Origin of the sequence: Methanohalophilus sp. RSK (genome assembly GCF_003722075.1) — an archaeon.
Taxonomy (GTDB): Archaea; Halobacteriota; Methanosarcinia; order Methanosarcinales; family Methanosarcinaceae; genus Methanohalophilus.
Genome location: NZ_RDSK01000017.1, coordinates 1 through 57,671 on the forward strand (window position 1 = coordinate 1; position 57,671 = coordinate 57,671).

General features: G+C 41.3%; 46 protein-coding genes and 3 tRNA genes (1 of these 49 running past the window's edge). 35 read left to right on the plus strand and 14 right to left on the minus strand.

Annotated elements, in window-relative coordinates; genetic code table 11:
- The 8 genes from EFE42_RS09515 to EFE42_RS10570 form a co-directional block, all read right to left on the minus strand.
- A partial coding sequence (locus EFE42_RS09515) for a hypothetical protein (RefSeq protein WP_158599226.1) occupies positions 1–2,869 on the minus strand: 2,869 nt, incomplete at its 3' end.
- Positions 2,870–3,054: 185 nt separating this feature from the next.
- On the minus strand, positions 3,055–3,780 hold the full coding sequence (locus EFE42_RS09520) for a hypothetical protein (RefSeq protein WP_233564806.1): 726 nt from the start codon (positions 3,778–3,780) through the stop codon (positions 3,055–3,057).
- A gap of 194 nt (positions 3,781–3,974) precedes the next feature.
- Positions 3,975–4,208 carry a winged helix-turn-helix domain-containing protein gene (locus tag EFE42_RS09525; protein ID WP_233564807.1) on the minus strand — a complete coding sequence of 78 codons (234 nt, stop codon included), beginning with the start codon at positions 4,206–4,208 and terminating at the stop codon, positions 3,975–3,977.
- Positions 4,209–4,298: 90 nt separating this feature from the next.
- A complete protein-coding gene (locus tag EFE42_RS09530) occupies positions 4,299–4,802 on the minus strand; it encodes a hypothetical protein (RefSeq protein ID WP_148039277.1) in 504 nt (167 codons plus the stop codon).
- Positions 4,803–4,897: 95 nt separating this feature from the next.
- Complete coding sequence (locus tag EFE42_RS09535; RefSeq protein WP_123137019.1) at positions 4,898–5,596, minus strand: hypothetical protein; 699 nt, start codon at positions 5,594–5,596, stop codon at positions 4,898–4,900.
- Positions 5,597–5,693: 97 nt separating this feature from the next.
- Complete coding sequence (locus EFE42_RS09540; RefSeq protein ID WP_123137020.1) at positions 5,694–7,523, minus strand: cohesin domain-containing protein; 1,830 nt, start codon at positions 7,521–7,523, stop codon at positions 5,694–5,696.
- 34 nt (positions 7,524–7,557) lie between these two features.
- Positions 7,558–9,759 carry a hypothetical protein gene (locus tag EFE42_RS09545; protein WP_123137021.1) on the minus strand — a complete coding sequence of 734 codons (2,202 nt, stop codon included), beginning with the start codon at positions 9,757–9,759 and terminating at the stop codon, positions 7,558–7,560.
- Positions 9,744–9,914 (minus strand): hypothetical protein, encoded by a 171-nt coding sequence (locus EFE42_RS10570; protein ID WP_158599227.1) that lies wholly within the window; start codon positions 9,912–9,914, stop codon positions 9,744–9,746. The genes EFE42_RS09545 and EFE42_RS10570 overlap by 16 nt, the downstream gene beginning before the upstream one ends.
- A 511-nt stretch (positions 9,915–10,425) precedes the next feature.
- Here EFE42_RS10570 and EFE42_RS09550 point away from each other — a divergent pair.
- From EFE42_RS09550 to EFE42_RS09690, 28 genes are all read left to right on the plus strand, one after another.
- Entirely contained in the window at positions 10,426–10,926 is a 501-nt protein-coding gene (locus EFE42_RS09550) for a nitroreductase family protein (RefSeq protein ID WP_123137022.1), read from the plus strand.
- 50 nt (positions 10,927–10,976) lie between these two features.
- The gene (locus EFE42_RS09555) at positions 10,977–11,465 is read left to right on the plus strand and encodes a ferritin family protein (protein WP_123137023.1); all 489 of its coding nucleotides are present in this window, start codon (positions 10,977–10,979) and stop codon (positions 11,463–11,465) included.
- A gap of 18 nt (positions 11,466–11,483) precedes the next feature.
- Positions 11,484–12,686, plus strand: a complete 1,203-nt coding sequence (locus EFE42_RS09560; protein ID WP_123137024.1) for an FprA family A-type flavoprotein — start codon at positions 11,484–11,486, stop codon at positions 12,684–12,686.
- Positions 12,687–12,739: 53 nt separating this feature from the next.
- Positions 12,740–13,015: a ferredoxin-thioredoxin reductase catalytic domain-containing protein gene (locus EFE42_RS09565; protein WP_123137025.1), complete on the plus strand. Its 276-nt coding sequence runs from the start codon at positions 12,740–12,742 to the stop codon at positions 13,013–13,015.
- A 398-nt stretch (positions 13,016–13,413) separates the two neighbouring features.
- Positions 13,414–14,985 carry a phosphoglycerate dehydrogenase gene (gene serA, locus EFE42_RS09575; RefSeq protein WP_123137026.1) on the plus strand — a complete coding sequence of 524 codons (1,572 nt, stop codon included), beginning with the start codon at positions 13,414–13,416 and terminating at the stop codon, positions 14,983–14,985.
- Complete coding sequence (locus EFE42_RS09580; protein WP_233564809.1) at positions 14,963–15,490, plus strand: hypothetical protein; 528 nt, start codon at positions 14,963–14,965, stop codon at positions 15,488–15,490. The genes serA and EFE42_RS09580 overlap by 23 nt, the downstream gene beginning before the upstream one ends.
- On the plus strand, positions 15,490–15,954 hold the full coding sequence (locus tag EFE42_RS09585; protein ID WP_123137028.1) for a DUF2240 family protein: 465 nt from the start codon (positions 15,490–15,492) through the stop codon (positions 15,952–15,954). The genes EFE42_RS09580 and EFE42_RS09585 overlap by 1 nt, the downstream gene beginning before the upstream one ends.
- 115 nt (positions 15,955–16,069) lie before the next feature.
- Positions 16,070–16,450, plus strand: a complete 381-nt coding sequence (locus EFE42_RS09590; RefSeq protein ID WP_123137029.1) for a 50S ribosomal protein L18e — start codon at positions 16,070–16,072, stop codon at positions 16,448–16,450.
- 16 nt (positions 16,451–16,466) lie between these two features.
- Positions 16,467–16,886, plus strand: a complete 420-nt coding sequence (locus EFE42_RS09595) for a 50S ribosomal protein L13 (protein WP_072360923.1) — start codon at positions 16,467–16,469, stop codon at positions 16,884–16,886.
- Positions 16,887–16,898: 12 nt separating this feature from the next.
- Positions 16,899–17,303 (plus strand): 30S ribosomal protein S9, encoded by a 405-nt coding sequence (locus EFE42_RS09600; protein ID WP_123137030.1) that lies wholly within the window; start codon positions 16,899–16,901, stop codon positions 17,301–17,303.
- A gap of 8 nt (positions 17,304–17,311) precedes the next feature.
- Positions 17,312–17,500: a DNA-directed RNA polymerase subunit N gene (locus EFE42_RS09605; protein WP_072360919.1), complete on the plus strand. Its 189-nt coding sequence runs from the start codon at positions 17,312–17,314 to the stop codon at positions 17,498–17,500.
- Positions 17,501–17,575 (plus strand) — tRNA-Pro (locus EFE42_RS09610).
- 168 nt (positions 17,576–17,743) lie between these two features.
- A complete protein-coding gene (locus EFE42_RS09615; RefSeq protein ID WP_123137031.1) occupies positions 17,744–17,926 on the plus strand; it encodes a DNA-directed RNA polymerase subunit K in 183 nt (60 codons plus the stop codon).
- A 10-nt stretch (positions 17,927–17,936) separates the two neighbouring features.
- Complete coding sequence (gene rpsB / locus EFE42_RS09620; RefSeq protein ID WP_123137032.1) at positions 17,937–18,665, plus strand: 30S ribosomal protein S2; 729 nt, start codon at positions 17,937–17,939, stop codon at positions 18,663–18,665.
- Positions 18,666–18,744: 79 nt separating this feature from the next.
- The gene (locus EFE42_RS09625) at positions 18,745–19,548 is read left to right on the plus strand and encodes an MEMO1 family protein (protein ID WP_123137033.1); all 804 of its coding nucleotides are present in this window, start codon (positions 18,745–18,747) and stop codon (positions 19,546–19,548) included.
- A gap of 25 nt (positions 19,549–19,573) precedes the next feature.
- Positions 19,574–20,491: a mevalonate kinase gene (locus tag EFE42_RS09630; RefSeq protein ID WP_123137034.1), complete on the plus strand. Its 918-nt coding sequence runs from the start codon at positions 19,574–19,576 to the stop codon at positions 20,489–20,491.
- A complete protein-coding gene (locus EFE42_RS09635; RefSeq protein WP_123137035.1) occupies positions 20,484–21,263 on the plus strand; it encodes an isopentenyl phosphate kinase in 780 nt (259 codons plus the stop codon). Before EFE42_RS09630 ends, EFE42_RS09635 begins: the two co-directional genes overlap by 8 nt.
- Before the next feature lie 15 nt (positions 21,264–21,278).
- Positions 21,279–22,370: a type 2 isopentenyl-diphosphate Delta-isomerase gene (gene fni, locus EFE42_RS09640; protein WP_123137036.1), complete on the plus strand. Its 1,092-nt coding sequence runs from the start codon at positions 21,279–21,281 to the stop codon at positions 22,368–22,370.
- A 62-nt stretch (positions 22,371–22,432) separates the two neighbouring features.
- Entirely contained in the window at positions 22,433–23,776 is a 1,344-nt protein-coding gene (locus tag EFE42_RS09645; protein WP_123137037.1) for an RNase J family beta-CASP ribonuclease, read from the plus strand.
- A gap of 28 nt (positions 23,777–23,804) precedes the next feature.
- Positions 23,805–24,770: a polyprenyl synthetase family protein gene (locus tag EFE42_RS09650; protein WP_123137088.1), complete on the plus strand. Its 966-nt coding sequence runs from the start codon at positions 23,805–23,807 to the stop codon at positions 24,768–24,770.
- 83 nt (positions 24,771–24,853) lie between these two features.
- Positions 24,854–26,500 (plus strand): type II/IV secretion system ATPase subunit, encoded by a 1,647-nt coding sequence (locus EFE42_RS09655; RefSeq protein WP_123137038.1) that lies wholly within the window; start codon positions 24,854–24,856, stop codon positions 26,498–26,500.
- 6 nt (positions 26,501–26,506) lie between these two features.
- Positions 26,507–28,432, plus strand: coding sequence for a type II secretion system F family protein (locus tag EFE42_RS09660; RefSeq protein WP_123137039.1), 1,926 nt, complete (start codon positions 26,507–26,509; stop codon positions 28,430–28,432).
- A 37-nt stretch (positions 28,433–28,469) separates the two neighbouring features.
- Positions 28,470–29,360 carry a hypothetical protein gene (locus tag EFE42_RS09665; protein ID WP_123137040.1) on the plus strand — a complete coding sequence of 297 codons (891 nt, stop codon included), beginning with the start codon at positions 28,470–28,472 and terminating at the stop codon, positions 29,358–29,360.
- A 57-nt stretch (positions 29,361–29,417) separates the two neighbouring features.
- Positions 29,418–30,446 carry an AmmeMemoRadiSam system radical SAM enzyme gene (gene amrS / locus EFE42_RS09670; protein ID WP_123137041.1) on the plus strand — a complete coding sequence of 343 codons (1,029 nt, stop codon included), beginning with the start codon at positions 29,418–29,420 and terminating at the stop codon, positions 30,444–30,446.
- 95 nt (positions 30,447–30,541) lie between these two features.
- Positions 30,542–30,614 (plus strand) — tRNA-Asn (locus tag EFE42_RS09675).
- 20 nt (positions 30,615–30,634) lie between these two features.
- A tRNA-Ile gene (locus EFE42_RS09680) sits at positions 30,635–30,709 on the plus strand.
- A gap of 821 nt (positions 30,710–31,530) precedes the next feature.
- Positions 31,531–32,877, plus strand: a complete 1,347-nt coding sequence (locus EFE42_RS09685) for a lipopolysaccharide assembly protein LapB (protein WP_123137042.1) — start codon at positions 31,531–31,533, stop codon at positions 32,875–32,877.
- Positions 32,878–33,896: 1,019 nt separating this feature from the next.
- On the plus strand, positions 33,897–34,241 hold the full coding sequence (locus tag EFE42_RS09690) for a hypothetical protein (RefSeq protein ID WP_123137043.1): 345 nt from the start codon (positions 33,897–33,899) through the stop codon (positions 34,239–34,241).
- 92 nt (positions 34,242–34,333) lie between these two features.
- Here the strand turns inward: EFE42_RS09690 and EFE42_RS09695 are convergent, their stop codons facing one another.
- Positions 34,334–36,550, minus strand: a complete 2,217-nt coding sequence (locus tag EFE42_RS09695; RefSeq protein ID WP_123137044.1) for a DEAD/DEAH box helicase — start codon at positions 36,548–36,550, stop codon at positions 34,334–34,336.
- 393 nt (positions 36,551–36,943) lie between these two features.
- On the opposite strand from EFE42_RS09695, the gene EFE42_RS09700 reads away from it, so the two are divergent.
- Genes EFE42_RS09700 through brxL form a run of 7 tightly spaced genes read left to right on the plus strand, consistent with a single transcriptional unit; the run spans position 36,944 to position 51,811 of the window.
- Positions 36,944–37,528 carry a DUF1788 domain-containing protein gene (locus EFE42_RS09700; RefSeq protein ID WP_123137045.1) on the plus strand — a complete coding sequence of 195 codons (585 nt, stop codon included), beginning with the start codon at positions 36,944–36,946 and terminating at the stop codon, positions 37,526–37,528.
- A 10-nt stretch (positions 37,529–37,538) separates the two neighbouring features.
- Positions 37,539–41,102, plus strand: a complete 3,564-nt coding sequence (brxC, locus tag EFE42_RS09705) for a BREX system P-loop protein BrxC (protein WP_123137046.1) — start codon at positions 37,539–37,541, stop codon at positions 41,100–41,102.
- Positions 41,103–41,144: 42 nt separating this feature from the next.
- Positions 41,145–42,614, plus strand: a complete 1,470-nt coding sequence (locus EFE42_RS09710; protein WP_123137089.1) for a helix-turn-helix domain-containing protein — start codon at positions 41,145–41,147, stop codon at positions 42,612–42,614.
- A gap of 16 nt (positions 42,615–42,630) precedes the next feature.
- Entirely contained in the window at positions 42,631–46,098 is a 3,468-nt protein-coding gene (gene pglX / locus EFE42_RS09715) for a BREX-1 system adenine-specific DNA-methyltransferase PglX (protein ID WP_123137047.1), read from the plus strand.
- Positions 46,095–47,120, plus strand: a complete 1,026-nt coding sequence (locus EFE42_RS09720) for a hypothetical protein (protein WP_123137048.1) — start codon at positions 46,095–46,097, stop codon at positions 47,118–47,120. Before pglX ends, EFE42_RS09720 begins: the two co-directional genes overlap by 4 nt.
- On the plus strand, positions 47,117–49,762 hold the full coding sequence (gene pglZ, locus EFE42_RS09725; RefSeq protein WP_233564810.1) for a BREX-1 system phosphatase PglZ type A: 2,646 nt from the start codon (positions 47,117–47,119) through the stop codon (positions 49,760–49,762). The genes EFE42_RS09720 and pglZ overlap by 4 nt, the downstream gene beginning before the upstream one ends.
- Before the next feature lie 9 nt (positions 49,763–49,771).
- Positions 49,772–51,811, plus strand: coding sequence for a protease Lon-related BREX system protein BrxL (gene brxL, locus EFE42_RS09730; RefSeq protein ID WP_199724126.1), 2,040 nt, complete (start codon positions 49,772–49,774; stop codon positions 51,809–51,811).
- Positions 51,812–51,829: 18 nt separating this feature from the next.
- Here the strand turns inward: brxL and EFE42_RS09735 are convergent, their stop codons facing one another.
- The 5 genes from EFE42_RS09735 to cas1 form a co-directional block, all read right to left on the minus strand.
- Positions 51,830–52,492, minus strand: a complete 663-nt coding sequence (locus EFE42_RS09735) for a hypothetical protein (protein ID WP_123137049.1) — start codon at positions 52,490–52,492, stop codon at positions 51,830–51,832.
- Between the two features lie 39 nt (positions 52,493–52,531).
- Entirely contained in the window at positions 52,532–53,332 is an 801-nt protein-coding gene (locus EFE42_RS09740; RefSeq protein ID WP_123137050.1) for a hypothetical protein, read from the minus strand.
- 21 nt (positions 53,333–53,353) lie between these two features.
- A complete protein-coding gene (locus EFE42_RS09745; RefSeq protein WP_123137051.1) occupies positions 53,354–56,413 on the minus strand; it encodes an ATP-dependent DNA helicase in 3,060 nt (1,019 codons plus the stop codon).
- Positions 56,414–56,609: 196 nt separating this feature from the next.
- Positions 56,610–57,143 carry a ribonuclease III family protein gene (locus EFE42_RS09750; RefSeq protein ID WP_233564811.1) on the minus strand — a complete coding sequence of 178 codons (534 nt, stop codon included), beginning with the start codon at positions 57,141–57,143 and terminating at the stop codon, positions 56,610–56,612.
- Positions 57,144–57,222: 79 nt separating this feature from the next.
- Positions 57,223–57,671: the 3' portion of a CRISPR-associated endonuclease Cas1 gene (cas1, locus tag EFE42_RS09755; RefSeq protein WP_233564812.1), read on the minus strand. It continues 10 nt past the right edge of the window; the window shows 449 of its 459 coding nt (coding positions 11–459); its start codon lies off the right edge, out of view; it ends in the stop codon at positions 57,223–57,225.

A 57,671-nucleotide genomic window follows, 5' to 3' on the forward strand; every position in this document is an offset into this window, starting at 1 on the left:
CATTGGTTGATTTCTCGATATCAATAAGGGGTGTGGAACCGAAGTAGTGGCTTGGATCCTCATCGGTTACATCTGCTTCAGTTGGATCAGTACCTGTGACGTTACCCAGGTTGGCGTACTGGCCTTCCTCAGCGATACCTGTGGCATTGTACATCCAGACTTCACCGGGTTCCAGGATACCGTCATCGTTTGTATCACCGCTGAGATATGCTGGAGTGACTCCAGTGATGTTATCCTGCACATCGATGGAACTGAGGTTGACGTTACCTGTGTTTGTAACGTTGTAGACCCATTCGACGTCAGCTCCGACAGGTACAAGCGGACCTGTAGGAGTATCGGCGTCATCTCCATTGGTTGATTTCTCGATATCAATAAGGGGTGTGGAACCGAAGTAGTGGCTTGGATCCTCATCGGTTACATCTGCTTCAGTTGGATCAGTACCTGTGACGTTACCCAGGTTGGCGTACTGGCCTTCTTCAGCAATACCTGTGGCATTGTACATCCAGACTTCACCGGGTTCCAGGATACCGTCATCGTTTGTATCACCGCTGAGATATGCTGGAGTGACTCCGGTTATGTTATCCTGCACATCAATGGAACTGAGGTTGACGTTACCTGTGTTTGTAACGTTGTAGACCCATTCGACGTCATCACCGACAGGTACAAGCGGACCTGTAGGAGTATCGGCATCGTCTCCATTGGTTGATTTCTCGATATCAATCAGGGGTGTGGAACCGAAGTAGTGGCTTGGATCCTCATCAGTCACATTCTCTCCGACTTCAGGAGTACCTGTGACGTTACCCAGGTTGGCGTACTGGCCTTCTTCAGCAATACCTGTGGCATTGTACATCCAGACTTCACCGGGTTCCATGATACCGTCATCGTTTGTATCACCGCTGAGATATGCTGGAGTGACTCCGGTTATGTTATCCTGCACATCAATGGAACTGAGGTTGACGTTACCTGTGTTTGTAACGTTGTAGACCCATTCGACGTCATCACCGACAGGTACAAGCGGACCTGTAGGAGTATCGGCATCGTCTCCATTGGTTGATTTCTCGATATCAATCAGGGGTGTGGAACCGAAGTAGTGGCTTGGATCCTCATCAGTCACATTCTCTCCGACTTCAGGAGTACCTGTGACGTTACCCAGGTTGGCGTACTGGCCTTCTTCAGCAATACCTGTGGCATTGTACATCCAGACTTCACCGGGTTCCATGATACCGTCATCGTTTGTATCACCGCTGAGATATGCTGGAGTGACTCCGGTTATGTTATCCTGCACATCAATGGAACTGAGGTTGACGTTACCTGTGTTTGTAACGTTGTAGACCCATTCGACGTCATCACCGACAGGAATGAAGGGACCTGTAGGAGTATCGGCGTCATCTCCATTGGTTGATTTCTCGATATCAATCAGAGGTGTGGAACCGAAGTAGTGGCTTGGATCCTCATCGGTTACATCTGCTTCAGTTGGATCAGTACCTGTAACATTACCCAGGTTGGCGTACTGGCCTTCTTCTGCAGTACCTGTGGCATTGTACATCCAGACTTCACCGGGTTCCATGACCAAGTCATCGTTTGTATCTCCACTTACGTATGATGGAGTTACACCCATGTTGTCCTGGACCATGATGTCAGTCAGGTTCGAATTACCGGTGTTTGTGACATTGTAAGTCCAGACAACATCTCCACCAACTGTAACGTAAGGTCCTGTTGGAGTATCGGCATCCTCACCATTGGTTGCTTTCTCAATATCGATTGAGGAATTTACACCAAAGTAGTGACTTGGGTCTTCATCAGTAACCGTTATCAGTCCATATTCACCAGTTACTGTGGCATTGTTCTTATACTGGCCTGCTACCGATATACCAGTTGCGTTATAAATCCATACTTCATCCGTCTGGAGTATATTATCTCCGTCATCACCACTTTGATATACAGCAGTTACACCTTTATCGTCCGTTACCGTGATGTTTGCCAATGGTATGTTACCTGTGTTTGTAACGTTGTAGACCCATTCGACGTCATCTCCAACTGGAATGAACGGTCCTGTAGGAGTATCGGCATCGTCTCCATTAGTTGATTTCTCGATGTCGATTCCTGGTTCAGGTATTTGGAATACAATGCTTCCGAAATCCTCTCCCACTTGATCAGGTGTGGCACCTGCAGCAATTTGTACTTCAAATGTAGCACCTGGAACGAGTGTAAAATAGTTACTGAAATTACTGATACTTATCTCGTATACCGAATTCACTGCATCGTTTGACAGGCGTGCATCAACATCAGAATAGGTCATACCGGTGTTAGTATCTACAGACCAATCATTGTTACTCACTGTAATAATTGAATAATTGGAATCCTGATATAAGTTGATAGTCCATGATTCACCTACACCAAGTCCAGAGCCTGCCGGGCCTGCAGCCCCTATGGTGTCCGGACTGGTATTAGATACGTCACCATCGCCATCATAATCACCGGGGATTCCATAGACTTCCGACATTCCATAAAGTGTATCGTTTACCATATCATAGTGGGCATATATTTTTGAAATATCAGAACCACTGGATTCACCTGCTGATGCCATTGAATCATCAAAATCCTTACCAGAATCATTCTTTGGATCAATCATGTTCCATTCAGAAGTTACCAAGATATTTACTCCACCTTGCCTTACTTCCATACGATCTCCAAAGGGCCCTTCAGGGTCATAAGTGTGTGAAAGATTATTGTTTTGCCCAAATGCCCAATTCACATCCCACTCCCCGGTATCATTGTATCCATCCACTGTTATAGCCGAGGCTGCGGGAATTGTAATAATTAACATTAGTGCTGCGCATAGAGCCAGCGCTATCTTCATTTGATTCATCGTATCCACTCCATTCATACCACCGTTATTATAGGATGATTAAATCTATGAAGTGGATGATTTATACTTATGTAGTAAACTAAGTTTCTAACTATACGTATACTTTGTTTCTAAACAAAAAATTGCACGCAAAAGTAGGAGATTGGAAGACAAGTCAGGTTCAGAAATGTCAATGAACAATTAGTTTATACTTTGGTGAAAACCGAACCATCGAAAATTTGGCTCATTAATTTAGTAGCATTATCCGGTATTTTTGTCTTTTTCCCTTTATCTCCGTATTCCATATTCAAATAATCGGAAGGAGTCTTGCAGACACCGTTTTTATTATCAGAGGGGTCATAGTCCTCTATGAAGATAACACATCCTGTAAACCCCAGATCTTTTTCCACATGATCCAGTGCATAGTTTACTCCATAAGGGCAGCCCACACCCGGCATGAAATATTTGTATCCTTCTTCTTTCTTCTGTTTAAGCCAGGGAAAAAGGTTCGAATCGCTATCAATAATGAATATCCTGTCACTTGTAAATTCATGCTCCTTAAGGACATCAATCATTTTTCCCAGAGAACATGGTATATTACATTTTTTGTCATTTAATTTAAGGCAATCCTGACTTTTCCTGCCATCAGAAGGAGTATTTAAGGGGCAGGAATTTTCACCCAGGGGTTTTGCACAATAAGGAAGGAATGACACACATTTATCCAACTCTTCTTCAACAACCCTGCTTATGTCCATTGAAGGAGGATAAACAGCAACGTTCGGGTTTTTGGGTATTGTTTTTTGCCTGTTCAATCCGCATTTCCTTGCCACCATAAATTTGCTGATTGAATATGGAGTCAAAGCATACACTAACTCTTTAAAAGTAAGGGAACTTTGTTGTTTCGTGCAGTTTGGGGGGGTGTGTTGTGTCATGCTCATAATTATAATTAGTGTTATTATATATCTATTTCTATCTAAAATATTATATATTTACTGAATGTATTATACTTATGTAACTGGGTTTTTTAACTAACACAAGGCTGGCTAATAAAATCCATCGTAATTAAGATTCGAAACATAGTTTCTAAACATTGTTTTTGGCTTTATATTTATGGTTTTAATACAATTCAAAGTTTCAGTATCATTGCGAGATCGTGGAAGGTTTTTCCTTTTTCGGTAGTAACATAACGGCCTCCTTCCTTACGTATCAATTCTTTTTTTTCCAGCATTTCCAGATATTTTTTTGCAATACTGAAGTTTAAATTTGCATTATATACGATCTGGGTTTTGTTTGCCCCACTCATTGCTGCGTCTAATATCTCAGCCGAAATATCGATTCTGCTTCTTCGTTTAATGGCCACCACCTCCACCATTTACTCTTTCAAAGGGGACAAATAAACCTCAATAAACCCCACAAAGTAAAGGCTGAGCATTTCAGACTCCCCATATATTCATTTTGACCGGTACCTGACCGCTACAAATACGGCTATTATAATTATTAATCCCAGTAAGACAAATTGAAACACAGAATTATCCTGAAATGTTTCCATTTTGTCTTTATTTACAGTAAGATCCAGTTCGATAGTATCTCCGGGGTTTGCATTTACAAGTTTTTCCCCATCATATTCCGCTTCATTTCCATTTACATAAATTGCTATATTTTTGAAATCATCAGGCTCAGCTGTCACAATCAGGCTGTTTCCCGACAGATCACCATAAACCCCTGCATTACCGGTTTGGATGCTTCCTATTATCTGGTCGTTTATTTTTGCTGTAATGTTCGTACCAGGATCTGCCTGTGAACCATCAATTGTTACATTTCCTTTGATAACTAATGGTAAAGATGGCATTTGCGGGCTTTCCTCATCTGCTGCTACTGACATTGTTGATACTGAAAGCAACATGAATACTTGTAGTAGTATTATCAGCACACGCCAGGTTCCGGTACATTGCATGGGATCACATCACTTGATTGGGATTAGGCCGATCATTGAGGATCGGCCTTTTTCACTAATAAGAGGAGCTCTTACTCTGGATATCCCTCTTTATTTCACTTCTCTGATTTGTATTTCAGGAAGGCAATTACTCCCAGAAGTGCTACCAGTACAATCGCCATCACACCGATTCCTGTCATGGAAGTGGGCTGTGATTCAGGTGCTGGCACATCATCTCCTGTATCTTCCCCAGAAGAACTGACTCCTGCAGATGCGGTACCATCTGACTCGCTTTCCTCACCTGTGCTTTCACCTGTTGTTGCCTGATCCACACCATCGGTTGAAGTTGATGAACTTGCCATTCCACCACTGGATCCTGCCATTGAGCCACTGGATTCATCCGAGGATCCTGTGTCTTCACTGCTGCCTGTAGATGCTGCTGTAAGACTGAGTTCAACGACGTCACCTGGTTGGGATTCAGCCAGTTGAGCTGTAGCATATTGATCTGTTTCCATACCGTCTACATAGAACTTCAGGTTCTCGTAGTCATCGGGTTCACAGGTTATTGCAAGCTGATTTTCTTTGCTAATAATTCCATCTGATTGCAGAGTGGTTGAACCAACCTCTTTGCCATCAAATTCTACTGTAACTTCCGTTCCGGCAGGTGCTGCATTATCTCCCTGCATTACTTCGCCCTCTACTATAAGGGGCAATGAAGGTGAAGCACTGCATGCCGGTATCGTTGCTATTGCGAATAATAATACGAATACCTGTAAGATTATTGTGTATCTGGTAAAGCTCCCCTTTTTGATCATTTAATCACCTTGAGTTATTATATGCAAGATTATTTAAATAAAAAAAGGTGAGTTCGCAAACCCACCTCAAATTTTTACTTTTGTCTTGTCCCTCACATCAGAACCCGCTAAGGGTGTCTTCCCCGGTCACGTAGACCCAGTGTCCCTCGTATGGTCCCATGTCGTAGACGTCTGTTCCTACGTGGATTCCAGAGATCACTCCGGTTTCCCCGTTGTGGCCAATCTGCTCATAAGACATTGTGGCAGGGTTGTATGGTCCCTTCACGGTTGTGTAGGAGTCATCGATCGAGACGAGTACCAGTTCAGCAGACAGTGTGTCCGTTGAATCAGTGTAGCCAATCGCATTCCAGCCTTCGTAGACTGTCATTGTGGCAGGCACTGCTGGAACTTCAGGTTCGAGCATGTCCTCTGCAATGACCTGAGTGCATTCCTCGGAACTCTTGATCCAGTATCCCTTGAGTGGTTCGAAGTCAGTGACAGTGTCCCAGGTGCCTGCGGATGCATTGTAGTATACAAGTGCATCATAGTTGACATCTGCAAGGACATAGCCAACACTGCTGTTGTTCAGTTCAGATGGTACTGATATGAAGTTCCAGCCGGACTGGATTGCAATTCCTTCTGGAAGGACCACATCGATTGTGGTGTCCCCACCAACTGGATATTCATTCATCTCGGTATCTTCTACTACACCATCAAAGGCGTATGTACCTTCCTCGTTAGAGGCACTGACAGTGTATTCGAAGCTTGTGTCACCGTTGAGGATGAATGTTACCTCATTGCCAGCTACTATCACATTGGTTACATTCAGTGTGGAACTGACATATTCGAATCCTTCAGGGATCGTCTCAACAACCTGAGAACCTACGCCGTCATTCATCACTTCGATGCTGACGTTGAACTCATCGCATGGTCCGACTTCTGCCGGATCAGGCATGATGTCCCTGGTTGCGTTGACTGTAACTTGATCTTCTACAGTAGCAGTACCACCATTAACTGATACACCTGCAATAGCTGTATTAGTTTCGTCCTTGAGAACCACATTGTTCAGGCTAAGGTTGTATGTGTCCGCTGCTGCTCCACTCTTGACTTCAAACTCTACTGTTATGAAGTCTCCAGCTACCGGTGCATATGTACCTGTTGTGCTTGCCAGTCCATAGGAGATTGTGCCTGCACCGTCATCTCCACTTCCAGGCTCCACAAGTGCACTGCTTCCAAGCAAATCATGGTCAGTTATACTGTTCACCATGAGGACACTTGAATCATAGTTCAGATCCATTGTAAGTGCTCTCAGGTCGTCCGCACCAGAATCAACTTCCACAGTCACACTGAATGTGTCACCGGGTGCGAGACCGGTTGTACTTGCTGGCATTACAGAAACTGCAGCTCCATCGGGTGTTGTTCCACCATTTGCAATGGTAGCAGTACCACCATTAACTGATACACCTGCAATAGCTGTATTAGTTTCGTCCTTGAGAACCACATTGTTCAGGTCAAGGTTGTATGTGTCCGCTGCTGCTCCACTCTTGACTTCAAACTCTACTGTTATGAAGTCTCCAGCTACCGGTGCATATGTACCTGTTGTGCTTGCCAGTCCATAGGAGATTGTGCCTGCACCGTCATCTCCACTTCCAGGCTCCACAAGTGCACTGCTTCCAAGCAAATCATGGTCAGTTATACTGTTCACCATGAGGACACTTGAATCATAGTTCAGATCCATTGTAAGTGCTCTCAGGTCGTCTGCACCAGAATCAACTTCCACAGTCACACTGAATGTATCGCCGGGTGCGAGACCGGTAGTATCCGACGGATTGATAGACACCGACGGCTGTGCTGCTGCAGAACCTATACCCATGCATAAGACGCATGCAGCTAATATCAAAAGGGTGGTGACAGATGTCACCCATCCCCCGAATTTTATTTCATTCATTAATTCTACACCTCCCAACGAAGTTGGTAGTTATTTATCCCTGGTATACTCCAGAGAATTCAACAAAGTCGCCGAAGTCTACATCTCCATCGTCATCGAAGTCTGCAATTGGATTGTAGTTTGCATCCCCGGTGGACGTATCATATGCTCCAGAGAATTCAACAAAGTCGCCGAAGTTGATTACTCCGTCGTCATTGAAGTCTCCCTTTGTTACATCTCCACCATTCTGATCACTGATCATGTCTGGTGGGATGAACAGCCTGAAGTCACCGTGGGTGACAGCCATGTTGTCAGTGCAGAACTCATCATCGATCTGCAAATACAGTGCATCCACACAGGTCCAGTCCCCACTGCAGTCAGTGTCGAAGAGACCGACTGTAAAGGTTGGCCAATCTGCGGGATCTTCTTCAGGATCAAAGTTTGGAACTACACCCAGCAGGTCCACATCAGAATTCATTAGATTTTCATCCGCGTCATCCAGGGTCTGTCCAAGATCCAGAGCATGCTGGTCCATTACCTTAGTGTTGTTTGGATAGAATGCTTCCTTAATGGAGACATCAGTCAGTCTGACATCATAGAGTGTTACAACGCCTGTTTCATTAGCAACTCCATCCATGTCGATGTATGCGTGGTCTACACCTTCAGTGAACTCATCATCGTTGTTTCTGTCAACGTATTTTATGAGGTCATAGTTTGAGAACACCTCTGTAAGTGCATATTCTACATCGATATCACACAGGGTTACCTTGGTACCACATTCTGGCCACTCTTCCATTTCAAAGAATGGACTGTTCGGGTCGTTTACAGGTACGTACAGTCTGTGATCTCCGACTGTAACAGCCTTGTCATACTGGAATTTGTCTGTCATCTGCTGGAAGTAGAGTTTGTCCGGGCAGGTCCAGTCTCCGGTACAGTCAGAATCGATGTATCCGATCATATCGTTGAATTCAGCGTCCTGTTCCCAGCTAAATGACTCAAGGAGTCCATCCCAGAAGAAGCCAAGATCAAGGGTATCTACATCCCCATCTTCAACAACAGACCATGCATCATACACGTAAGTGTCGCCAGTAAGGCTCACTTCAACTTCAACTAGCCTGACATCACCGGCATCTACTTGGTAATTGCCATTGACATCAAGATAGAGTGCATCTCCCAGTGTGTATCCTGGCAGCTCATCGTTGTCCATATACCGGATTAAAGTCTGGTCTGCGGTTGTGAGGTCGTGTCCGAGATCGAATTCATCACTGACCTTTACCTTGGTGTTTGGACCATATTGGGTTGAAACGTTCGTAAGCCTGACATCGCCGAAGGATACTTTTGAATCGTTATCCATGTCAACATACCATTCAGTGCCGCCACCATAGGTGTAGGATGCAAGTTGTGCATCAAGGTTTGTCATTAACATGTAGGTTGCATCGTGGTCACCCTGTATGACCTTTGTACCACATTCAGGTACACATTCATCCCCTGGGGGGATGTAGAGTCTGGTGTCACCGATTGTGACGGTTTCATCCATCCAGTATGAGGATTCATTATGTGGCTGGATAAGGTAGAATTTGTCAGCAAAGCTCTTGTCATCGCTGTTGTCGGCATCAACCCATTTTATAAGGTCACCGACACATCCTTCTCCGATTGGTGCAACTTCCATTCCGTATGCAGGATGTCCCTGGTCAATCTTGTCCCAGGACTGTCCATCTACACCCTGTGACTCTACGAAATCACCGGCATTAGATTCAGCAAGGGAATAAACATCCACTGCAGGCAGATCTGTTAACAGTATGTCACCTGTTGAAATTTCCGTATTTTCGTCAAGGTCAAAAGCTACACCATCATAGAGGTCATACATACCGTTGTCGTTGACATCTACATAGACGATCGGACAGTCAATTACTTCCTGAACAACATTCTGATTGTCCATATCGTTTGATGCAACCTTTGTGTTTGGCTCATAATTTGTGTGCCAGTTAGAAATACGAATATCACCGGCAGTAATAATTCGTTCATCCTGACCATTGAAATCGGGCTCCAAGTCAACATAGTAATAACCATGTAGCGACTTTACTACAGTCGCATTTAGAGCATCATACAGGACAAATGTAGTCTCATTATCACATTGTTCTACTTCTGTGCCACAGGGTTTATCCCAGGTGCACTTTACGTCCTCTGCCGCAGCTGCGCCTGTGAAGGCCAGGCATAACATTGCTGCAAGCAAGAACACACTTATTTTCCATTGCATTCCTTTTTACCTCCGTTGAGATCTGATCTTAGTTTCATTTCATAGCGGTCAAAAGGGATGCAGTTAACCGGAACAGCCCACATGCCATAAGGGAAGGAATTAACAGTCCCGATAAACATCGGGAGGTCAACACCTTCAACAACAAACGCTCTCACTTCCTTCCCCTTGGCAAGTGAAGCTGTTCGGGTACCACCACCATACCCCTTACCACTTCACATTAATCTACATCACGAATGGTTATATACTCCTACGAACCGCAGATTAGTACCATAAGTACGAATCTATAATAGGTAAGTCAAAAAAAGTAGATATATCAAAAAACACTCATCATATTTGCAGCATTGCGTTTTTGGATCATCTATGCCTGTCTATATAATATCTATATGATTATGATTATATTGTTCAGGCAAATCTTCAGGTCTTACTACTAAATATTCAGTAATTACCGGATATTATATTTCATATGTTACAACAACTTCGCAGCAATGTGTTTTTTTAATAAGCATGCAATACATCCTCTTTTACTCAAAAAAACAATGTTTCTAAACTCATATCTTCATTTTGTCTTAGTAAAATCAATAAAAAGAGTACAAACGGACCTTTCGGGAAAAGTTATTTACATTTCAAAACAGAAGTTGTTTGCAGTCATTATTATGGGGGTATTTAATGGAAGTTTTTGAAGCAATAGAGAAACGCACCAGCATCCGGCAGTTCCTTTCCCGCGAGGTCGCTGCCGATACTCTGGATAAAATACTCTATGCAGGCACCCAGGCACCGAACGCCTTTAACAGCGAACCCTGGGAATTCATCCTTGTCAAAGAGGAGAAACTAAGGGCACAGCTTGCCAGTATGAGAAAAAAGGCATCAGAACAGCAGAAGGCCATCGAGACCGCACCCGTTATTGTCGTGGTTTGTTATAACAAGAAGTTCGGGGACGAAGCTGTAGGTTCAGCTTTTGCCTGCATAGAGAACATGCTGCTTGCTGCAACTGCTGAAGGACTGGGAAGTGTAATCCTTACATTCCATGGCAAAAAAATAATGGACATGTTCGCCATTCCGGATGGTTTTGAAGTGGCAGCCGTAATTGCTATGGGGTACCCTGCAGAATCTCCTGAAAAACCTTCTCGTGTGGCAGTCAGGGATAAAATGCACATAGATAAGTTTTAATTACTCATGTTGTCAAATATGATAGCTACTGATTGTGGGAGTTGAATAAATTGCAAGACATACTCAAAGATGTAGATATAGAGCTCGAGAACATTCGTACGGTTGAAGAGGCAGTGGAAATGGCAATTGCCCTGGAGGATCAGGGGCATGATTTCTATCTTGAAAGAGCAAAACTTTCCGGCAATCCCGGGGCAAAGAAAACCTATGAGTTCCTGGCCGAGGAAGAAAAACACCATGCTCAGTACCTCCACAAATTTCTTGAGGGAAAAGAAGTCGAAATACCTGAATCCAGTATCCCGGATTTCCGTGGATCGTTGAACGTGGAATTCACAGAAAACAATCTGGAAGAGATTGGTATTATGCTTGGTGCACTGCGTTTTGAAAGAAAGAGTGAATATTTCTATCTTGAACTCGAAAAGAAAGCCACCGAAAGGGCAGAACAGGAATTTTTCAGCAAGATAGCCAAAGTTGAGCGGGGCCACTATGAACTCATTGATGGTTTGCTGGATGAGGCCACCGGTTTCAGGATGCAGACATAAATTTGGCAGGTGAATTTTATGGATACTCCAGAAGAGCCACTGGAAATTGCAGAAGGGGTTTACTGGGTTGGTGTAATCGACTGGAACCTGCGTGATTTCCACGGCTATGAAACTCCCCGCGGGGGCACATATAATGCTTACCTTATAGTAGATGAAAAGATCACTCTCATAGACACTGTAAAAGCATCCTTTGCAGACGAGATGATCGAAAGGATCAGCAGGATAGTGGACCCCGCAAAGATCGATTATATAGTAGCCAATCATGTGGAGATGGACCACTCCAGTGCCCTGCCAAGGATCCTGGAAGTTGCTCCGAATGCCAGGATATTTGCCACCGAAAGGGGCAAAACCGGACTAAATGAATATTATGCCGAATCCGGGTGTAGTGGCTGGAACCTTGAGACCGTGAAAACCGGGGACGAATTAAATACCGGCAAAAGGACCCTTATGTTTATTGAAGCGGTCATGCTCCACTGGCCTGACAGTATGCAGACTTACCTCAAAGAGGATCACATTCTCTTTTCCAATGATGCATTTGGACAGCACATTGCCACCTCCAAGAGGTTCGATGATCAGGTAGAAGACGTGATGGAAGATGCCGCCATATATTTTGCCAATATACTGACTCCCTTTGCATCCCGAATACTCAAACATCTTGAAACTGTCGGGAAACTAGGATTACAGATCGACATGATCGCTCCTTCCCATGGTGTTATCTGGCGCAATGATCCGCAACGGATAATCGATGCCTATGCAAAATGGGCTTCCGGGGCAAGTGAGCAAAAAGTGCTTGTGATCTATGATTCAATGTGGGGCAGCACAGAGATGATGGCAAAAGCAATTGCCGACGGAGTGCGGGCCTCAGGCACTGAGGTTGTCTTGTTCCACCTGCGCAAAAATGACTGGAGCATGCTCATCAAGGAATTAATGGAATGCCGGGTCTTTGCCCTTGGATGCCCCACAATGCACAATGGGATGTTCTTTACAATGGGTGGTTTCCTGACGTACCTGAAAGGTTTGCGCCCCAAAGACAAAAAGGTATCATTCTTCGGGTCCTATGGCTGGGGTGGCGGTGCAATCAGGCAGATGGAAGAAGCTCTCAAGAATACCAAAATGGAGTTTGTGGAAGACCCTTTGAAGGTGAAATTCAGACCTGAAAAGGAAGATTTAGAGGGTTGCAGGCAACTGGGAATAAAACTGGGTGAAATTGCCCGGTCCTGATTATTCCCAAATCTTTTTATCCATATTGAACAAAGAAAACAAGGAGTGATATAATGAAATTCGAAGATGAACTTGAAATGAAATTCTATGAACGTTCCAAGAAAAATGCTGAAACTACCGGGTACAAACTTAATTCAGACTATGATGTTGTCACCACTGCGGTAAAAAATATCGCTAACAATAAGCGCAAGTATGGTGAATGGTACTGCTTCTGCCAGAAACGAACAGGTGATAAAGAAAAAGATAAGAAGATTATCTGCCCGTGTGCACGCCGTGCCCGGGACGTTGAGACCCGTGGTGCATGTAAGTGTGGATTGTACATTAAGTAATAATGTTAGAAGATTGCAATGTATGAAAGGTCAAATTTGAACTATTTTGTTGACCTTTTCATCCTCCTTCTTTTTTGATCGCTGCTTTTACAGGCTTTTATATCTATCTTTTTATTCCTTCAGGTGCACCACAGGGCCGTTATCAGGTATATCTGGTAAAAGCAACCTGGATTATGATACATAATAGGATTTCTATTCTATTGACAATTACTGTTGTGGTACAATGGCTGTCATGCATGACACGCAATCTACTGGGAAACTCTAAAGAGTGTGAAAGATAATCCGCCGCGATGGTTAGATATATTTATATGGGTGGTTCAATCTAAAGTCTGTGTTCACCGGAGGCTATCCGTTATATCGGTGTATTATATCATTGTTATCACATGGAGAATATTAAAATGAAGGTACTAGTCAGTGATTCGTTATCAGAGGAAGGAGTGGCAAAACTTGAAGAACATTTCGATGTGGAGGTTTCAACAGGCCTTTCCGAGGATGAACTTGTTGAGAAGATCGGAGAGTTTGACGCCCTGGTCATACGCAGTGGAACACAGGTTACTGCCAGAGTGATCGAAGCCGCGGATAAACTCAAGATTGTGGGGCGTGCAGGAGTTGGAGTGGATAATATAGACATTCCTGCAGCTACAGAGAAAGGAATTATTGTGGTGAACGCACCGGAAGGCAACATGCTTTCAGCTGCGGAACATACAATTGCAATGATGCTTTCAATGGCACGCAACATTCCGCAGGCAACTGCATCACTTAAAGCAGGCAAATGGGAACGTAAGAAATTTTTAGGCGTTGAGGTAAATGGAAAGACCCTTGGAGTGATAGGCCTGGGCAGGATAGGTGCCGAAGTCGCCAAAAGAGCACAGGGACTTGAAATGAACATTCTTGCCTATGACCCGTTTGTAAATGAGGACCGAGCAAAAGAACTGGGTGTGGAACTGGCATCTGTAAAAGACATTGCAAAACGTGCCGATTTCATCACCGTACATACACCACTGACCAAAGAAACCCGCAATATTCTCGATACTGAAGAATTTGACCTGATGAAACCTAATGCAAGGGTCATTAATTGTGCCCGTGGCGGAATTATCAATGAAGATGCCCTGGGGCAGGCTCTTAAAAATGATCAGATAGCGGGTGCTGCCATAGATGTATTTACAAATGAACCACCTGAGAACTGTTCTTTTGTTGGATTGGACAATGCTGTTGTCACCCCTCATCTTGGTGCATCGACCGAAGAAGCACAGGTCAATGTGGCTGTATCCGTAGCAGAAGAAGTGATCTCTGTATTAAATGGCGGACCTGCACGCAGTACTATCAATATCCCCTCCATAAAACCGGAAATAATGTCCACAATTGCGCCTTATCTTGAACTTGCGGAGACCCTGGGAAGTGCCGTATCCCAGCTGATGGATGGCAACTATGAAAAAGTGGAAATTGCCTATAAGGGAGATGTTGCCGGCAAGGACACCCGGCATCTCACACTTGCGGCCCTCAAAGGTGTACTGAAGACCATAATGGGTGCTGCTGTAAATTATGTAAATGCTCCTTCAATTGCTAAATCCCGGGATATTGAAGTCGTGGAAAGTAAATCCGAAAGGGTAGAAGAATATTCATCCAGTGTAACGATCAAACTCAGCAAGGATTCCATTTCCAAAAGTATTACCGGTACAGTGGTAGAGGATGACTTGAGAATAATCATGATCGACGGGCAGCGGGTAGATCTTGCACCATCCGGTTACATGATCGTTTCCAACCATATTAACAGGCCCAATGTTATAGGCCCATGCTGCATGATACTGGGGGATAATGAGATCAATATTTCCGGTATGCAGGTAGGTCGTGTCCAAATATGTGGGAAGACCATAATGGCATTGAATGTGGATTCCGAAGTATCAGAGGGTATCCTGGAACAAATTCGCCATGTTGATGGTATCATAGATGCCAAACTGGTGTCCCTCTAATAGGAAAGAATTGACCAAACCCATGATGAAGAAAAGGATTTACCACCGATTCCCACATAGGGAGGTCCAGTTTGAACAAAAGAACCGGTATTATGCGGATTTGCCCTATCTTGTGAAAGTGATGGCTAATACGGATGGCAGGTTCGGTATGTTCGTCACCGAATCTGTTACAAGAAGAGGTTACCGAATACAGGCAAAACGTGAACTCAAAGTTGAAATTGTCATGAATGGTATTGATTTTTCACCATTGAATTATCGTAATGCTGATTCGGTTGTTGGCACAATTGAACCTGAAGGGATGGTGGATTTCCGTATCTCACTGAAATACAGTTATCTGGATGGTGAATATAGCAGGGTCCCTTTCAAAGGTGATGTCTTCCTGGTAAGGGCAATTCTTGAAGGGGATGTCCTTACCCTTCGTATCAATCATATTGATGGACCCGGCAGAACCGAATGTGGAAGAATTGCTGATACAATTGTTGAAGAATTAAGACGTGGCTCCTGATGGATGAATTGAAGTATGTGGTAGCGGCTCCCTTCAAAAGGAATGAAGGTAGTTCGATGCTTCCACAGGATTTTGAATTTTCTCTCTCCTTTGACCTTAAATGGATGACACCCGAACAGGCATCCAGAATACTGGATATTGCTTTAAATTCTCATTTGCTTTATATGGAAGATGAGCATTTACACCCTGCATTTGACCCATCGACAGTTGATATCCCGAGAGGATTCATCCCTTCAAAAGACATCCTGCAACAGGTAACCCTTGTTGATCAGATTCTGGAATACATCGCATCCTGCAGTAATATGGACCTAAAACAGGTAGTATCACTTGTGAATAATCGGCATGAGAATCTTTCAGGTATGGTGGATGTTGAAGTTGCCGCCCTTATTATCGGGAGAGAACTTGGTTGTGATGTGGACAGATTCTATGAAAAGGTCCTGCAAAACGTTTCAATTAACGGTTGACTAATACACAATCTTTATCTATTAGTAATTTAATTACACCCCACACTCCCTATCTATTCACCATGTTCGAACGCAAATTGTGCGTGAGTGAGAGATATTCTTGCAGAGGGACATTATGAGTAAAAAAACACAAAACAAGATTAAAAGGAAATCAGATCCAAGGGTTCCTTCCCTGATTGTCAGCCTTAAGGAACAGGCACGTCAGGAAGATGCTCCTATCTGGAGAGATATAGCCAGAAGATTGGAGAAACCAAGGAAGAACTATGCCGAAGTAAACCTGAGTAAACTCAACAGGAACGCAACAGAGGGCGAAATCGTTCTTGTTCCGGGAAAGGTACTTGGTGCCGGCACTTTGAAACGCTCCGTGGCTGTTGCAGCACTTGGTTTCAGTGCATCTGCAAAGGAAAAAATCGCAGAAAATGGCGGCAGATGTGTCACTATTGAAGAGATTATGAACGAAAAACCGGCAGGCTCCGGTATCAGGATCTTGATCTAAAGGCAGGTGTTCTATAATGACAGTTATCAATGCAGATGGACTTATTATGGGAAGGCTTGCAAGCAAGGTTGCACATAGACTTCTTGCTGGTGAAACCATATCCATAGTCAACGCCGAGAAAGCTATAATCTCTGGAGCAAAAATAGCTACCTACGAAGATTACGAGCACAAAAGGTCACTTGGAAGCCATGAATTTGGCCCATTTTTCCCAAAAAGGGCAGACAGGATACTTAAAAGATCTGTCAGGGGAATGCTCCCATACAAAAGAGCACGTGGTAAAGACGCTTTTGCACGCCTCAGGGTTTATATTGGCATACCTGAAGAATTTGGAAATGCTGAATTAGAGGCTGTAGAAGGAACAAATATCGACCGCCTGAGTACTGCAAAATATATTACCATCGGGGAATTGAGCAGAAAAATGGGTTCAAAATTCTAAGGAGAATCATAAATGACCAACAAAGTTTGTAATACTTCAGGGAAGAAGAAAACAGCCATTGCCCGCGCAACTGTTAGTAAGGGCGTTGGCAAAACCCGTGTTAACAAGAAACCTCTGGAAGTTTTAGAACCAGAGTTTGTAAAACTTAAAATCATGGAGCCCCTCATGCTTGCTGAAGATGCCGCATCCGGCATTGATATCGATGTAACAGTAAGCGGTGGCGGAATTATTGGCCAGGCAAATGCAGTGCGTACTGCTATTGCAAGGGGTATTGTAGAGTGGACAAATGACACTGCTCTTCGTGATGCATACATGGCATATGACCGCAGTCTTCTGGTAAACGACTTCCGACAGAAAGAATCCAAGAAATTTGGTGGACCTGGCGCTCGTGCCAAATACCAGAAATCTTACAGGTGAAAGCATAAATGTTACCAGTTCGCTGTTTCACATGTGGCAAGGTAATTGCAAATAGCTGGGAAGATTACAAAAGGCGAGTTGAACAAGGAGAAGCACCTGCTGCAGTACTTGATGATCTTGGTGTCACCCGTTACTGTTGCAGACGCATGATCCTTGCACACGTTGAACTTGTCGATGTAGTTGCACCATACCAATAAGGGACCGTAGGGTAGGCTGGACCATCCTTCGGCGTTCGGGACGCCGGTACCTGAGTTCGAATCTCAGCGGTCCCATCCCTTTATACTAAAGGAATTGGTAAGTGTATGAATAGTTAGCAAACCACATTCGGAGGGACTCCGGATATTCCTATATATTTCCGATTAATATTGATAAATGGACTTTTCTAGATCCAGTAAATTCCACGTCATCCATCCTATTGTAACTTCTGCCAGGGTGATTAATTGAGCAATGAGAAATTTACAAAGTATGAACGTGCGAGGATCATTGGAGCCAGGTCCCTACAGATATCAATGGAAGCTCCTGTGCTGACTGATATTGACAGCAATGATTCCTTACAAATCGCTAAGATTGAATTTGAAAAGGGTGTCATCCCTATTACAGTAAAAAGAGATATTTCATCATGAGGTGAACTTTATGGAAGAAGATCAGGTTATTGAAGAAACATTAGATGAACAGGTTGAACAAAAGGTGGAGGAGGCTCCTGTAGAAGCAGAGACTCCAAATGTCGAAACTACAAAAGAGGATACAACAGAAACAGCTGGTCCGGAAGGTCCTGCACCGGATTCAACTTCCCTTGTTCCGATAGACGAGTATCTTGCATCCGGAATACACATCGGTACCCAGCAGAAGACACAGGATATGATGAAATTTGTATATCGTGTGCGTACAGATGGACTTTATGTTCTGGACATACAGGCTACAGATAGCAGAATAAGACAGGTATCTCACTTCCTTTCAAAATACGACCCTGCAAAAATACTGGTCGTATCCGCAAGGCAGTACGGCCAGTTCCCTGCCAAAATGTTCTCCAAAGCAATTGGGGCAAAATCAATGGTAGGACGTTTTATCCCGGGTACCTTAACCAACCCTTCAAATGAAGGATTCTTCGAGCCCGATGCAATAATGGTTACCGATCCTGCAGGTGATGCCCAGGTAATCAAAGAAGCTGTCAACATCGGAATTCCCGTTATAGGACTTTGTGATACCAATAACATGATATCAAATGTTGATCTGGTAATTCCAACAAACAATAAGGGACGTAAAGCACTTTCCCTCATATACTGGCTTCTTGCAAGGGAAATCTCAAAAGAAAAGGACATTCCATTCAATTATACCATGGATGATTTCGAAGCAGGTCTGTAAGGCTCCCGGTTAATTCCGGGAGTAACTTGCTCCCATCCATATCACTTATATAATTATTCCCTCCTAACCATAAGAGGGTATTATTATGAGACAGCCAACAGTAGCAGGCCAGTTCTATCCTCTGGGTATCAAACCCCTCAAGAAAGAGCTGAGCCATTGTTTCAAGGATTTGGAATTGGTCAGCGAAGATGCATATGGAATAGTTGTTCCTCATGCAGGATACATGTTTTCAGGCCCGGTGGCGGCTTATGCCTATTCCAAGTTGCCAGAGGCAGACACCTATGTAATATTCGGTCCCAATCATACGGGCTATGGATCTGCAGTGGCACTATCAACTCAAACCTGGTCCACTCCTCTGGGAGATGTTGAAGCCGATGAGAAAATGGGAGAAATGCTTGCAGGATCAATAATCGATGTGGATGAAGTTGCCCATATGTACGAACATTCAATCGAGGTCCAGTTGCCTTTCCTGCAATATCGTTTCGGCGATTTATTCAAAATTCTTCCAATATGCATGGGTTTGCAGGACATAGATACTGCCCGGGAAGTCGGTTTGGAAGTTGCAAAAGCTGCGGAGAAAACCGGGAAGAGAGTGGTGTTTATAGCGTCAAGTGACTTCACCCATTACCAGCCACATGAAACCGCAAAAGAGACAGATATGTATCTGATAGATGCACTGGTAAATATGGATGTTGAGGAATTTAACCGCAGACGAGAAGAACTTTCCGCAACTGCATGTGGATATGGACCCATTGTAGCAATGTATACTGCAGCAGAATATATGGGAGCAAATACTGCAGAACTGCTGAAATATGCTACAAGCGGAGATATGACCGGGGATTATTCAGCAGTTGTTGGATATGCAGCCATACTTGTGAAATGATCCAGTAAAGGGAAAAAGAGTTCATATGATAACCTGTTCAGCACCGGCAAAAGTGTACCTTTTTGGGGAACACGCCGTCGTTTATAATGAGTCGGCTATTTGCTGTGCTGTAAATATTCGTACCAGGGTAAATATTGAATATTCAGAAAATATTGTGATCAATTCATCCCTTGGAACTACAGGTATTGATTATGAAATTCATCCCTATGTATCTGCCGTTGTGGAAAAAATAAGAAAAAAATCGCCATACAGAGGAGTGTCAATATCCATTGAATCGGATATCCCTGTGGGTTCGGGGCTTGGCTCCTCTGCGGCGGTGGTTGTGGCAACGATTTGTGCTTTTAACAACCTTTTAAAACTTGGAATGGACAAGGAATCCATAGCATCCTTTGGGCATTCAATCGAAAAAGAAATACAGGGAGCTGCAAGTGCTACGGACACCTATGTATCCACAATGGGTGGGACCGTTGCAATACCTGCACGACAGCATCTGAAAAATCCCCTATGTAACCTGGTAATAGGTAACACCAATGTGTTTTCCTCCACAGGACAACTTGTAGCGAAAGTCGCATCTCTTAAAAATATATATCCGGAAGTTATCACCCCCATTCTTTCTACTATAGGAAAAGCGTCTTTGAGAGGAGAAAGCCTTCTGGAAAATGAGGATTACAGGGCACTTGGGGAACTTATGAATGTAAATCAGGGGTTACTTGAAGCAATCGGCGTGGGTTGTGATGAACTTTCCAGACTTATCCACTCAAGCAGAACTGCCGGTGCACTTGGTGCCAAGATTACCGGAGCAGGAGGCGGTGGATGTATGGTTGCCCTTGCAGAAAATGAGAATATTGATGCCATTTCCAGAGAGATCAAAAATGCCGGCGGAATCCCCATCGTAACAGGAGTTACTGATTCAGGTGTAAGGGTGGATTTTGATAATGAATGAGAAAACTAGCGATATTACCGTATTGAAAATCGGCGGTAGTGTCATCACGGACAAGAGCAGTGATGAAGGAGTAGCCAAAGAAAAAACTATAATACGAATAGCCCGTGAAATTTCGTTCTTTGAAGGTCGTCTTATTATCGTACATGGTGCCGGTTCATTCGGCCATCCCCAGGCACAACGGTACGCCCTTGCTGACAAATTTTCCGCTGAAGGCTCCGCAGTCACCCACCGATCGGTTGCTTCATTAAATGAATCGTTTGTAAATGCCCTTGCACAAAGGAATGTTAATGCAGTAGGAGTACATCCTATGGGATGTTTTGTAGCAAAAGACGGACGCATATCCGAATCATTCCTCCCTGCACTGCAAATAATGCTTGAAAAAGGAATCACACCTGTACTTCATGGAGATGTTGTGATGGACACAATAAAAGGTTCTTCAGTAATCTCCGGGGATCAGATCGTTCCCTATCTTGCTTCAAAGCTCAATGCATACAGGATAGGTGTGGGAAGTGCAGAAGATGGTGTACTTGATGAACATGGCCATCCTATCCCACTAATTACTCCGGATAATTTTGAAGTTGCCAGTATGCATATTGGAGGATCGGAAAATACCGATGTAACCGGCGGGATGCTGGGCAAGGTAAAAGAAATGCTTGAGATGTCCCGGCAAACAAAAGTGCCTTCTTATATCTTCAATGCCAATGCAGGCGGTAATGTAATGAGTTTTCTGAGAGGGGAAATGATAGGTACTGCAATTAAAGACAGGACTTGAATAATTGGGGTTTTTATGAGTACTTCCAGCAGAAAACTAGAACATATGCAACTTTGTGCCCAGCAACAGGTTGAATCCAGAAAAGCCGGGCCAGGATTTAAGGACGTGAAACTTGTCCACCGTGCACTTCCGGAGATGGACATGGATTCAGTGGACATTTCCACGAGTTTTCTGGGAAAAAAACTGGATGCACCTTTCATGATAGCCTCTATTACAGGCGGCCATCCCGATACGACACCGGTAAATGCGGCACTTGCAGAAGCCGCCGAAGAAACCGGTATTGGAATAGGTGTAGGAAGCCAGAGAGCTGCCATAGAAGATCCGGTTCAGGAAGAATCTTTCAGTGTAGTAAGGGACAGGGCTCCTAATGCTTTTGTTTATGGTAACATCGGAGCGGCCCAGGTAAAGGAATACGGTATAGAAGGTGCGGAAAAACTGGTTGAAATGCTTGACGCCAATGCCCTCGCCGTACACCTGAATTTCCTTCAGGAAGCAATACAACCCGAAGGTGACAGGGATGCCACCGGCTGTATTGAAGCAATCGAAGAAATATGTTCAATCGATGTACCAATTATAGTAAAAGAAACCGGGGCAGGCATTTCCCGGGAAGATGCCCTGCTTTTGAAAGAAGCCGGAGTAGCGGCAATCGATGTGGGCGGCGCCGGCGGGACCAGCTGGGCTGGAGTGGAAGTTTATCGCGCCAAACAGAGAGGAGACCGTATTTCCGGCCATCTGGGGGAACTTTTCTGGGATTTCGGAATTCCAACTATCCCCTCCCTGATTGAATGTCGTGTCTCCCTCCCCCTCATAGCTACGGGTGGTGTACGTACCGGACTTGACATTGCCAGATCCCTTGCACTTGGGGCAAACCTGGCCAGTGCAGCCCTGCCTTTCGTAGCCCCGGCCCTTAAAGAAGGAAATTCTGTAAAACAACGTCTTGAAATAATGTTTGAGGAACTGAAAGTTGCAATGTTCCTCTGCGGCTGCCCTGATATTGAAAGTTTGCGGACCTCATCGTCCATGGTACTTCAGGGCGAGACCCTCGAATACCTGAACCAGCGCGGCTTTGACATCCGCGATATTGAATTACGTTCTAAATTACTTTGATATTATTCTACAAATCAAGATCATTAAATTAAGAAATTGAAAATCATTAAAGAGGACTATATATGACAGAACTAGGGATTGTTGCAGTAGGCGGCTACAATGAGATGGGCCGTAACATGACTGCCATAAGAGTTGATGACAAGATCATCATAATTGACATGGGACTACGTCTGGATAGGGTGCAAATCCATGAGGATGTAGAAATTGATAAAATGCATTCTCTTGAGTTAATTGAGATGGGTGCTATCCCTGACGACACAATAATGAAAGAGATTGACGGGAATGTATGTGCAATTGTTTGCACACACGGCCACCTTGATCACATAGGTGCTATTTCAAAACTGGCACACAGATATGCAGCTCCGATAATCGGAACGCCGTACACCTCTGCCCTGATACAACACCAGATCGATTCTGAACGCAAATTTGGCGTGAAGAACAGGATAATAACCGTAAAGGCCGGCGGCACATACCAGGTTAGCGATGATGTCTCTATCGAAATGATAAGAACCCAGCACAGTATCATAGATGCAGTATTTGTTGCAGTCCATACTCCCAGGGGTGCCATTTTGTATGCATGCGATTTCAAACTTGACCGTACACCTACCCTCGGAGAACCACCAGCATTTGACAGGCTAAGGGAACTTGGTAAGGAAGGTGTTGTGGCCATGATTGCCGAAAGTACAAATACACCACGTGCAGGTAAAACCCCTTCCGAAAGAATAGCCCATGATATGGTGCGTGATGTATTGCTTGGAACTGAAGAATCCGATGTGGGCATGATAATAACCACTTTCGCATCCCATATTGCCCGTCTGAATTCCATAATACAGTTTGCGACAGAAATGAAGAGAACCCCGATCCTGCTTGGGCGCTCTATGGACAGATATGTGAACACCGCCCGTGAGCTGGGATACATCGAACTTCCGAAGAAAACAGAAATATACGGTAACCGCAAAGATATTGACAAAGCATTCAAGAAGATAATGGATAAAGGTAAGGACAAATACCTCCCAATCGTTACAGGCCACCAGGGTGAACCGGGTGCAATTCTTTCCAGGGTTGCCAATGGTGATACTGCCTATAAGATTGAATCGGGAGATAAGGTCATTTTCTCAGCAAACACAATCCCTACCCCGATGACACAGGCAAACAGGTATGCTCTTGAGACAAAACTCAAAATGAAAGGAGCACGTCTCTATGACAACGTCCATGTTTCCGGACATGCATACCGGGAAGACCACTGGGAATTAATAAGACTCGTCAATCCTGAAAATGTAATTCCTGCACACGGCAACATCGATATGCACAGCGCTTATATTGAAATGGCTGAAGATGCAGGCTATGAACTAGGCCACACACTTCATCTATTGAGAAACGGAGAAGAATTATATATTGAAGATTAAACCTTCAATCATAATTGGTTGGGATAATATGGATTTAATTGATGAATTAAAAAAACGCAGTACTCAGGTCGATGAATCTATACAGGAATTTTTGCCCATCGACCACCCGGAGGAATTATACCGTGCAACACGGTACCTTCCGGATGCCGGAGGGAAAAGACTTCGCCCGGCAGTCCTCATGCTTTCCGCTGAAGCAGTGGGCGGGGATTCAGATTCCGTGCTTCCTGCTGCCGTTGCCCTTGAACTTATCCATAATTTCACACTTATACACGATGATATTATGGACAGGGATGACATTCGCCGCGGAATGCCGGCACTTCATGTGAAATGGGGTACTGCAGGAGCAATTCTGGCAGGGGATACCCTTTATTCCCGTGCCTTTGAGATCATTTCAAAAATGGATGCTGATCCACAAAAATTACTCAAATGTGTGGCCTTATTGTCCCGTACCTGTACTGAAATCTGTGAGGGACAGTGGCTGGATGTTGATTTTGAAAAAAGGGATATTGTGGACGTGGATGAATATCTGGAAATGATAGAAAACAAGACATCTGTGCTTTACGGTGCTGCTGCCAAGGTGGGTGCCATCCTTGGAGGAACATCCGATGAAGTTGCTGAGGCAATGTATGAATTCGGTCGCCTTACAGGTATCAGTTTCCAGATACATGATGATGTGATCGACCTGGTTACTCCGGAGGAAATTCTGGGCAAATCCAGAGGTAGTGACCTGAAAGAAGGCAAAAAGACCCTAATTGCCCTTCATGCCCTGAATAATGGCGTTGAACTGGAATGCTTTGGCAAAGCAGATGCGACTCAGGAAGAAATCGACAGCGCAGTCGCAAAACTGGAAGAATCAGGAACCCTTGCATATGTCAGGGAAATGGCTGATAACTATCTTCAGGATGGTAAAAACAAACTTGACCTGCTGGAAGATTCCCCGGCAAAAGAGACGTTGGTTGAAATTGCCGATTATATGGTCAGTAGAGAATACTGACCACTATTTTTGTGAAAATTTATATATATATTATTCTCCCTATAGTAACCAAAGTTATACTTTATTCTTTGAAGGAGAATGGTATGAAAGATTTGGCGCATAGGATAGAAGATTATAATCAAGCATGCCTATATAACAGGTCTTTTCTTAATAAATTACAGTTTTGGAAAGGAGACCCTGAAACACTACCTGCTTATGAGCCTGATATCCATGGTGATCTGGTAGATTTTGAGATTCCAGAAGGATATGAAGAAATTGAACGCTATTGGGTTGATGAACCCTATGTATTCGTAAGCATTCTCAAAAGACTGGGTATATACCATTATGTGGTTGTGGAACCTTCCCTTTCTGTGTATGAGAAAGATATTCTGGAGCGCACCTATAGCGATCTGAAAGACGTTCTCACAATCGATGAAACACCGTGTGTCGATGCAGATAGAGATATTATCCTTGTTACAAAGGCCCTTTCTCTTTTCAAACGTTACCATATTCCACTGGATGTTTCTTCTGAATACAGGATCCTTTACTACCTGAGGCGAAATTTTCTGGGATTTGGAAAAATCAATCCTCTTATGATGGATTCTGGTATTGAAGATATTTCATGTGATGGGGTAGATATTCCAATATATCTTTATCATCGAAAATATCTGAATATTGAAACAAATATTGCATATACTGAAGACAAACTTAACTCTTTTGTGATCACTCTCTGCCAGAGGTCGGGAAAACACATCTCAGTGAGTGAACCACTTGTTGATGCTACTCTTAATGATGGATCGAGACTGCAGGCTACCCTGGGCAAAGAAATTACTACCAGGGGCAGTTCTTTTAATGTACGTAAATTCAGGGGAGACCCGATTACTCCTGTAGATCTTATCAATTTCGGAACCTCTAATCTGGAAATGATGGTATACTTCTGGCTGGCAATCGAAAACGGTTTCAGTGCCATTTTTGCAGGAGGAACGGCTTCGGGTAAAACCACAATGCTTAACGCGATCTCATTATTCATACCACCGCTTTCCAAAATAGTGTCCATCGAGGATACCAGGGAAATCATGATGCACCATGACAACTGGATAGCAGGTGTCACCAGGGATTCCATAAGCAGAAGTGGAGCTGGAGAAGTTTCAATGTATGACCTTCTCAAATCAGCTCTGCGCCAGAGACCAGAAACCCTGATTGTAGGAGAAGTCAGAGGCAAAGAAGCCCTTACACTATTCCAGGCTCTTTCAACCGGGCATACGACCTATTCCACGATGCATGCAGGTGACGTGCAGACGGTGGTAAACAGACTTGAAAATGAACCTATCAATGTACCGCATGTAATGCTCCAGTCCCTTGATATCCTCTGTATACAAAGACAGGTATATCTGGATGATAAAAGAGTACGCAGACTGGACAGTCTTGTCGAATTTACAGGAATTGATCCCAAAAGCGGAGATATAAGAATCAATGAATTATACCAGTGGGATTCTACCAAGGATGAGTTTTACCACAATGGCCAATCCAATGTATTGAAACTCATTGTACAGAAAAAAGGTTGGTCCCCTCAAAAATTGCGGGAAGAAACGCAGAATCGCCATATGATCCTGGAATATCTTCTGGAGCATGACATCAGAGATTACATAAGTATTTCACTACTGGTGAAAACCTATGCAACATCTCCTGAAATCGTGCTGGATGCAATTGAAAATGATGCTCTTGTAGAACTGCTGCAGCAGGAAAGGTGATTTTTGATGATGCCTTTTCAGGATATTGCATACAGGTTATTCGGCAAACATGCATTCCAAAAAAAAGATAAGTATCCGAAATTATATCATTCCCTGAAAAGTGCACGTTTTGCTATTCCTGCAGATCAGTATATCTCAACAGGATATTTCTATTCACTACTTGCTTTTTTCGTCACAGGTATTATTTTTTATTTTATTGCATCGCGTCTTTTCAGGATTCTTGATATATCCATCATCGATGATATGCGCATAATTGCTCTTCTAGCTTCCTTTATTGTGGCCCTGTTATCTTCCACGACTCTTTTTAAGATCCAGATGAAACTCCCACTCCTCTGGGCAAGCACTCGAAAGGCCTACCTCGACCAATCGTTAACCCACGCTGTAGCATACCTGTACGCATTGAGCAAAGGTGGGGGGATGAGCCTTTTTGATATATTTAAATCTTTAAGCCAGCAGAGGCATATTTATGGAGTTGCTGCAGATGAATTCGGCTACATAGTCAGGGACATGGAATACTTTGGCTATGACATGCTCACAGCACTGAAAAATGCAAATGAAAATTCTCCCTCTGAAAAATATAAGAATTTCCTGGATGGCATGCTCTCAATTATTTCCAGTGGTGGAGATGTTACTTTATATCTCAAAAATAAAAGTGAACAATATCGTTTTCTTGCAAGCAGGGAACAAAAGACCTTTCTTGAAACACTCGCAATCCTTGCAGAAGTTTATATTACAGTATTCGTAGTGGGCCCTGTTTTTCTCATAACAATCCTTATCGTATTGGGCTTTATGGGATCGAATTCATTAGACATACTCTACACTTTAGTGTATGTCCTCATACCGATTGGCACAGTTTTATTCATAGTGTTCTTATCCACAATATCGGATAACCTGGAAGGAAGAAGTATTCAAACTTCACAGCAAATTCTCAATGAATTTGATGATATAAGAGTTAATGAATATTCAACTATCGATGAAAAGATGCTGAAGAAAATTTCCTGGAACTACAGGATCAATAATATTATTGATAAGGTTACCAACCCTTTTAGGTGGTTGACCAGTAAACCTCATTATTCTCTTATATTAAGTATTCCTGCAGGCCTGATTTGCATTTTATATGGTATCCGGGAGAACCTGACCATATTATCATCGCTCGATTTTTCAAGCATCACTTTAAGTTACATCAATGTAGAGGCAGCTGCTGCAATCGATGATTACATTGTGTTTGCATTTTTTATCATAAGTATTCCTTTTATTGTATTTTATGAAGCAAAGAGAAGATGGGTTTCAAAAGTTGAAAGTGAAATGCCCGAATTCTTGAAAAAACTTGCAAGTATCAATGAAGCAGGAATTCGCCTCTCCAGCGCAATATCCCTGGTTTCACGTTCAAAAATCGGGGTATTGAATACAGAAATCAAGAGAATGGCTTCCCATCTTTCCTGGGGGGGCAATCTTGAGGAAGTGCTCAAAAAGTTTGAATACAGGGTCAGGACTGAATTTAACAGCCGAATTATTACTTTTATCATAAGGGCCAGCGAATCGACAAGCGATGTGATCAGTGTACTCAACATAGCTGCATCAGAAGCCGAGATGCAAAATCAGCTTAAAAAGGAACGCTCAGCTGAAATGACAGTATATGTATTCATAGTTTATGTAGCATTTCTGGTGTTTCTTTTCATTGTTTATGTGCTTGCTGCCTACTTCCTTCCGGCAGTACCCTCTTCTGCAGGAGATGCAGCAGCAGGCATGCCCCTGAATATTCAATTTGACATGGAAGCCTATATATTGCTTTTCTTCCATGCATCCCTTATACAGGGCGTATGTTCGGGGCTGGTTGCCGGGAAGATGGGATCAGGCAGTGTTTTAGCGGGCGTGAAACATTCACTGTTCCTTGTATTGATAGCTTATATCACATTTACACAATTCATCTAAAACAGGATAAACATGTAAGCAGGAGTAATGGAACTATATGAATTCAGGGAAACAGTTTTTCAAATCCGAATCTGCAGTATCAACAGTCGTTTCATTTGTCCTTTTGCTGGGTCTTTTTGTGACAGTGCTGGCTGTCTTTAATGCTCATTACATACCTGAATGGAAAGCAGATGCTGGAAAAGCCCATATGGATGATGTCTATGATGACATGTCCCAGTTAAAGGCAAAGGCTGATATGCTTTCCCTTGCCAGTTCTATTGATGCAGATAGCACTATTTCTTTGAGCATACCCATTAAGATGGGAGGAGGAGATATTCCCATAGTGGGTCCCACCAAGTCAAGTGGCACACTGTCAGTGAATGATAGTAATTACAAGGTGGACATTACGGGAATGAATTCTACAGACTCTTTTATATCAATTGGCTCATATGATCTTGGTACTATCAGTTATGCTTCAAATAATGGTTATTATGTTGACCAAACCTTTGCCTATGAAAACGGTGCTGTGATCGTATCACAAAGGGAAAGATCCCTTATGAAACTGAGCCCGTCCATATCAATTAAAAACCGATCTGGGTCCCTATTGGAAGTTGATTTAACTTTAATGAAAATTGCCGGCGATAGGGTAGTTATTACCAGCAACGGTATCGAAGAAATAAAACTTACAAGTAATGATTGGGTTGAGGAGTTTAATTCAACTAAAAATGAGTCTCTTACCAACCTTACAATTTCTATGAATACCAGTTATCCTTCAGCATGGGCAAAATATCTCAATGACTCTGCTAAAAGTGAAGATCTTGTTTATTCCGTTGATTACAATATTGATGAAGGAGATGATTATGTTACCTTCGATTTGAATCCACCAGGTGGCAATATCGATTTTTATCTAAACAAAGCAACAGTGGATGCAAAGGTTGGAACTTTCTAATCTACTGGCAGATAGTTTTTTATCATTCAAAGTACCCAGTTAAAGGGGGGTATAAGTTTGTTAAAAGAAGCTATGTTCTATGAACAACTTGAGGATAAAAAGGTACGTTGTAATTTATGTAATCACAGGTGTCATATAGCAGAAGGTAAAACCGGTATTTGCAGGGTGCGACAGAATAAGGAAGGAAAACTGTATAGCCTGATCTATAATACGGTTTCAAGTGAAGCCGTTGATCCGATCGAAAAGAAGCCTTTATTCCATTTCTATCCGGGCACTTACGCCTATTCACTTGGAACCATTGGCTGTAATTTCCGCTGTAAATATTGCCAGAACTGGACCATCTCGCAGGTTAACCTGGATGAAGCACAATCGGTGGAGATCACTCCTGAGCAGGCAATCGAGCGGGCAGTTGCAGCAGGTTGCAAGAGTATTGCCTGGACCTATAATGAGCCGACTATATGGTATGAATATACCTATGACAGTGCAAAGCTTGCTAAAGAGGCAGGCCTGGCTACGGTTTATGTGACAAACGGCTATATCACACCGGAAGCATTGAAGCATATATCTCCTTATCTGGATGCTTTCCGGGTGGATATCAAGGCGTTTACAGAAAGGTTCTATCACGAACTCACTTCTGCCCATTTGCAACCCGTACTTGATTCAGCCAAACTGGCCCGTGAACTGGGAATGCATGTAGAAGTGGTGTATCTGGTGATTCCCACATTCAATGATTCAAGGGATGAATTGAGGGATGTTTGTCGATGGGTAGTGGAAAACCTGGGTAAAGAAACACCGGTTCATTTCACACGCTTTCATCCGGACTATAAACTCCAGAATGTCCCTCCAACACCTATTGAGACTCTCGACCTGGCCCATGAAATAGCAACTGAAGAAGGACTGGAATATGTATACCTGGGCAATGTTATGTCCTCTAAATATGAGCATACGTTCTGCCCTTCCTGCGGCAATATGATTATAGGCAGGGGAGTTTTTGATGTGGAAGAAAATCATCTGACAGAGGATAACAAATGTGAATACTGTGGTGCAGCCATTCCGATCTCTGGTAAATATGGGGGTTACCTGTAAAATCCTCTGATGTAACCCCTTTTTCCCGGCGCCAAACAAAAAGTTTAAATCAGATTAATGCATTAGAAGCGCTCGCGACAAGTCGCATACAAGGTGCCGCCATAACTCAGTTGGTAGAGTGTCTGGCTGTTAACCAGAATGTCACAGGTTCGAGCCCTGTTGGCGGCGCTCCTTTCATCATTTTCTATGGGCCTATAGCTTAGTCTGGTTAGAGCGCTCGGCTCATAACCGAGCGATCACCGGTTCGAATCCGGTTAGGCCCACTATAATATTTTACTAATTCCCAAACTTCCAATGTTTTCATCAGAACATCCTTTTTTTTACCACAGCAGGCACAGCCTTGTTTCAGGAAAATGAAACCCTTTTTGGTGAAATGGAACAGGAAAACCGGGATTGAATAGACATTCAGCAACTTTCGATGGGTATTCCAGTGGTTGCGGGATTGTTGTCGAGGAAGGAGCCACGATTGTAAGTGTGGGTTCTGCCATCTTCGAAAAAGGGGATTATTGAAATTCCCTGTCAGGAAACATGCAATCACTGTAGACATACTCCATACCAGTATTTGACCCACACAACCCGGATCCCAATCCGATAAGTCTCATCCCTGCCCCAGGCGAACAAGTAACAAGTAACCGAACAAGTAACCGAACAAGTACACTAGTTAGCGAACTTTGCTACCTTCTAATTGACCCATCTCAAACGCTGTTCCAACACCTGAATCCTGAGTTTTCTTCAAGCAGTGTTTAATATAATGAATCCTGCAAACCTGAAACTATCTCCATCAATTGTTGGTGGCCCTCTCCTAAAGGCAATTTTGAGGTTTTGCGTTTAAAAGAAGCCATATACTTTTTGCCTTTTTACGGACAACTTAAAGATTTATATTAAAACCTGTTTTCATTAATTTTAATTAATATTGTATTACGATTTGTATGAATTTATATTTGAAACTAATCAATCAAGGAATAGATCTCCTATATGTACAGTGAGAAAGTAAACGTTCAATCATAAAAGTTTGCAGGTATTTTTATAGGATATCAGATAAACCATAATGTGCCTGCTTTTATGTTTTTGGAGGACATAATAAGTGAACTACGAACATGATATTCAAAAAATGACGGAGTCTCTGAATAATAAACAACGATGTGACCTGATCGAGTATCTCATATCAAATAACCCGGAGGTTCCTTATTTAATTCTGGAGTGGTACAAAGAAATGTTGGAACTGCCAGAAAATTCACTCCAAAAGGAAACTTCTGAACAGCTGGATGATGCCCTGTTAATGGAATACTGGGAATATGCAGGATACATCATTTCTGAATTCAATGAATATGGCGGTGGGCCGGAGGAGAAAGAGGAAACAGCATATTATTGGCTTGATAAACTTTCCGAACTTATAGAAGAAGGAAACATATCCCATGAGGCAAAGATAACTTTTATAGATAGTGCATTTATTGAATATGACAAGTATAACTCCGGTTTTGAAGATAGTCTGGCAGAGATATTTTTTGAGTTGTGCCAAACAGAAGAGGAATGGAGATACCTGATCGCAAAACTTGAAAATCACCCATCGGATTGGAAAAACAATCTTATCATGGAAATACTTCGGTACCATCTTAACGATAATGATGCTTACCTGGAACTACGTTCAAAGAACCTTGAATACGGAATTGATTACTGCCAGCTGGCATATTTTTATTTTGAACATGACAACACTAAAAGGGCTGTGGAAACTGCCGAAGAGGGTCTGTTGAAAGGAAAAGGACGCCTTACAGTACTGTTTGAGTTCCTGTTCGATTATTTTGCCAGAATCGGGGATATTGCAAATGTGGAACGTATTGTCCATACTGCAATGGAACGTAGAGAAGATGAAAAGGAAATGCTGAATAAACTATTCGAATATTACAGGTCGCAAGGTAACTATGGAAAAGCCAAAAATGCTCTTTTGAGATCTTTTGTATATGATGCTGGCAATGAATACAAAGAATACAGGAAGATTAAGAGTTATCTCAAAAGTGAAGACTGGAGTAAGATCGAACCTAGTATTTTCGAATCTCTCAGGGACAGGAATATAATTGCTTATCTGCATGTCTGTATGGACAGAGGCATGAAAACCCAAGTAATGGATATGCTTATCAGTACGCTGGAAAATCCCCGCTTGAGGTTACGGTCCGATGAACTCGATGAGTTTGCAGACCAATTGAAAGACGATTTTCCCAAAAGGGCTATAGAATACTACTGGCAGAAAGCCTACTGCAATATCCCCGGAGGCAACAGAAAAACGTACAGGGTTGCAAATACCTATCTGGATAAAGCCAGGGAGATATACATTGACATTTTAGAGGAAAAGCCTGCATGGAATGAGAGGTTAAATGCCCTGAAACTTGAATTTAAGAACAGGCCCGCCTTCCTTGAAGAAATAAGCAAATTGTAATTTTTAAAAGGTTTTTATTGATTTTTCTTATAGGTGGAATTTGTTCAAATCTTAAGATAGTTATCCTTCATTTATCCATGAAGTGGTTCACTGTAGTATTCTTCTTATTTGTTCCCAAATGGAAGTTCTGGAACTCTCATTAAATCTATGGAGCTTATTCCAAAACTCCGGATAACCTATCCCAGCATAGCACAAGTCCAATATCTAGATTCCTCTGAAAGGCCACAGCCATCAGACCTACATACTATTATTCAGATCCATCTTAAATCATGCGAAGAAGCGGTCTATTCCATGTGCTTCTTTTCAGATATGATCCATAATCAATTTTTGTCCTGCAATTATTTCCTAGTCTTTTTACAGTTGCTTGTTGCATACGTACATACGATGCTACGCATCGTAGATGATAGTAGAATATGGAAGGCATGGATATGCATGTAAAGAGACTGTCGGAAAAGTGGTAAAATCGAAACATTTCAAGCAATGACTGAAAGTAAAACGCTATGCTGTGTTGCACTGTATTTAATGGATATGTTATAATTTTCTTGAATATGGGCTTTTCCGACAATCTCTATAAATTAAAAAGATGGTATACTACTTGATGGGAAGTATAATAGTTAGCCATAGAACATATATTAAAAGTTTACAATGCACTCAGAAGGTAACGTTATCCTGCAATTCAGCTGAGAACAAAATGTGCAAAAATATCTATTTTCTTTCTCACTCAAAACGCTATAAAGCCACTCAATCTTCAAAAACTATTCTTTTAAATATTTTTAACATACAGTTGATTGATAGCGTTTTTCATTACTATTAATTATATAGAGACAAGTTTCTGATTGGATGTTGAAAATGTAAATCAAACCGACATTTAATGTATAATTTTTATTCTCTAAAAACTCCATTTTTTGCTATTAAGTCAATATTAATAAGGGAAGAATGCCTTGATTTATATGTAGCAAAAAGAGAAAATTGCGTTCTCTTGATGCTGATATAAGTATAAAATTAGTGGAGAAATAAAAATGAGTTCTGAAGATGAAAGCTACATTAAGGGCACTGAAACTGTCTACCTAAGTGAAGGTGAGAAAGCCATTTCAAAAATATATTATAAAGATGGACATGTCCTATATCTGAATTCCATTGGGATGTTCTTCGAAGAAATAGGCAATGAATTCCACGAAGATGAATATGGCAATATCCTTAATGACAGAGATGAAATTGTGGATTTGGATGATGACCTTCTTTTCACATATTATGGAAAATGGGCTTTAGAAGACAAAGTGAAAGATGTTATTGAAGATGACATGGCCTACACCCTTCCCTGCATTTTTGAAGCAGAGAATGAAGAAGCAAAAGAAGATTCTTGAACAGTGAGTAGCTTTTTTGCTCCCAATATTTCTAAATTAATCACTTGGTAGTAAATTTTGTGTCAAAAAGTAGGATGATATAATCAAGAACTTTATTCATAAGATTCCAGAAATTCTTTCAACTTACGTGGATTCCTACCAGAAATAATTAACAACCATCTATGGTTGGGCAAATCCACCATTTTTATATTTTCATGAATGTTTTGTTTTTCATGAGCCTCTCTTAACAATTTCAACCACATACTATCAGATATAAATCCATGGATGCCATCCAGCAAATCAATTAATTTTTGTTTTGGTTCTTCAGAGATAGATTGTACAATATATCTCATATTAATGGTACCAAAATCATTGGAAATGATTTTCTTATTTTTAAAATAGTAATCATAAGCAAATTTTTCTGATTGTTTCTCAAGTTTCAGAATTTCAGGATTATTGGGATCATACATTTGGGCATCGATTCCCATTTTGGTCGTAATGTCATATATCCAGGCCAAATCATTTAGATAACTAAATGAGTCTTCAGAATCAATGAATGTATGGGGCAAAGCAACAAAATGGTGGAATATTGGTTTTTTACCTGGGCTCTTTCTTAAGATTCTGCCCATTCTTTGCACAAGCTGAAGTTCAGTTTTTGCTGAAGAGACATTTATTCCTACATCTGCATCAGGAATATCAATTCCCTCGTCCAGTATTTTTGGAGCTATTAATACACCTTCTGAACAATTCCTAAATTCACGCATTGAGTTTTCTTTTTGTCGTTCATTTAAATCCGAATGCACAATATATGCATTAATATCACCGTTTAGTGCTTTGTATATATTTTCACATGTATCAATATTCATAGCAAAAAGAACACACTTCTTTTTTGATCCTACATTTTTAGCAAGCTTTATCGCGTTTTCAATTTTAGGAGAAGATTTGTGAATAATTGGTCGTCTTTTGAATATAAGGCCTTGTAGTTTAAGCCACTCTTCAGGAATTCTTTTTCCATTGTAGTTACATTTCTTAACTAATGAAATGAAATCAGATATACTATCAAAACGAGAAAATTTGCCTTCTGACAATTCACGAATTCTTTTAGAAGAAGTTGAATTAATGTAATCAAACATATTAATTATCTTTTTAGAAATGTCCTTGAACTCTCTGTCTTCAATAGGAGCTAGATATGTCTTATGAATAAATAATTTGAATTCTGGAATCACTCCTTTTTTGCAAGCATCGGATAAACCAAATTTAAAACACGTTTTACCGATATGAGAATACAGTACATTTTTACCTTCGCCTTTTCCTGTAATCGTTGCTGATAATCCCATTTTCCATTTACATGGTACATTTAAAGCTTCACGGTATTCCTTACCAGCGCCATGGTGTACTTCATCAACAATCAATAAATCGGTTTCATAAAGATGAGGATATTTATATACTGTTTGAAGTGTATTAAATTCAATTCTGAAATTACCTTCACGGAATAATGAAGAATTGTAGTCTAGATCAGGATCTGCAACTATACCTAATTTATCGATTGCTTCTCTCCTCCATTGATTCAATATTGCTCTTGAATGAGTAAGCACAAGTACCCTCAGATTATCATTAAATTGTGCAAGATGGCTGATTGCTGCCAGTCCAATTACTGTTTTTCCAGTAGCAGTCGCCATTTCCAATATTCCTTTTTTATCTGCTTTCAACCATTCTTCAAGAGCCATTATCTGATGAGGCCACATATTCAAATGCATGAATGGTTTGTTAGCAAGATATTTGAGTTGGGATTCAGGCAATAACAACTTATCAAAAAAATCATATAATTTTTTATTTGCATTTAATACAGCAAATAAATCAATTGAAAAGAATAAACTATTGAGTGGAAAACGACCCAATACATCTCTTATAACAGAATAATCCAATGATATTATGTTTGAAATTTTTTTAAATAAATATGTTGTTTCTGTATTCGAAAATGATTGATTTAAAAAAATTAACGCATAATTAAATTGTGAAATGTCATCCAGTATTTTATCACTAATAGTGTCATCGATTCTCTCTTTAATTACATTTTGCAAATTTGTGAATGTGAAATATTCCAATTCCTGGTAATTTCTTTTATTGTATGGATCAAGGCGAAAAAAGAATCTATTGTTATCAGGATCCAATTTTAAATTATAATAAGTCAAAAGTTCTTCATCTGCAATACCCAAGGCTTCAGCTACAGTATTTTTATTAGTGTTTAATACGTTGTTATAAAAATACTCGTAGGTGTAAGTTTCAGGATTTCTAAAGTAATCTCTTTCATAGGGTTTTACAGCAGGCATGTCTACATTCACTCAAAATTTCGATGGTAATGCATAAAGATTAACTTCAATATAATATTTGTCATTTATTTTAGGATTATTATTGTTATTTTAAGCGTGAATTTAGAAATAGGAACTACGTAAAATTACGTACGTTTGTTTATTGTATGCATGTCTTATCTTATTTTTAGTCTTACGATGTAATTATGGAGATATATTATTATATTGTTATATTGTGAGATTGGTGTACATATCCGAAAGAGATTTCCTGATATTTTGACACTGCAATAAAATATAACTATTACCATTATATACTATCATAAGTAAATAAAATATCCAAGGTCTGTTAATACAAAATAGACAATCTTAACAATTAGAAAAACACCTATACACCATAAAAAATATTCAATAACCATGACCATCGAAGAACGCCTAGATGCACTTGAAGAAACCATCCAGAGTGAGGAGTTTCTACAAGGTAGAGGATTGGGGAATGAAGTCCCTTTTTGGATATTTGATTATCCACCAGAGAAAGAACTGCTTATACGTTCCAGGATTCCTAAATTAAAAGAGAATTTAAAACTTAAATCAGTAAATATCCTGGAAATTGATCTGTATGAACTGTGTCTTGAAATTGTCACAGTTATAGTTCCTATGCAAAGAATTCTTCAATTTGAATCTGACAATGGATCTGACAAGTTGTTTGAAAAATTAAGATTGATGCTTGATCCTGAGGACATCCAGAGAACCATCAAGAAAAAAATCGATGATTTTGGTGATGTGAATATAATTATCGTCACAGGGGTGGGCAAAGCCTGGCCTCTTGTAAGGTCGCATTCAATTCTGAACAATTTACAACCAGTTGTGGATGTTATGCCTCTGATATTGTTTTATCCCGGAAAATACAGCGGACTGGATTTAAGCTTATTCGGTAAGTTCAAAGATGGGAACTACTACAGGGCTTTCAGGCTTGTGGATGACAGTGCTATAGACAGTTGAGGGTGGGAATATGACTAATGATATTATGATACAGGATCTTTTTGAAAAGGACATAAAAAGGGATATAAAGGGAGTTATCAAGGTCGATCAGTATGACGAAGATGTTGTCTATACCGAACTTGATGAATATGTAATCACAAGAGAGACATCAAAACACCTGGATGTCTTTTTCCAGCGCTATTATGATGCAATGCTTACCCCTACAGATAAAATAGGTGTGTGGGTTTCCGGCTTCTTTGGATCCGGTAAATCCCATTTTATCAAAATGCTGTCTTACCTTCTGGAAAACCGTAATGTGAAAGGTAAAAATGCTCTTAACTTTTTCCAGGAGAAAGTTGAGGACCCGTCAATCTACAGCAATATTGAAAATTCCGTTAATTTTGGCACCAAAGATGTAATACTTTTCAATATTGATTCTAAAGCCAGTACAATCCATGCAGATTCGGAACCGATAGTCAATATATTAATGCGAGCTTTTAATGAAAAACGCGGTTTCTATGGGAAGGTATTCTGGATAGCAGAGCTTGAAGAGGATCTGACTGAAAAAGGATTGTATGAGCAGTTCAAACTTGAATTCCAGAAGATTGCAGGGAGTCCCTGGGAAGAGAGACGGAAGTCATATAGTTTTGAGCAGGATCTTATTGTCGATGCCCTGGTTGCTTGTAATTATCAAAGCAGGGAATCATTGAAGATTCTCTTTAAAAATGATGGGGCGAACTATCATCTGGATGTAGAGACGTTTGCCCAAAAGATTAAGAAATACTGTGAATCCCGGGGGAAGGACCACCAGGTTATTTTCCTGATCGATGAGATCGGGCAATATATTGGTGAAAATAGTAAAATGATGCTGAATCTGCAGACGATTGCGGAGGAGTTGGGCACAAAACTGGCAGGAAAGGCGTGGCTGATGGTTACTGCCCAGGCGGATATTGATGCTATTACAGAAGACCGCGTTAAAGGTTATGATTTCTCAAAGATCCAGGGGCGATTCGATACCAGGTTGAGTCTTTCCAGTGCCAACGTGGATGAGGTTATCAAGAAGAGAATACTTGCCAAAAAGCAAGAACATAATGCAACTCTTGCCGCCTTTTTTGCTGAGAAGAGATATGAACTTAAGAACCTGCTGGCTTTTTCCAAAGATTGTGCTGAAATGAAATTCTATAATGGAGAAGAGGATTTCATTGATGTGTACCCTTACGTACCTTACCAGTTCTTTGTCCTGCAGAAGGTGTTTGAGAGAATCAGAAGAAGTGGTTTTACAGGTAAACACCTGGCCAAAGGCGAACGTTCAATGCTTAATGCTTTCAAAGAGGCGACTGAAAAGTATGCTGAAGAGAATCTGGGCAGGCTTATTCCGTTCTATTCTTTCTATGATACTGTGGAGGGTTTCCTGGACCCCATTATCAAGTCTACGATCACCCAGGCTCAGGACAATTCAGAGTTAGAGGAGTTTGACAATCAGATTCTAAAGTTGCTGTTTTTGATAAGAAATGTACAGGAAGTGGTTCCAAATCTGGACAATCTGGTCGTACTTTCAGTAAGTTCTGTCGATGAGGACAAGTTGGAATTAAAGAAAAAGGTGGATGACTCCCTTAAAAGGTTGGAAAAACAGACCCTTATCAGTAAGTCTGGAGATAGGTATCATTTCCTGACCAATGAAGAACAGGAGATAAACAGGGAAATCAAGAATACTGAAGTTGAGAATTACCGTATTCTGGATACCATTTATACGTATGTTTTCGGCGATTCCAGCGAGGTATGTCCTGCCAGGTATAAGGATTACAAGTTCAACAGAGCAGTTGATGAAAAGTACAAATCTGCTGGCGCTGACCTGTCTGTCAAGTTCCTGACACCTCTTTCAGATGAATTATATGATAAAAGTGATCAACAATCCCTGTCCGGAGATGTGTTGAGCAATGTGGATTCCAAGGATACTTTATTATTTGTTTTCCCGCAGGATAGTAAAGTAGTTGATTTGGTTCGCAACCATCTGAAGATAGAGAAATATCTGCGTCAAAACACTTCAAATTCTGGCATAAAAGAGATCAATGAAATACTGAGTTCCAAGGATAAGGATAAGGATAAATTGATTGATGAGGCTAAAAGGGAAGTATTTGAAAGTGCGAAGAATGCACGCGTTTTTGTTGATGGGAAAGAAGTCAGCAGTATTGAAAAGAAGAACCCTAAGGAGAGGGTTAAGGATGGGCTCGATATCCTTTCCCAGAATGTTTACAGCAAGGCTTCCTATGTGACCTATGACTATGAGTCGGACAGAGATGTTTTGCGAGTATTGAAATCAGATGACCTGGAAAAATTCGGAGCCGGGACTTCTGATACAAACAAGAATGCTCTGGCGGAATTGCGTGATTATATAAATATCAGGCATCAGAAGAATGATAAACTGGTTTTGAAGGACATCAAAGAGAGGTTTTCGAGCAAACCATATGGCTGGAAGGATATGACCATTGCCGGGCTTGTTGCCACTCTTTTTGCCAATGAGGAAATCAAACTCTCCTACCAGAAAACTGCTTTGATCCTTAAATCCGAGAATGCCGATGAGATTGCCCGCTATCTGACCAAGAGGGAAGATGCTGACAGGATAGTTGTAAAGATCCGGGAAAAGTCCAATAAGGAGACAATAAAGGCTGTCAGGGATGTATTGAATGATGTGTTTGACAGGACGGCAATCCCTGAAAAAGAGAATGATCTTTTTGAATATACAAAGCAGGTTTTCAGCGAGAAAAGGGATGCTGCAGAAAAATATGCTGGACGTTATCAAGAAGTAGAAGTTTATCCGGGCAGAGAAGAGATCAGGGCTTACAGTGATTTCCTGAAGGAGATAAATCAGATAAATGATCCTTCTGATTTCTTGCAGGAGGTTGCCGATAAGAAGGATGAATTGGTGAGACTGAGCGAAGAAGCCAGACCTGCAATCAGTTTCTTTGAAAGCCAGATGGTTGATATTTTCAGTAAGATGTACAAGAGAGCAGATAATTATGAGCGAAATCTGCAGTTTCTCGATGCAGATATGCAGGATAATGTGCGGACTGTAAAAGAAATCCTGAAAATGGACAAACCCTATGGACGTATCAAGGAACTACCCCAGCTGGGAAGCAAAATTGATGAGGCTCTGCAGCAGAGTCTTGATACTCTAAAGGAAGAGGCATACGAGAAGCTGGATAGCCGCAGGACAGAAGTTGCCCGGGACATCGATTCTTATGGAATCCTGGAAGAGGATTTCAAAGACCGCATTTTGCAGCGCTTTGACAATCTAAGGGACAGGATTGCAACATGTGAGGAATGTGTCTATGCAAAGAGCCTGAATGATTCTATTGATGATTTGTACGAGGATGTTAGTGGTGAGATTATCAGACAAGTACAGATAATCCGGGAAAAAAATGTTGATGATGGTGGAGAAGAACAACCTCGTGTGAAGCCTACAAAGGTTGTTAAAGCATCGGAATTTACAAGCCAAAAGAAAATCGAGACCGAAGAAGACCTTGAAGAATATCTGGATTATATTCGCCAGCAACTGAAGAAATTGCTTGAAGAAAATAAAATCACAGTTATTTGATAAAGAGACGAATATAGGAATGTGATTTACAGGATGGAATTTATGCGGTTGGCGATATCTGAAATTGTTAAATTGCCTGAGGGCAAGACACTGGAATTTAAGCGTGATGTGTCTTCTCCAAAAAATATACTGAAGTCGCTAGTAGCATTTGCCAATACTGCAGGAGGGAGCCTGTTCATTGGTGTTGAGGATGGGACAAAGGAGATAATAGGAGTCTCGAACCCGCTTGACGAGGAAGAGCGGCTTTGCAGTCTCATTGCTGACAGTATTTCGCCCAGGCTTGTTCCAAATGTCGAGTTAATGACAGTTGAAGGTAAAACCGTGCTGGGTGTTGAGGTATATCCCAGTGGTTCACGTCCTCACTGGATCAGTAGAGAGGGTCATATCGACGGGGTTTATGTAAGGCTTGGTTCCACTAACAGAAAAGCTGATAGGGAACTTATAGGTGAACTTCAGAGAAGTGCTTCAGGTATCTCTTTTAATGAGATGCCGATGCCTGATCTGTCTCCTGATGAACTTGATATCGATGTTGCTAAAAAGCGCTTTAAGGGAGTACGGGAACTAAGCGAAGAGGAGTTGATAACGCTCAAGCTCCTGGTCAGGGAGCAGGGCAGGCTGGTTCCAAGCACAGGTGCAATGCTTCTCTTTGGAAAACAGAGGGATTTCCATTTCCCTGATGCATGGATACAGTGCGGGCGCTTCAAGGGAAAGGATAAGGCATACATTTTCGACCATACTGAGATCCATGAAGATCTGCCGGGCTCTGTTGATTCCGTAATGCTCTTTTTGAAAAAGCATGCTTTCAGAGGCGCTGATTTCTCAGATATCCGGCGCAAGGATGTGTGGAGCATTCCTCTTACGATACTGCGTGAGGCTCTTATCAATGCCATCGTGCATGCCGATTATTCCCAGAAGGGGGCACCTATCAGAGTGTCCTTCTTTGATGACAGAATAGAGATAGAAAATCCCGGCATACTCCTCCCGGGTATGACCATTGAAGATGTCAAGCAGGGTGTATCAAGGATCAGGAATCGTGTTATTGCCAGAGTCTTCAGGGAACTTGACCTGATAGAACAGTGGGGTAGTGGTTTCCGCCGTATCCTGAAGGACGCTGAAGAACTCGGGCTACCCCAGCCGGATATAATCGAGATAGGTATGAGAGTGAGGTTTATTGTCTACCTGGCAGATTCCATTGCGGTATCCACAGAGGGCCATGTCGGTAAAGAAGAAACCCCGTCCCGATCAGGCAAACAAGTAACCGAACAAGTAACCGAACAAGTAAGATCTTTAGTTATCTGCCTTGAAGATAAGGCATTAGGAAGGAAAAAAGTAATGCAACGTGTCGGTATAAGTAGTCGTTCGACGTTTGTTTATGATTACCTCCAGCCCGCTATCCAGTCAGGCCTGGTTGAAATGACACAACCGAATTCACCAAAAAGCCCGACCCAAAAATACTGCCTGACTGCGAAAGGTCGGGAATACCTGCAAGAAGAAAAAGATACAAAATTATGAGATTCAAGGTGGTCTAATGGATAAAAACAGTATCATTACATTTTCCAATTCATTAAGAAAGAAACTGAAGCAGGAAGTGGAGGATAGGGCTACCTTTTGCGGTATCCTGTCGGATAAAGTATTGCCCGTGGATTCAGAACATGCGGATTCCATTGTTATCGGGGGTAAGGTCTACAATAAGAAGATCAAGCACCAACGAGAGCGACTTGTAAAGGAAGTAGCCGAGAAGGGTTATGAACAGGTGATGGACGAGGTGACCTATACCTGGTTTAACCGGTTCGTGGCCCTGAAGTTCATGGAAGTTAATGATTATCTGCCTGTAAAGATATTCTCCTCGTCAGAAAAGGGAAGAGCGGAACCCGAAATACTGACAAAAGCAGCCGACCTGGATTTTTTGCAACTGGAGCTTGATTATGTGCTGGACCTCAAAGCAGAAGGCAAGGATGAAGAACTCTATCACTACCTGATCCTCAAAATCTGCAATTATCTGCATGAGATCATGCCATTCCTGTTTGAGCATATCGAGGATTACACCGAATTGCTCATCCCGGAATACCTGCTCCATACCGATTCGGTCCTTGTGGAATTGAATGACATTATTCCTGAAGAGGACTGGCAGGAAGTCGAAATCATCGGCTGGATTTATCAGGATTATGTGGCACCCCGCAAGGAAGAGGTGTTTGCCAACCTGAAGAAGAACGTAAAAATAAATAAGGAGAATATTCCTGCAGCGACCCAGTTGTTCACTCCGAAGTGGATTGTCAAGTACATGGTGGAGAATTCCCTGGCAAGATTGTGGCTGGAATCCAATCCGAATCCCACTCTGCAGGACAAGTTTGAGTATTTCATCGATCAGGAGACCCCTGAACCGGAAGAAAAAGTCTACAGCCCTGAAGAAATCACCCTGCTGGACCCGGCGATGGGCTCAGGCCATATTCTGGTCTATGCGTTTGATGTTTTTTATGAGATCTACCGCTCCATGGGTTATCTGGACAATGAGATCGCACCCCTGATCCTGAACAAGAACCTCTACGGTCTGGAGATAGATGACCGAGCCACCCAACTTGCAGGATTTGCCCTGATGATGCAGGCTCGCAAATACGACCGCAGATTATTCGAAAAAGACATACAGCTCAATCTCTGCTCCATCCAGGAGACCAATAATATAGATTACATCCCTGAGCAGATGTATCCAGAACTGCACCGCTTCATCGAATTCTTCGGGGATGCCAAGGAATACGGCTCCATCCTCAAACTTCCCAGGTTCGATTTCGACATGATCGATGCCGAATACACCCAGTTCAGCAAGAATCCTGCCATAGATACTTTCGGAGATGTCCCAAACAGCCCGGATGCCATCATCAAACAGGCCAAACTGATGAGTAGTCAGTATGATTGCGTGGTGACAAATCCGCCGTATATGGGTCATAAGGGAATGAATCCGGTTCTCAAGAAGTATGCTAAGGATAATTATCCAGACAGCAAGTCCGATTTATTTGCTATGTTTATAGAAAGGAATTTCAATTTTACGAAACCTGCGGGCCAACTTGGATTTATGACACCTTATGTATGGATGTTTATTTCATCATATGAAAAACTAAGAAATTATTTGATAGAGCAGAAAACTATCACTTCATTGATTCAACTTGAATATTCGGGTTTTGATGGTGCAACAGTGCCAATTTGTACATTTACAGCTAAAAATACCCATCTTCCTGATTATAAAGGTGGATATGTAAGGCTTTCTGATTTCCGTGGGGCAATAAATCAGGCTCCAAAAGCTATAGAAGCTATAAAGAATCCAGAATGTGGTTGGTTTTATACCGCCTCAGCCGCCGATTTCAAGAAGATTCCAGGGAGTCCTATTGCTTATTGGGTGAGTGAAAAAGTGGAGGAAATTTTTAAAATAAATGATAATCTAGAAATTTTTGCAGAGCCAAGGCATGGAATGTCTACTGGAAACAATGACAAAATGCTAAGATTGTGGCCTGAAATAAATTACAAAGATATAGGAATAGGGAAATTTAGTCATACTCAATTTTTAGAAGAGCAATACAAATTTGTACCTTACAATAAAGGTGGCAGTAAAAGAAAATGGTATGGCAATAATGATTATGTACTAAGATACGATATGCAAGGAATAAAATTGCTTAAAAGTTTTTCTGGTTTTCGTATAGATAGCAAAAACTATTTTTTTCAACCTGGAATTACTTGGAGTTCCTTAAGTAGTGGTAGTTTTAATGCGCGAATATTTGGAAATGGTTTTGTGTTTGACGCAAAAGGACAATCTTGTTTTTTGAATGAAGATTATAAAGAAAAAAGATATGAATTATTAGGTTACTTAAATTCATGCATTTCGGATTATCTATTAGAAGTATTATCTCCAACACTGGATTTCAATTCAGGCATAATCCGAAAATTGCCAATAAATATTCAAATTTTAGAAAATAATACCATTAATAGCCTAGTTAGTTCATCAATAAACATTTGTAACACAGAATGGGATTCTAGGGAAATTTCTTGGGATTTCAATAAAAGTGAATTATTGACTCATAGATCTACAAATAGAATTAAAGATGCTTATGGAAATTATTGTAGATATTGGGAGAGTGCATTTACCCAACTTCATCGAAACGAAGAAGAATTAAATCGCCAATTTATCAACATATATGATTTAATCAATGAAATGAATCCTGATGTCCCCCTTGAAGATATAACTATTCTCAAAGATGAAACACGTATAGAAGATGGGAAACTTGTTTTCAAGAAAGATGTTATTGTGAAACAGTTCATCTCCTACGCCGTGGGCTGCATGTTCGGGCGATATTCTCCGCATAAGGAAGGTTTGGTCCTTGCCAATCAGGGTGAAGGGAGGCAGGAATTTATGGAGGAAGTACCGGATGCAGAGTTCTTGCCGGATGATGATGGCATCATTCCTATACTGGATGAGGAGTATTTCACCGATGACATTGTGGGCAGGTTCAAGGAGTTTTTGAAAGTGACCTTCGGGCCGGAGAAGCTCTCAGAGAATATGGATTTCATTGCCCAGGCGCTCTCCTCCGGGGGTAAGAAGAAAACGAAGTCTTCCGAGCAGGTCATCCGGGATTATTTCCTCAAGGATTTCTACAAGGACCATGTGAAGATGTACAAGAAGAGGCCGATCTACTGGCTGTTCACTTCAGGGAAGAAGCGGGCGTTCAATGCACTGGTCTACATGCACCGCTATGACAGGACCACGCTTGCCAGGATGCGGACCGAGTACCTGCTGAAACTGGAAGGGAAAATGGATGCTCAAAGGCAGATGCTTTCCAGTGAGGATGCCCGGAATGTGAAGGAGAAGGCTAAACTGGCCGGGTATATCGAAGAGATCATGGCTTATGATGAAGTGTTCAAGAATAAGGCGGCTAAGCCTATCGAGATCGATCTGGATGACGGGGTCAAGGAGAATTACAAGTTGTTCGAGGGTTTGGTGGGGAAGATATGAAATATGATGATAAAAATTTGGAATATTTTAATAACACTGAATCATTTCAGTCAATTACTACTAAGAAACAATACAATCTTATTGATTTAAATGAGATGGAGATTTGCTACTTAAAGCAAATAATACATGATTTAGAAAAAAGTAATGATGTAATTCTCTGTTGCAGAGGAGATTCAAAAAAGAACCATTCCAAATTCATCTCAAAAGATTTATATGATTTTTTTGTTGCAGGAACAAAATCAAAATATCACGAGGAGGCACCTGAATCCTTATATGATCACTGCGAAATTAATGACGAATTCAATTTGGAAGCATTGGTCGAAAAATGTAATAGTATTCTTGAAGATATTAAGGAATGTAACTCAGATGTGGAAGGAAGAATAAATCCTGAATATGTTTCGGAGATGAAAAAGCAGAGCATAGGAGTTCAAAATGATTTTCGATTTCTTTTATTGTCTTTTTTACATAATAAAGGCATGACTTATGCAGATGAAATTGATTCCGATTTCAAACCCTATTCATGTTTTGTATCTCTAGCTTACAATAAATCAAAATATGATACTGCAAAAAAATATGCTTTAGGCAATAATAAAATAAAAAATAAGGACGGACTTATCTATATTTATATTGTTCAGAAAAATTGGAAGAATTACATTACTATAGAAGAAATGACATCAATTTTGAATGATTGTGGTGTAAAATGGAAAAAGGGTCTTGATGAAGAAATAATGATTATGAATGGATTGTATCCTCATTTCTTAGTAGGTTTTTTCGAAATGAAGAATGAAAAATGTTCTCGATTTATATTAAATTCATGGTTTCATAAGCAAATAAAACATGATTTGGAAAACTTAGATACAAGCAAATACACTAAAGGAATGTATGTAAATCAAGAAGATTTTGAACAATCTGCACAAAGACTAGGTTATAACACTGTTTTTTTGAGAAATAATATACTCAATGGAAATGAATTTATTCTGAGTAATGGAGAAACTAAAAAAACAATTGAAAGACTTCAATGAATTACAAGGGAATTAAAACCATGCTCAACGCTGAAAAGACCGCACAGGCCATACTCAAGAAATTCAATGATACCGAAGGATACAGTGATCGCAGGATCATCTTCTGGTATGATAAGGACGAGACTGCAGCAGATGGCGGGCTTGAGGAGATCGAACCGATCCTCGAGGAGAACAATATCCAGGTCCACAGGCTTGAGCAGAACTTCTTTGAGACCAAGAAACTCATTGAAGAGGATAAAACTGATACCCATTTCCTGATATATTCATCCAGGGGCGAACCGCAGCCTGACAAGAACTGGTTGCTTGATATACAGCTGTACTCCGAGCGGTTTGAAAACAGTCGGATATCCGATATAAAGAGTGAATTTGGCATCGAAGGCTATGATCTGGATAACTTCCTGGAAGAGCATTACAAGTTCTTTGAAAGCAAGGCACGTGTGGAGCCATTCCGCAAATTCTATGACCCCAAATGGCGCCAGGATGAAATGGTACTGGGCTTTCTGACAGTGCTCACAGGCTCAGATACCATCGATTTTAAAGACATAGTCCGCAAACTATTCCTCAAATCCCTGTATGAGACCGAAAATCCCGCCTGGGCCGAGATACAAAGACTCAATCTTGAAGACGATTTCTGGGAACTTGCAGGCAAATATTTCGGATTTATACAATCTGATCCCACATTACGCAAACTATTCCTGAGCATACTCCTAACCCATATAAAACGAAACACATCACTTCCCCTGAAGAAATATAAAAACTACATCAACTCCATGAGTAATGAATGTGAGATATTCATCCGCACATGGATGGACCACTCCAAAGATGGGACTTATTTCGATCAATACAGCAGGGAAACCTTTGAAGACAGCCAGCTCAAACTCGAAAAATACCTCAAGCAGGAGATCAAAGAAACTGAACCTTGCGATTACCTGGATGCAGAAGCCTTTGACGTATTCGATAGAGCGATCATAAGACAGATCGTGGACAGTTTATGTAACGACCTGGAAGAATATGAAAAATATCTGGACTGGATCTTCCAGAGAAAATCCAAACACTGGTATCCGCAATTCCAGCACATCTACAGTGCTTTGGAATATGCAATCAAACTCCATCGGTTTGCCAAAGGCTTTGAAAAAACGCTTGCTTCCTGTAAAGATGTACGTGGATTCATAGCCCGCTATGAGAAAGACCTCTACCAGATGGATTATTACTATCGTAAATTTTACTTCCATTATGATCTCGACAACAAGACGGACGTTCTTTCTAAGATCAGGGAACGTGTGGAAAACCTGTACAACAATAACCTTATCGACAAAATGCTCGGCCACTGGAGTGAACTGATCGATACAGATGTTGGGGATTACTGGAAAGTAGAACTTGCAGACCGACAGGATGAATTCTACAAGTTATATGTGCAAAACACCATTCAAAAGAATGACAAAGACAAAATTGCAGTCATAATTTCCGATGCAATGCGCTACGAGGTCGCTGTAGAACTTCAGGAAAGACTCAACAAATCCAGCCAGGGTACAATGGAACTTAAAACAATGGTTGGCTCCCTTCCTTCCTACACCAAATTGGGAATGGCATCCCTGCTACCTCATGATTCATTGCAACTCAAGGATAACCATTATTTGGCCGATGGTATTAGCACTGAGGGCACTCCCAACCGAGCAAAAATAGTGGACAAGGCAACTCCTGACAGTGTTACTTTGACCTCTGATGAACTACTGAGTCTAACACAAAAAGAAGCCCTGAAGAAATTCAAAAATATCAGGATTTTCTATATTTATCACAATGTCATTGATTCCACCGGTGACAAAGAATCTTCGGAAGACAAAGTCTTCAAAGAGACAGAAACCGCCATACAGGAAGTCCATCAAATGATTTCCAAACTCACTACTTCCCAGCTTCTGAATAATGTTATCGTCACAGCTGATCACGGCTTCATCTACAGACGGGATGACCTGGAAAGTGTTTACAAACTCGATAAAGCAACCTTTGATAAAGACAGAATTATCGACTCTAAAAAACGCTTCATCCTCACTACAGAAGATATCGATGTTATGAACACTCACAAATTTAAGATCAATAATCTGGTTGAAGCAGAAAAGGATCTTTATGCCTATGTCCCGGTAGCCGATCTGAGATTCAGGATGCAGGGAGGCGGACTCAAATTTGTCCACGGTGGTCTGGCTCCCCAGGAAATAATCATTCCTGTCCTCAAATATAGCTATAAAAAGAGTGCAGAGCTGGAGCGCAAAGGAATCAAAAAAGGCAAAGTTGGAGTAACTGTTACCAATCCGGGTCGAAGGATCACAAGCAATTCCTTCTCTGTAAACCTGCTGCAGACTGAAAAGGTAAGTGACAAACTTAAACCTTTGAAAGTCCGTATAGCCCTCTGGGACAGCGAGTTTGACGGCGAAAAGGTAAGTGATGAAAAGACCGTGATCCTAGAACGTTCTTCAGAAGAACCTACAGAACGCCAACAGAAGGTCATATTAACCCTTGGGAATAATGTAGAGAACAAAACATATTATCTCAAGTTGATAGACGATGATCCAACTGCGATTAATAAGAATGTAATAGAGCCGATACCTTTTGAAGTAGATCTACTACTGAAAGATGATTTTGATTTTTGAGGCAAAAATATGAACGGGACAGAAATTGATACATCCATTGATGAAAAATTGCAGCAATACTTTGCAGGCCGTGTGGTACGCAAAGACCTCACCAAAATGATGAAAGTAGGCTACAATGTCCCGGTTTATGTCCTCGAATACCTGCTGGGCTCCAACTGTGCCACCGAAGATGAAGACCTGATAGCAGCCGGTGTAGAAAAGGTAAAAAATATCCTGTCCCGAAATTATGTCCGACCGGATGAGGCGGAAAAAATAAAATCCCGCATCAGAGAAAGCGGTTATTACACAATAATAGACAAGGTAACTGTAAAACTGAATGAGAGACGGGATGTCTATGAAGCCGTATTTTCCAATCTGGGAATTGCCCAGGTGGAAGTTGAATCTGATTATGTAATGCGCTACGATAAACTGCTTGGTGGCGGTATCTGGTGTATCGTCAAGATGGAATACGAACCAGACCAGATGGGATCACCCTTCACAATTTCGGACTTAAAACCCATTCAACTGCCCAACATCAATGTAAACGAGATCCTTGAAAACAGGAACTTTTTCACAAAAGAAGAATGGATGGACGTCCTGCTGCGCTCTGTAGGGATGGAGCCTTCCAATCTCGAAGAAAGAACAAAGTGGCATCTTCTTGAAAGGCTTGTACCCCTTGTCGAAAACAACTATAATATGTGTGAACTCGGCCCCAGGAGTACAGGCAAATCTCACGTTTACAAAGAGATCTCACCAAACTCAGTCCTTATCTCCGGCGGACAAACCACTGTAGCAAACCTGTTCTACAATATGTCCACACGTCAGGTAGGACTGGTGGGCATGTGGGATGTTGTGGCCTTTGATGAGGTTGCAGGGATTAATTTCAAAGATAAGGACGGCATCCAGATTCTGAAAGACTACATGGCTTCAGGTTCCTTTGCCAGAGGTAGAGAGCAGATCAATGCCAACGCCTCTATAGCCTTTGTAGGTAATATCAACCAAAGCATATCCTCTCTTTTAAAAACGCATCACCTATTTGCTCCCTTCCCTGAAGCAATGAATAATGACAGTGCCTTTTTTGACAGGATACATTATTATCTCCCGGGCTGGGAGGTTCCAAAATTTAGGCCTGAACATTTCACCGATAAACATGGTTTTATTGTAGACTATATTGCCGAATTCTTCCGTGAAATGCGTAAATACTCCTACGCAGACAGTCTATTCAACTATTTCAAGATGGGGTCCAATCTGAACCAGAGAGATGTAATTGCTGTGAAAAAAACCTATTCAGGGCTTGTCAAATTAATCTATCCCAATGGAGAAATCACCCGGCAAGAGGCTGAAGAAGTACTTCAATATGCTCTGGAAGGCAGAAGGCGTGTAAAGGAACAACTCAAAAAGATCGGCGGTATGGAATTCTTTGATGTGAACTTCTCCTATCTGGATAATGAAACTATGGAAGAAGATTTTGTAAACGTTCCGGAAAGTGGTGGTAACAAGATTATTCCTCCAGGACTTGGAAAACCAGGTGAAGCTTTTGCTGTTGCTCCAAATGAAAACGGAAAAATCGGTGTCTATAAGTTAGAACTGCAAATTGCCACCGGGAATGGAAAATATGAAGCCACAGGGCTTAGCAGCAATTCAGCAGCCAAAGAATCGGTCAAAACCGCTATCAATTACTTCAAAGCCAATGCCAAATCTATCAGCCAATCCATATCCACCAAAGAAAGTGATTATTTCCTCAACTTCCAGGACATGTATGGAATCGGACTGGCGGATGGTCTGACACTTTCGGCTTTTATCAGTCTCTGTTCCGGAGCCCTTGACAAACCACTGCATGAACAAACTGCCATAATTGGCGATATGACAATAGGTGGCTCCATTAATGCAGTGGACAATTTAGCAGACCTTCTGCAGGTATGTCTTGATGCCGGAGCAAAGAAAGTATTGATCCCATCTGCGTCCACAGCAAGGTTGGGAAGCGTACCGCCTGAAGTGTTGAGCAAGTTCCAGCTCTCTTTTTATGATGACCCGATAGATGCTGTTCAGAAAGCGTTGTTCTTTATGTGATTACTTTCTAATTGGAAATTATCTATAAGGGAAAATTTCAAGGTAATCGTTACAAGATATATGATGATTTGAGTTAGTATCATCTATATTTATATTGTTATTTTGGAACAACTCAATAGCTGGATTTACTACAAGTTCTTGTAAAAAATCACTATTGCAAATATTTAGCAAACGGAGGGTTACAAAAATATTTTCTGTTAATCCATAAAAGTTTATAGATGATTTGTCAGTTGTTGGATTACTACAAATTAAATACTTGTTTTCTTTTTTTAATTTCCAATCTCTGCCAAGCATGAATGGCCAATAAAGTAACCAGTGATCCCCAATTCCAAATTTTTTATTTACAACATTTCCATCATATGTAAATAACCCATATGAGATAACTGGTGCCACTTCATTATGAAAAACTATATTGATTACAATTTGTTTATGACCTTGTTCCTCACCCTCAACAAAATAATATGGTCTGGCAATACCGTCAACTAGCCAACCTCCAAATTCAGAAACACGATCACTGCGCCATCGACAAATTGCGTTTGGATTATTTAAATTCGGTTGAAATCCATTATTAGCAAACTGTTGGTCCATCTCAAGAATAAGCTTAGAAATTTGCTCATAAAATGTCTGTACATTTTTAAATGAAGTAGTAATTGAATTTTCATTTTCTGTTTGATCAAACATCTTAATTCCTCTTAAAAGAATAAAAAATATATTATTGTTTTACTTTTTACTAAAAAAACAATATGTAGGCTTGCAGCATTCCATTTCCCAATCAAATATAATCTTTTTCGGATAGAAAAAATATTCAAAACGTTTGCATTGTCTGGAATAAGAACTAAATCCTGTAAATGACCAAAAGTTTTTTGCTTTTAGATAATCGCTCAAATCACTCAAAATACTTAACTCAAATTCCTTGAGATCTAAAATTCCAATATTATTATTTAATTCATCATAAAGATTATACCAGCTCATCCATAAAAAGTAATTAGATGGATTTATTTTTTCATACCTTTTTATTTCATTTATCGCACTAATAAAATTATCAGATGGCAATGAATAATCGGCTGTTAAATAAATTAAAAATCGTTTTGCATCCTTAGCTATTTCAAATTGACCAATATTCTTCACCTGAAATAGATTAAAGAATTCACGCGAGAGTTGGTTTTCATACTTATGTGATTCAAATTCATAAGATACTGAGTACATATTTTGCTGAGAAAAATATTTCACTTCTATTAAAAATAGATATTTTATTTGTAAGGATGTATCTTTTATTAATAGCAGCAAATCAGGTTCAGAATTGTCATGAAATCTTGGCCAGAAAATTAATTCAAAATCCCAATTATCTGGTATACAGGAAATATTAAATTGTTCTCCTTTTAAACTTCGAGCTGCACTAAGAAAAGCATGAGAAAAAGTACGCATTGTACAATATTTTATTAAACCAAAATAGTTAGAAGTTAAAATATCTTCACGATTTTGTACTTCAGGTATTTTCCCTTTCAATTCTGCATCAATCATCTATTAGCAACCTTATAACAATTACTTGTTCTCATTGTACCACTCACAAATCCCCTTATAATCACAGAAATAACAATTCGGCTCTTCCTTGACCTCAAAATCCTCGGCTTTAATATCTGCCACAATCTGCCTTACACCATCAAGTACAGAATTAATCTGTGCTTCGTCCACATCCATTAACCTGAGGTCACGTATCTTCGGATTGACATACATCAGTCCTGCTTTGACCGGATATTTTCCATACCTCTCTCTGACAGCCTGGCAGTAAAGGGCAAGCTGTACATCTTCTGGCATCTTATTCTTGCTCAGTGGACTTTTGCTGGTCTTGTAATCGATAACAATATACTCGCCCGCAGGGGTTTGGTCGATTCGGTCAATTACTCCTCCAAACTGTGCTCCATCAAGTTTGAGATTGAACTTCTCCTCCACAGCAATCGTTTCATTGAGATTGCTTTTTTCAAACTCAAACCAGTATTCCAGCATCTGCCTGACTCTTTCAAGTTCCTGCTGCTCGTGGGTCTCTGAATCGAAAACAGAACCATCCCAGGTTTTATCCAGGATACGAGTGGCAAGTTCCATATCAATGGACTCGCCCTGCATCTTGTGCCTGCAAAGCTGTTCAAACACAGAATGTACATCGGTTCCTGTCTGGAAGAATGTCTTTTGAGGAATCGGTATATTCAGTACATTGCTATACTTGAATTTCAGAGGACACTCCATGTATTGCCTGATCTTGGACGCCGAGAAACGCATATCAGAATCCACAAGAGGTGGTAAATCTTCATTCACCAGTGCCTCCAATTCTCCCATCTCTCTGGGTGTGATGTTCAGAAAATCCTCAATATCAAAAACAGACAGGTTGCCCTTTTCCTCTATCTCTTTTAACTGAGTTAGCACAACCAGTGCTTCCAGTGCCTGCTTCATCTGGCCCTGGCCGGCATACATGTCCAAAAGCCTGAGATATTCATCCTGTTTTCCTTTCAATGGCGATTCCGTGGTAACAGTCTCTGTATCCTGTAATTTGTCAGTTTCAATGTATTCAATCAGGGAATTGGATTCATAATCTAACTGGCTGACAAACTCACTGGGTTTGATACCTCGCTTGTTGCCTGTATATTTTTCAGGAAATGTGAGATACAAATTTTCCCTGGCTCTGGTCATGGCTACATAGGCCAGCCTGCGTTCTTCCTCCAGATGCAGGATCTTATCCTCCACATCCCTCTGCACACCTCTCTCAAGTTCCCGGGGGACACGAAACTGCTTTTTGGTGAATCTCAGAGGCAGATGGCGGTCAGCCATATCACAGACAAAGACAACCTTTGCTTCCTTACCCTTTGACTGATGAATGGTCATGACCTTAACAGTATTTTCCTCACTGGTTTCCTCATCCCCGATATCCAGATTGAAAACCAGTTCCAGATATTCAACAGCCCTGGCAAATTCAGAACCCCCGTCCACAAGTTCCAGATCTTCTACCATACTGGTCAGGGAGTTGAGGATATGAATATTCCTTCTGGAAGCCAGGGTATCTGCAAGCAACTGGGCCCTGTACAGGTCGGTATTCTCGGATAACAGATATTTCACAGTATCAGATGGCAGGTGATTCTTCCTGTAATCGATAAGTTCATTGAGCCTGGCAAGGATGGACTTGACAAGTGCCTTTTGAGTTATTGAAACGTTGTCAAGATGGTGTTGCAGCACAGAATATATTCCATCCCCTTCCAGTTCAGTCTTCCTGCTGAGTTTTTTTGCCACAGTATTGATCTTCTGGAGGTCATGTTCACTTACTCCTTCCCTTGCAAACACTTTGGCAAAAGCAATTCCATTATTGAAGGGATCAGCGACAATATGCATGTAGGCCAGGGCTTCCTGTACAATGGGATAATTCTTAAGCTGCAGATTGCCCACATATTCCACAGGGATCATTCTGCCTTTCAATGCATCACTGTACTTTTTCCCATCAGCACGTTTCCTGGTAAGTACAAAGATCTCTTCAGGAGCAATATCCTCTTCTTCAATCAGCCGCTGAATCTCATCTGCAACCCATTGAGCCTCACTGGAATCATCGGGTGTTTTTACTACCTTTATTTTCTCCCCATCCCCATTGTGGGAATGTAGAGTCTTAGCTTCCCTTTCCGGGTTTGTTGCAATCAATTGCTGGGATAATTGTACTATCTGTGAGCTGGACCTGTAATTGCGATCCAGGGGTATTTTCTCAAGAGATGCGTAGTAATCCTGCAGTTGTTTGATATTGGAAAGATAGGCACCCCGGAATCTGTAGATGCACTGGTCATCATCAGCAACACAGGTCAGGTTAGTGCCATCGGCAATTAGATTGATAAGATAAAGCTGGGCATAATTTGTATCCTGGAATTCATCTACCAAAACGTAATCATATCTGTTGCGAATCTGATTTCGAACAACTTCATTGTTTTCCAGCAGGCGACATGTCATTGTGATCATGTCATCGTAATCCATGAAATTATGGTCCCGTTTGTACTGCTGGTAATGTGAATAGAACCTGGCAAGGTCGGCAAGTTTGAGCAGTTCATCCCTTTCTTCTTCATCAACGGTTTCATCCAGCTTTCGCGTGACAAAATCCTGCAACTCCTGCGGACCTACCAGATGGTCATGTAGCTGAGACACACCCTCCAGCAGGCTTGTGATGAGATCATAGGGTCTGTTGGGAATCGCAATATTCTCAAAACCAAAGGAGTCGATATTGTTTATTCCCCACACATGAGAATGTTCCTGTGAAATTAATCTGGTACCCTGATTAATGCCAACATACAGGGAGAACTCCTTGAGCAAATCATTGCAGTAGGAATGGAAGGTGGATACCGTAATTGCGCTGGATTCTCCAATACGGTTTTCAATTCTCTCCTCCATCTCTCCTGCGGCCTTTTCAGAGAATGTCAGGGCAAGTATCCGGTCAGGAGAAAATCCTTCATCCACAAGGTTTACTACCTTTTTCGTAATGGTCAGGGTTTTGCCAGAACCAGGACCTGCGAGTATTAGAAGTGGGCCGTCTGTATAATCAACTGCCTGTGATTGTGAAGGATTGAGTTTAATATCTCCCAATTTTTAGTACCCCATTTACAATTTTATTATATAGCAAATGATTAAATCCAATTTGTATAAGTTTTTCTATTTTTTTGTATAACTGAGGTGTTGCAATATTAATATGTCATATTTTTCAATATATCAAATAAGAACTGATAAATGCATAGCAGGAGGGAATAAAAAATAAGAAACTGTCGAGGTAACATACTTCTCTTTATACATTAGGATTTAATATAACGTGTTTTAAAACAAATTCTTTAGCCTTTTGATAACCTGTTTCCTTTCCGTCAAGAAATATGGCCCCTATCAGTGCTTCCAACACATTTGATGTACGTGTATTTATACCATCTTCATTATTAGATTCGCCATTTCCTTTCATTAAGAAATTATCTAACCTTAAATTATTAGCTATTTCCGATAGATAATCGTTTTTAACAAATTTTACCCTTTCTTTATGAAGCTCGCCTTCCTGCCCGATCAAATTTTCATACATATGTTCTGTAACCACTAATTCCAGAACAGCATCTCCCAAAAATTCAAGTCTTTCATTACATTGATTTAGTTCATTATGTTCGTTAAGATAACTACTATGAACAAAAGCCTGATTTAAAAGATCTTCATCGTCAAATTCAAATCCAATCTTTTTTTCCAGATCTGTCAGTTTATTCAAAATATCCTCTCCTAAAATTATTGTATTATTCAATAGCAGGAACTCTCTGTTTCCATTCTTCCAATCTCTCCCTAACATGAGCATTCAAAATAAACGGTTTCCCAGATTTAGCATTCTGTTTCATATAATGCAAAGTACCCTTTGAGAACCCCAATTTTTACCACTCAACATAGGAAATATCAAGAATCAACTGCCTTATTTCCATGTTGTCCTGTCTTTCAATTTCATACACAGGAGACACGAAATCAACGGTTTTGCGTTTGCCAACAAGGTATTGAGCCAATTCTCTTGTCTTCAGGAGCAATATAGCACTCCATGTATGCTGTTTATTCCTGTGTTTGGCACGTTTATTCAACCATTGATTAACTTCTTCAGTAACCTTCCTGGCCCCTATAGGCTTAAGCCTTAGCGCATAAGTCTCTGTCCGGATGAAGTCCTGCTTATCCATTGCTCCTTTCTCAACCAGTGAAAAAACAGCCAGGCCAACAATAAACCTGAATGGTTCTTGCAAATCATAAGCAAGGCTATTCTTGCTCGAACTCGTCTCATGTAAAAACCCAACATGAGGATCTAGGCCAACTGAGTTTATGGCCCTCAGTATGAGAC

Coding starts and splice junctions, on each gene's coding strand:
- EFE42_RS09520 (WP_233564806.1), bottom strand. CDS start 3,780: ATGACACAACACACCCCCCCAAACTGCACGAAACAACAAAGTTCCCTT.
- EFE42_RS09530 (WP_148039277.1), bottom strand. CDS start 4,802: ATGCAATGTACCGGAACCTGGCGTGTGCTGATAATACTACTACAAGTA.
- EFE42_RS09535 (WP_123137019.1), bottom strand. CDS start 5,596: ATGATCAAAAAGGGGAGCTTTACCAGATACACAATAATCTTACAGGTA.
- EFE42_RS09540 (WP_123137020.1), bottom strand. CDS start 7,523: ATGAATGAAATAAAATTCGGGGGATGGGTGACATCTGTCACCACCCTT.
- EFE42_RS09545 (WP_123137021.1), bottom strand. CDS start 9,759: ATGCAATGGAAAATAAGTGTGTTCTTGCTTGCAGCAATGTTATGCCTG.
- EFE42_RS09550 (WP_123137022.1), top strand. CDS start 10,426: ATGGAAGTTTTTGAAGCAATAGAGAAACGCACCAGCATCCGGCAGTTC.
- EFE42_RS09560 (WP_123137024.1), top strand. CDS start 11,484: ATGGATACTCCAGAAGAGCCACTGGAAATTGCAGAAGGGGTTTACTGG.
- EFE42_RS09565 (WP_123137025.1), top strand. CDS start 12,740: ATGAAATTCGAAGATGAACTTGAAATGAAATTCTATGAACGTTCCAAG.
- serA (WP_123137026.1), top strand. CDS start 13,414: ATGAAGGTACTAGTCAGTGATTCGTTATCAGAGGAAGGAGTGGCAAAA.
- EFE42_RS09580 (WP_233564809.1), top strand. CDS start 14,963: ATGCCAAACTGGTGTCCCTCTAATAGGAAAGAATTGACCAAACCCATG.
- EFE42_RS09585 (WP_123137028.1), top strand. CDS start 15,490: ATGGATGAATTGAAGTATGTGGTAGCGGCTCCCTTCAAAAGGAATGAA.
- EFE42_RS09590 (WP_123137029.1), top strand. CDS start 16,070: ATGAGTAAAAAAACACAAAACAAGATTAAAAGGAAATCAGATCCAAGG.
- EFE42_RS09595 (WP_072360923.1), top strand. CDS start 16,467: ATGACAGTTATCAATGCAGATGGACTTATTATGGGAAGGCTTGCAAGC.
- EFE42_RS09600 (WP_123137030.1), top strand. CDS start 16,899: ATGACCAACAAAGTTTGTAATACTTCAGGGAAGAAGAAAACAGCCATT.
- EFE42_RS09605 (WP_072360919.1), top strand. CDS start 17,312: ATGTTACCAGTTCGCTGTTTCACATGTGGCAAGGTAATTGCAAATAGC.
- rpsB (WP_123137032.1), top strand. CDS start 17,937: ATGGAAGAAGATCAGGTTATTGAAGAAACATTAGATGAACAGGTTGAA.
- EFE42_RS09630 (WP_123137034.1), top strand. CDS start 19,574: ATGATAACCTGTTCAGCACCGGCAAAAGTGTACCTTTTTGGGGAACAC.
- EFE42_RS09635 (WP_123137035.1), top strand. CDS start 20,484: ATGAATGAGAAAACTAGCGATATTACCGTATTGAAAATCGGCGGTAGT.
- fni (WP_123137036.1), top strand. CDS start 21,279: ATGAGTACTTCCAGCAGAAAACTAGAACATATGCAACTTTGTGCCCAG.
- EFE42_RS09645 (WP_123137037.1), top strand. CDS start 22,433: ATGACAGAACTAGGGATTGTTGCAGTAGGCGGCTACAATGAGATGGGC.
- EFE42_RS09650 (WP_123137088.1), top strand. CDS start 23,805: ATGGATTTAATTGATGAATTAAAAAAACGCAGTACTCAGGTCGATGAA.
- EFE42_RS09655 (WP_123137038.1), top strand. CDS start 24,854: ATGAAAGATTTGGCGCATAGGATAGAAGATTATAATCAAGCATGCCTA.
- EFE42_RS09660 (WP_123137039.1), top strand. CDS start 26,507: ATGATGCCTTTTCAGGATATTGCATACAGGTTATTCGGCAAACATGCA.
- EFE42_RS09665 (WP_123137040.1), top strand. CDS start 28,470: ATGAATTCAGGGAAACAGTTTTTCAAATCCGAATCTGCAGTATCAACA.
- EFE42_RS09690 (WP_123137043.1), top strand. CDS start 33,897: ATGAGTTCTGAAGATGAAAGCTACATTAAGGGCACTGAAACTGTCTAC.
- EFE42_RS09695 (WP_123137044.1), bottom strand. CDS start 36,550: ATGCCTGCTGTAAAACCCTATGAAAGAGATTACTTTAGAAATCCTGAA.
- EFE42_RS09700 (WP_123137045.1), top strand. CDS start 36,944: ATGACCATCGAAGAACGCCTAGATGCACTTGAAGAAACCATCCAGAGT.
- brxC (WP_123137046.1), top strand. CDS start 37,539: ATGACTAATGATATTATGATACAGGATCTTTTTGAAAAGGACATAAAA.
- EFE42_RS09710 (WP_123137089.1), top strand. CDS start 41,145: ATGCGGTTGGCGATATCTGAAATTGTTAAATTGCCTGAGGGCAAGACA.
- pglX (WP_123137047.1), top strand. CDS start 42,631: ATGGATAAAAACAGTATCATTACATTTTCCAATTCATTAAGAAAGAAA.
- EFE42_RS09720 (WP_123137048.1), top strand. CDS start 46,095: ATGAAATATGATGATAAAAATTTGGAATATTTTAATAACACTGAATCA.
- pglZ (WP_233564810.1), top strand. CDS start 47,117: ATGAATTACAAGGGAATTAAAACCATGCTCAACGCTGAAAAGACCGCA.
- brxL (WP_199724126.1), top strand. CDS start 49,772: ATGAACGGGACAGAAATTGATACATCCATTGATGAAAAATTGCAGCAA.
- EFE42_RS09735 (WP_123137049.1), bottom strand. CDS start 52,492: ATGTTTGATCAAACAGAAAATGAAAATTCAATTACTACTTCATTTAAA.
- EFE42_RS09740 (WP_123137050.1), bottom strand. CDS start 53,332: ATGATTGATGCAGAATTGAAAGGGAAAATACCTGAAGTACAAAATCGT.
- EFE42_RS09750 (WP_233564811.1), bottom strand. CDS start 57,143: ATGTTAGGGAGAGATTGGAAGAATGGAAACAGAGAGTTCCTGCTATTG.